This is a genomic window from Streptomyces sp. WM6372 (assembly GCF_001279655.1).
Lineage (GTDB): Bacteria > Actinomycetota > Actinomycetes > Streptomycetales > Streptomycetaceae > Streptomyces.
This window is the reverse complement of the sequence record NZ_LGDB01000138.1, coordinates 1-57,671: the sequence shown is the minus strand read 5'-3', so window position 1 is coordinate 57,671 and position 57,671 is coordinate 1. Positions and strand designations below refer to the sequence as shown.

Here is a 57,671-nt window from a genome sequence, read left to right as displayed (position 1 = left end):
AACACGACGTGTCGGTGCCGGTGGGCCGCGCCGCCCAGGCCGGTCTCCTCGGCGAGCATCTCGGCCGCCGTCCGCCCCATCGCCTCCGCGGGCTGGCGCACCGAGGTCAGCGGCACCGCGGCCGCCGCGGCGAACTCGATGTCGTCGTAGCCGACGATCGCGAGGTCCTCGGGTACCCGCAGGCCCGCGGCGAACGCGGCCTGCAGCATCCCGAGGGCCAGCAGATCGTTCGCGCAGAACACCGCGGTCGGTCTCGGCAGCATCCCCAGCAGGCGGGCGCCGGCGTCGCGGCCCGCCGCCACGTCCAGCCCGTCCACCTCCAGGTCCAGCAGGACGGCGTCGCGGCCGGCCAGCGCCTGCAGCGCGCCGCTGCGACGGTCGGCGACCTGCTGCAGCCGGTGGCGGCCGCCCGCGAACGCGATCCGTCGGTGGCCGCAAGCCAGCAGGTGCCCGGCCGCCAGGGCGCCGCCCCCGACGTCGTCCACCGACACCGAGCAGGCCTCCAGCCCCGGGGCGAGCCGGTCCACCAGCACGAAGGGCACGCCGCCGCGACGGAGCGCCGCCGCTCCCGACCCCTCCGCGTCGGCCGGGGTCAGCAGCACCCCGCGCACCCGCTGCTCCGCGAAGAGGGCGAGGTAGTCCGCCTCGTCGGCGAGCCGCTGAGCGCTGTTGCAGACCATCACGCCCAGGCCCGCCGCGCGCGCCGCCTGTTCGGCCCCGCGCGCCACGGAAACGAAGAACGGGTTGCCCAGGTCGAGGACCAGCAGACCGATGATCCGGCTGCTGCCGGAGCGCAGCTGGCGCGCCGACTCGCTGCGTACGTAGCCGAGCCGGTCGATCGCGGCCCGGACCCTGGCCCTGGTCTCCTCGCCGACCGTCTCCGGCCGGTTGATCACGTTGGAGACCGTGCCGACCGACACACCGGCCGCCCGTGCCACGTCCTTGATGCTCGCCGCGCCGCCCATGTCCCACCATTGAAAGGTTTCACCGGCTCCGACGGCCGACCCGGAGGTCAGGTTACGACATCACACCAACGGCTCCCCGCCGGTGCCTTGACGCTTCCCGCGGTCCCACCTACCGTCTGGCTGAAACGATTCAGATCGTGGGAGGTACTCCGGTGGCCGACCGATCCGCGGTGAAGGACGCCCTTCGGGCCCAGCGCATCGAGACGCCCTCGTGGGGCTACGGGAACTCGGGAACCCGCTTCAAAGTCTTCGCCCAACCCGGCGTGCCGCGCGACCCGTTCGAGAAGCTCGCCGACGCGGCCCAGGTGCACGCCGCCACCGGCGTCGCCGCGAAGGTCTCGCTGCACATTCCCTGGGACCGGGTCGAGGACTATGGCGCGCTGTCCGCCCACGCCCGCGAGCTCGGGCTGGAGATCGGGGCGATCAACGCGAACGTCTTCCAGGACGAGGACTACAAGCTCGGCTCCGTCACCCATCCGGACCCGCGGGTGCGCCGCAAGGCTCTCGACCACCTGCTGGAATGCGTCGACATCATGGACGCCACCGGCTCGCGCGACCTCAAGCTGTGGTTCTCCGACGGCACCAACTACCCGGGTCAGGACGACATTTCGGCCCGTCAGCAACGCCTGTCCGACGCCCTGTCAGAGGTGTACGGGCGGCTCGGCGACGACCAGCGGATCCTGCTGGAGTACAAGCTGTTCGAGCCCGCATTCTACACCACGGACGTCCCGGACTGGGGCACCGCGTACGCGCACTGCCTGCGGCTCGGGCCCAGGGCCGCGGTCGTCGTCGACACCGGCCACCACGCCCCCGGCACCAACATCGAGTTCATCGTCGCGTTCCTGCTGCGCGAGGGGAAGCTCGGCGGCTTCGACTTCAACTCCCGCTTCTACGCGGACGACGACCTGATGGTCGGCGCCGCCGATCCGTTCCAGCTGTTCCGGATCCTGCACGAGGTCACCGGGAACGGCGGCTTCGCCCCCGAGGCCGGCGTCGCGTTCATGCTCGACCAGTGTCACAACATCGAGGCGAAGATCCCTGCGATCATCCGCTCGGTGATGAACGTCCAGGAGGCCACGGCCAAGGCCCTGTTGGTCGACCGCCCGGCCCTGACGGCCGCTCAGAACGCGGGCGACGTACTCGGCGCCAACGAGGTGCTGATGGACGCCTACGCCACCGACGTCCGTCCGCTGCTGGCCGAGGTCCGCGCCGAGGCCGGGCGAGACCCGAACCCGGTCGCGGCCTACCGGGCCGGCGGCTGGGCCGAGAAGATCGTCGCCGAGCGGGTCGGCGGCGCCCCGGCCGGATGGGGGGCTTGACCCGTCCGCCACGCGAGCCGGCCGCACCACCTCGTACCCACGGGCCGGCCCGCACCCTCCTCGCGCACCCCTACGAGAGCGCCACCGCCACCCGACAAGGAAGCTGCTCCCGCCATGGCCCAGCACCCCGTCGTCGCCGCCCTCCTCGCCCGCTCCCACCGGCTCGGATCGGATCCGCGCAACACCAACTACGCCGGCGGCAACACCTCTGCCAAGGGCGCAGCCACCGACCCCGTCACCGGGCAGCCCGTCGACCTGATGTGGGTGAAGGGCTCCGGCGGCGACCTCGGCACCCTCGCCGAGGCGGGGCTGGCCGTGCTGCGACTGGACCGCCTGCGCGCCCTCGCCGACACCTACCCGGGCGTGGAACGGGAGGACGAGACGGTCGCCGCGTTCGAGTACTGCCTGCACGGCAAGGGCGGCGCGGCTCCGTCCATCGACACCGCCATGCACGGTCTGGTCGACGCCGCGCACGTCGACCACCTGCACCCCGACTCCGGCATCGCGCTCGCCACCGCCGCCGACGGCGAAAGGCTCACCGCCGCCTGCTTCGGCGACGCCGTGCCGTGGCTGCCCTGGCGCCGTCCCGGCTTCCAACTCGGCCTGGACATCGCCGAGATCCATCGGACCCACCCGCAGGCCGTCGGCTGCGTCCTCGGCGGTCACGGCATCACCGCCTGGGGCGCCACCAGCGAGGAGTGCGAGGCCAACGCCCTGCACATCATCCGCACCGCTGAGGCCTTCCTGGCCCGCCACGGCAAGGCCGAGCCGTTCGGCCCACAGCTCGACGGCTACCAAGCCCTGCCAGAGGCCGAACGCCGCCGGCGCGCCGCCTCGCTCGCCCCCGTCATCCGCGGTCTGGCCTCCACCGACCTCCCGCAGGTCGGCCACTTCACCGACGCCGCGCCCGTGTTGGACTTCCTCGCCCGCGCCGAGCATCCCCGCCTGGCCGCCCTCGGCACCTCCTGCCCCGACCACTTCCTGCGCACCAAGGTCGCCCCGCTGGTACTCGACCTGCCCGCCACCGCGCCCCTGGACGAGACGATCGCCCGCCTGCGGGAGCTGCACACCGACTATCGGGCCGGCTACCGGGCCTACTACGAGCGGTACGCCACCGCGGACTCGCCCCCCATGCGCGGCGCCGACCCGGCGATCGTCCTCGTCCCGGGCGTCGGCATGTTCTCCTTCGGCAGGGACAAGCAGACCGCCCGCGTGGCCGGCGAGTTCTACCTCAATGCGATCAACGTGATGCGCGGCGCGGAGGCGGTCTCCGGCTACGCCCCGATCGAGGAGCGCGAGAAGTTCGCCATCGAGTACTGGGCACTGGAAGAGGCGAAGCTGCGGCGGATGCCCGCGCCCACACCGCTGGACACCCGCGTCGCCCTGGTCACCGGCGCCGGCTCCGGCATCGGCAAGGCCATCGCGCAGCGCCTGGCCGCCGAGGGCGCCTGCGTCGTCGTCGCCGACGTCAACGCCGCCACCGCCCGGGCTGTGGCCGACGAACTCGGCGGCCCGGACCGGGCCGTGGCCGTCACCGTCGACGTCACCTCCGAGGAGCAGATCGCCGAGGCGTTCCGCACCGCGGTCCTCGCCTTCGGCGGTGTCGACCTGGTGGTCAACAACGCGGGCATCTCCATCTCCAAGCCGCTGCTGGAGACCACCGCCGATGACTGGGACCGGCAGCACGCCATCATGGCCCGCGGCTCCTTCCTCGTCTCCCGGGAGGCCGCCCGCACCATGATCCGGCAGGGCCTGGGCGGCGACCTCGTCTACATCGCCTCGAAGAACGCCGTCTTCGCCGGCCCCAACAACATCGCGTACTCCGCCACCAAGGCCGACCAGGCCCACCAAGTCCGGCTACTCGCCGCCGAGTTGGGTGAACACGGAATCCGCGTCAACGGCGTCAACCCGGACGGCGTGGTCCGCGGCTCGGGCATCTTCGCCGGCGGCTGGGGCGCCCAGCGCGCCGCCACCTACGGCATCGCGGAGGAGCAGCTCGGCGCGTTCTACGCCCAGCGCACCCTCCTCAAGCGCGAGGTGCTGCCCGAGCACGTCGCCGCCGCCGTCTTCGCCCTCACCGGCGGAGACCTCACCCACACCACCGGCCTCCACATCCCCGTCGACGCCGGCGTTGCCGCGGCCTTCCTGCGCTGAGGCGGCCGTGACGCCCCGCACCCCGCACACCCCGGCCGCCTTCGCCGCGGCGGACCTCGGCGCCACCAGCGGACGGGTGCTCGTCGGCCGGGTCGGCCGTGACCGCCTCGACCTCACCGAGACCCACCGCTTCGACAACACTCCCGTCCGACTCCCGGACGGGTTGCACTGGAACGCCCTCGGCCTGTACCAAGGCGTCCTGGACGGCTTCCGCGAGGCCGCCGCGCGCTGGGACCTCGCCTCCGTCGGCATCGACAGCTGGGCCGTCGACTACGGGCTCCTCGACGCCGACGGAGCGCTCCTCGGCAACCCGTTCCACTACCGCGACCCGCGCGGCGCCGCCGCCGTCCAGGCCGTCTGGTGCCGCCTCCCGGCCCGTGAGCTGTACCGGATCACCGGCCTTCAGCATCTGCCGTTCAACACGATCTTCCAGCTCGCCGCCGAGAAGCACCTCGACCGCGCCCGCACCCTGCTCCTGCTGCCCGACCTGATCACCCACTGGCTCACCGGCACCGTCGGCGCAGAGGTCACCAACGCCTCCACCACGGGCCTGTACGACGCCCGCACCGGCTCCTGGTCCGCCCCGGTCCTCGCCGCGCTCAACCTGGACCCTGCCCTCCTGCCCGCACTGCGCCGCCCCGGCGACCACGCCGGCACCGTTCTTTCGCACGTCGCCGCCGCCACCGGCCTGCGCCCCGATACGCCCGTAGTCGCGGTCGCCTCCCACGACACCGCCTCCGCGGTCGCCGCCGTCCCCGCCGGCACCGAGGACTTCGCCTACATCTCCTGCGGCACCTGGTCGCTCGCCGGCCTCGAACTCGACGCGCCCGTCCTCACCAACGCCTCGCGCGCCGCCAACTTCACCAACGAACTCGGTATCGACGGCACGGTCCGCTACCTGCGCAACGTCATGGGCCTCTGGCTGCTCAGCGAGAGCCAGCGCACCTGGCGCGCCCGTGGCGAGGGGCACCACCTGCCCGAGCTGCTCGAACGCGCCGCCGCCGCCCGCCCGTTCGCGGCGCTCGTCGACCCCGGCGCCCCCGAGTTCCTCGCCCCCGGCGACCTGCCGGCCCGCCTCGCCGAGCACTGCGCCCGCACCGGCCAGCACCTGCCCGAGGACCAGGGCGCCGTCGTCCGCTGCATCCTGGAGAGCCTGGCCCTGGCGCACCGGCACACCCTGTTTCAGGCAGCTCATTTGACCGGCCGCGCGATCCGCGCCGTGCATCTCGTCGGCGGCGGCAGCCGCAACGCCCTGCTGTGCCGGCTCACCGCCGACGCCACCGGCCTGCCCGTCATCGCCGGCCCCGCCGAGGCCACCGCCATCGGCAACATCCTCGTCCAGGCCCGCACCCACGGCCTGGTCGAGGACCGCGGCGCCATGCGTCGCCTGGTCGCCCGCACCCAGCGCCTGCGGCGCTACGAGCCCGCCGGAGACATCCGCGCGTGGGACGCCGCCGCCGCCCGTGTGGGGCTCGCCTGACCTGAGACGCCCGGCATGGACGCGGTGTCACTTCCCGTCATGCAGACTGTGACGATCAGTCAAATATCGTTCAAGTGCGCATGGTTGTGGATCGTAAATTCTGGAAATACTCCATTTACCGAAGGGCGACGTGCTGGCCGTTAGGTGGCCGGGTGCGCATATTCCCGATGCGATCGCGCGACCAGCGGCTGCCCTTCGTGTCATCCCGACCTCGCTGTCATTGCCGTGAGCTGCCCGCATGCCGTCACCAGGACTCCGAACGGCGAGGCCCCGCGTCGACCGAAAGTCGCGCCGCAAAACAATTGCGGGCGGCCCGAACAGGTTGAGAGGAAAGGCCTGTTCGGCTTTCGAAGCCATTTCTCAGAGTTCGGAGGGTTTCCATGCGCACGCGTCGCCGCAGATCCCTGCGTCTCCTGGTGTGCCTGGCACTGTCACTGTCCGCAGTGCCGCTGGCCGTCCTCGCCGCGCCTCAGGCCGGCGCTGCCGACGGGCCGACCGTGTGGATCCTGGACGCCACCGACCGGCCCTTCACCTCGACCACCCCGCCGGGCTGGGCGCCGACCGGGATCGAGCTGTACGCGGCCCGCAACGCCTACGAGGGGGCGCAGATCCTGGTGCGGTCCGGTTCGGCGCAGGCCGGGGTGTCCGTCACCTCCGGGGCGCTGACCGGCCCCGGCGGCGCGGTCATTCCCGCCGCGAACATCACCACGCGCTACGAGTACAACCACCCGAACATCCAGAAGGTCGGCAACGTCCAGAACCCGCCCGACGGTGGGATCGCCTACTACGACGCGCTGATGAACAACAGTCCGCAGTCGGTGGCGGCGAACACCACGTACGCCTCCTACTACCAGGTCTACGTGCCGGCCGGTCAGGCGCCGGGCGCCTACACCGGCAGCGCCACGGTGAACAGCAGCCTGGGCGCCGTCACGGTGCCGGTGTCGGTGACCGTGTACAGCGCCACGATCCCGCCGACCTCGCAGTCCACGTTCAAGATGAACAACTGGTTCTCCTCGGCGGGCTGGGACTACGCGGGCACCGAGGCGTCGATCCCGAACGAGTACGGCGTGCAGATGTACGACGCCAACTGGTGGACCGTCGAGGCCAACATCGCGGCGAACATGGCGCGGCACCGGAACAACGTGATCTACGCCGACGCGGTGGCCCTGCTGATCCCGGACACCACCGTCGACGCCGCGGGCCACTTCACCTTCGGCTGGTCCACCTTCGACCGGTTCGTCAACCTCTTCGTCAGTGCCGGGGCCATGCAGTACCTCTACACCCCGACCCTGCTGGAGCCGCCCGCCTCCGGTCCGTACCTCGACACCCTGGTGCCGGCCAACGGCGTCAGCGGCGCGGTCAAGCATGCGCTCTGCCGGCCCGACTCCGCTCCGGCCAATGGCTGCCCGGACACCAACAACTGGTTGAACCAGTTCTTCCCGGCGCTGAAGGCGCACCTGGATGCCAAGGGCTGGACGAACAACTTCTACATGAGCGCCCTGGACGAGCCCACCACCACGCAGCAGGCCACGGCTGCCAACTGGCTCTACACCCTCTACGAGCAGTACTTCCCGAACCCGCGTACCAACGAGGCGCAGCTGACCACCTTCACCGGGGACGCGGCTCATCTGTCGACGCAGACCCCGCTCTCGTCGACCTACGACGCGAACGTCGCGCTCTATCAGAGCTACCGGATCAGCGGGAAGGACCTGTGGCTGTACAGCTGCATCCTCCCGCAGGGCTCGTACATGAACCGCTTCACCAGCAACTACCTCAGCGGGACCAGGCTCCTCCCCTGGCTGACCTGGAAGATCGGCGGCGACGGCTACCTGCACTGGGGCTGGAACTACTGGCACGACGGCTTCAGCGAGCCGTACCCGGCCGCCGACACCTTCAACACCTCGCAGAACGGCGACCACTGGCTGGTCTATCCGAACAAGGCCGCCTACGGCATCTACGACAGCCTCCGCAGCGAAGCTCAGACCGCGGGCCTTCAGGACTTCGAACTGCTGCAGCAGCTGGCCGCGGTCAAGCCGCAGGCGGCGCGCACCCTGGCCGAGACGGTGATCACCAACCCGACGGCGTACGACACCTCCGGGTGGAACGTCGAGGGCCGGCACAAGCAGCTCCTCGACGAACTGGCCGCGGCCTCCGGTGACCTGGCACTGCCGTTCACGGACGACTTCAGCGGCGGCGACCACTTCTGGACCCACACCCGGGGAACCTGGTCGACCAGCGGCGCCCAGTACACGCAGTCCGACGCGTCGGCGAACTGGGGGGACGTCTCCTACCTGCGCGGCCGGGGCTACACCGACGTCTCGGTCGGCGTGGACCTGCAGATCACCGGAGTGAACTCGTACGGCGGGAGCACCAACTGGGCCGGTCTTATGGTGCGTTCGGCCAACGGCACGGACCTGGACTCCGGCTACCTGATCGCCCAGCGGGACAACGGCCAGGTGTTCGTCTACCGCAGCGGCACAACGATCGGCTCGGCGTCCGTGCCCGGCTACGTGTCGGGTCAGCGCACCCGCCTGCGCGTAGTGGCGCGCGGGAACGCACTGACGGTGTACTCCGGGACCGGGCAGGCACCGGTGCTGACCGTCACCGACGCGGCGTTCACCGCAGGCGACGTGGGTCTGGTCACCGGCGGCGCCAGCGCGAACTTCTGGAACGCCCGGATCATGCCGACCTCTCTCGCCCCGGCCGAAAGTGCCGCCGCCACCGCCTCCAGCTCGTACGAGGCCGACGGCTGGGGTATCCGCTCGGCGGTCGACGGGCAGCGGCCGTCGGCGCCGAACGCTGCGGGGTGGAGCAGTTCCGGCAGTATCGCCACCAACCACACCGAGTGGGTGCGGCTGGACCTGGGCTCGACCCGGCCGGTGAGCCGGGTGGACCTCTACCCGCGCAGCGACGGGGCCAACGCCGGTCAGGGCTTCCCGGTCGACTTCACCATCCAGACCTCCACCGACGGCACGAACTGGACCACGGTCAGCACCCGGACCGGGTACGCGAGGCCCGGCGCCACGGCACAGACCTTCCCGTTCGCGACGGTCAGCGCGCGCTACGTGAAGGTGACGGGAACCAACCTGAGCACAGATCAGTTCGGTAATTTCCGCATGCAGTTCGCGGAGGTCGAGGCTGTCGGCGGAGATCTGGCAGCGGGCGGCACGGCGACCACCTCCAGCTCGGTCGAGTATCCCAGCGAGGGCTGGCTGACCGCCAACCTCACCAACGGGGCCCATCACACCGACCTGTGGAACTCCTCGGGCTGGAGCAGCGCCGGGGCCGGCTCCCCGAACACCACGCAGTGGGCGCGGGTGGACCTCGGCGGCCCGTCACGGATCAGCCAGGTCACGTTGTACCCCCGCGACGACATCCCGAACACCGGGCGCGGCTTCCCGTCGGCCTTCACCGTCCAGCTCTCGACCGACGGCACGAACTGGACCACCGTGGTGTCGAGGAGCTCGTACCCGCGCCCCGGAGCCGGTGGCCTTTCCTTCGCCTTCGCCGCCACCACCGCCCGGTACGTGAAGGTCACCGGCACCACGCTCACCGCGGACCAGTTCGGCGTGTACTACATGCAGCTGGCGGGGATCGGTGTCTCATGACGAAGCACCGGATCTGCTTCCTGCTCCAGGTGAAGGCCGAACTCGGTGACGAGTACCGCGAGCGCCACGCCCAGGTGTGGCCGGAGATGCTCGATGCCCTCCGGGCCACCGGCTGGACCAACTACTCCCTGTTCCTGCGCCCGGACGGCCTGCTCGTCGGCTACCTGGAGACCGAGGACTTCGATCGTGCCCGCGAGGCGATGTCCGCCACCGAGGTCAATGCCCGCTGGCAGGCCGAGATGTCCCGCTACTTCGAGTACCTGGACGGCACGCCGGCTGACCAGGCGATGACACCGCTGACGGAGGTGTTCCACCTGGACTGACCGTCCCGAGAGGAGGCATGGGACGCATTGTCCGGCCCGGCGTTGTGCGGATGAGGCACAGTGAGCAGTTGGCGGGGCTGGCAGTCCCGCCGGACTTTGACGTTGTGCCTGGTCAACGGCTTGTGCGTGGGCTGGGCCTGGGCCAACCATCAGCGCGTCCACCAGTACACCGGGGACATCACCGAGTCGTGGGGCGGCAAGCGGATCTCGATCGACCAGGATTTCCTGGACGTTCAACTCGGCACTCCGGTGGTGTCGAAGTCGGCGCGGGCGGGTGCGTATCGGCCTTCCGGCCCGACGCTGGAACGGTGACGGCACCGATGAGGTCGGCGTCTACCGCGGTGTCATCTCCGAATTCTCCGGTGTGGCGAAGGACTCGGACACCGTCATCTACCGGGCCCGCTTCGGCAACCCCGGCGACATCCCCATCACCGGCCAGTGGCGATGACCGACCATCAGGGCTGACAGGTCGTGTTGAGGCCGCCATCATCCGAGCCCGTCGTAGGGGCGGGCTCGGCCTTGCCTCTGCCCGGCTCCTTCGGAGTCCGAAGGAGCCGGCGGCCCAGAGCATCGGGGCTTCCGTTCTCTCACAACAGGGGGTTGGAGTGGAGGAACGACATCCAGAAGGCGGTCGTGAACGGCAGTGCGTCCCAACGCTCCATCCCTTCGCGGACGATCTCCTCCATGTCAGCCCAGTCGTGGGGACTCGGACGCTCCTCCGGCCCGGGCCGCTCCACCTGGAACTTGTAGACGAGGTAGGCGAGCGAGGAGACGTCCTGGTGGATCTGCTCGTACTCAATCTCGGAATCGGGGTCGCAGGCCCAGACCGTCCCGTCGCCGACGTGCACGAACACGACCGACTGGAAGAGCACGCCCAGCGGCTGCAGTCTTCCGTGCGGGGTATCGACGGCTTCAGCGGACAAGCCGGTGTCGAAGGCTGTCTCCGGGCTCGCCGGATCCCGGTCCGCCAGTTCCTCGAGCATGCGGAACAGCCCGTTGGAGTGCGGGATCCCGACGTCGGTCACGAAGCGCGCCCCGCCACCGACCGGCCAGATCCGCGCCGCCACGTCGGGCCGGAACCTCAGCAGATCGCCGGGCGCTGCCCGTTCCACGACCACGGGCCAGTCGATTTTCACCTGCACCAGTTGTTCATCCTTCGTGTCCGTCCGACGGAGGGCACATTCCACGGCAACAGCCTTGGCGGTCAACCGGCTGGATCAGTCTCTCCCGGATCCGGGATCCGGGATCCCGGACTGTCCGGTCAGGAGGGGAGCAGGTGCCGCAGGTGGGCTTGGGCGTGACGGATCCAGCGGTGTTCGCAGGTGAAGCCGAGCAGGGCCCGCATCACCGCGGATCTGTTCGGGATGCGTGGGCGCAGCGGCATCAGCCTGGTGGGTGATGGCCGCGGTGCACATCACCAGGGCACTGTGCCGGCGTCGTCGAAGAACCGTCCGGTGGGGCCGTCGTCGGGCAGGGTCGCGAGTTTGATGGCGATCGCCGCGCCCTGTTCGGGGGTGCGCACGCCGCGGAAGCCGTTGAGGTCGGTGGCGACGTAGCCGGGGCAGCCGGTGTTGATCAGGATGTTCGTGCCGCTCAGCTCCCGGGCGTATTGGAGGGTGACGGCGTTCAGGAACGTCTTCGACGGCGCGTACGCCGCGGACACCGGACCTGCCGTCTGCTCGGCGGCGGGTCCTGACTGCCGGGTGAGGGAGCCGACGCTGCTGGACATGTTCACGATCCGTGGTGCGGCGGAGCGGCGCAGCAGCGGCAGCATCGCGTTGGTGACGCGGATGACGCCGATCACGTTGGTGTCCACGACCGTGTGGATGGTGGCGGGGTCGATCCGGGTGGGCTCCTGTGGCATGTCGCCTGCGATGGCGGCGTTGTTGACGAGCACGTCGAGGCGTCCGGCCTGTTCCTCGATCAGCCGTGCGGCGGCGGTCGCGCTCGCGTCGTCGGTCACGTCCAGCGGTACGGCGAACGCGTCGATGCCGGCGGCGCGCAGTTTCTCCACCGCGGCGCTTCGGCGCTGCTCGTCCCGGGCGCCGACGCCGACGCTCCAGCCGAGGGTGCCCAGGCCTGCGGCGATCTCGTAGCCGATTCCCTTGTTCGCGCCGGTGACCAGCGCGATCGTCCGTTCAGTCATAGGGACGATGTTGCCTTCGGGTCTCGGCGTGGGTCCAAGACCGATCGGGTGCGCATCGATACCGTCAGGGTATTGATCCGGGATAGCGTGGCCGGATGGAGACCCGGGAACTGCGGTATTTCGTCGCTGTCGCTGAAGAGCTGCACTTCGGGCGTGCCGCGCAGCGGCTCGGGATCGCGCAGCCACCGTTGTCACGGGCGATCCAGCGGCTCGAACGCCGGCTCGGGGCAGCGCTGTTGGACCGGACCAGTCGCGCTGTCACGCTGACCGAAGCCGGCTCGGTGCTGTTGGTCGAGGGCCGGGCGGCTCTCGACGCGGTCGAGGCCGCCGAGCGTCGGACCCGCCGCGCCGCCCTTTCCGTGACCGGCCGCCCCGGCCTGGCCCTGGTCACGAAGGCCAACGCCTCCAGGGAGCTGCTGGCGAGACTGCTCGACGCGTACGCCGCCGAACCCGGCGCGGTCCCCGTCGACGTCATCCTGTGCGGTCCGGCCGAGCAGGAACGACTCCTGCGCGAGGGCCGGGCCGACGTGGCGCTGCTGCACCGGCCGTTCGACTCGACGGCCGGATTCCACACCGAAGAGCTCAGCACGGAGAGTCAGGTCGTGGTCCTGCCGGCCGGGCATCCGCTCACCGCCCGGGCCCATGTGCACATGGCCGACATCACCGGGCTGCCGGGCCTGCCCCTGCCACGCTGGCCCGACCCCGACGGCACCTACCCGCCCGGCCCCGGCCCGCAGGTACGCGACCATGCGCAGTTGTTGCAGCTCGTCGCGCTCGGCCGTGCCTGTGCGGTCTCACCGGAGTCGTGCCGAGCCCAACTGCACGGTGACCTCGCCGCCGTGCCCGTACTGGACGCGCCGACCGTCACCACCGTGATCGCCTGGCCACCGCACAGCCGGTCCAGAGCCGTCGCCGACCTCATCCGGACTGCGACACGTCTCCAGTAGCTCCCACCCGCCCGGCCAGGCTCCACCCATCGTGGCCCGGCTCAGGCGGCAGATCGCGGTGGGTGTGCCGTGCGCCGCTTCGACTGCGGTCAGCAGCCGTTCGTGAACCGGCGCGGCGGCAGGCGCGCGATCAAGGTCCCGGGGGACGGTCCGGGCGCGGAAGGGGTGGGAAGACTCCCACGACCGAGATCGTAGGACGACCGCATCACCGGGCCGTCCCGCCCTGCGGGCACGTCGGGTGAACCCGGCCGCACACCGGTATCTCCTCTTGTGTGGATGCCGCTCACGGTCGCTCGCCACCGGGGCGTCGCCATCCGCCCGAAATTCATTGGCACCGTGCTCCCGTGGGCGGTTAGCGTGCTCCCGCCCGCAGTCACCCCTGACAAGGACATGCCGTTGTACACCAAGTGAGCCTCCGAGCGCTGAACCTTCGCGTGTCGCACCTGTGCGCCGCGCTCCCTTTCGCTGCGGTCTTCTCACTGAAACCGGTGTATCTCCATGTCCAGAACCTGGGTGGTCGTTCCCACCTGCCTGCCGATCGTTCTCCGCCGTTGCCGCGGGTGCCCCTCCGGGCACTTCCGGGCGCACGGCACGTTCCGCGTCAACGCGCACCACAAGCTCCTCGACCTGAGCACCTTGGGTCGAAGCGACCGGCCGGCCTGGCAGTCGCCGTACGGTCCGCCGTCGGACCGGGTGCACCGCGGCCGGTGGGCCCCCGTGCCGGGGGTGGCAAATCCTCGTTCCTCCTTGCCGCGCGAATACCTGTGCGGCCGATGCGACTGATCGCCGAAGGGTTCGGCTGTGCGCCGGCCGAGGACGGCAGGCCGCTCACCGCGGGGACTCCCGTGTCGACGGTCCGCCTGAACGGTTAGCTGTCGGGCGCTTCACCTTTACGTTCAAGGGCCGAGTCCTTCCGATGCGGGGCCTGTCCGGCGGTATCCGATCCGCTGGGCAGGCCCTGAGAACTCGAATCTGCCGGCGGCGGCTTGTCTCTCTGCGCTGACAGCATCGGCACGCAACGATTCGTCAGCTGCCGCAAACGCTGCCGGTGGTCAGCAATCCAGTCGTCCGGAGGAACGAGCGGCGCCCTCAGGGTGACCATGGATTTCCGACTTGGCTCTACGACCACCTCGGGACCGCCGCGCTCGCCAGAGAGCTGGATGAGGACGGACGGACCGGCACTCATCTCCGCCCGCCCGTGGCAGGCGGCGTGGCCGGGTCTCGCCTTCGTTCACAAGGACTCGCGCAGTGTCGACGAGGGCAACCATGGTCAGTACCGGGGCGAGCACTTGTCTGATCGCGGCAGCTTCTAGGATCTGCGCATGGCAACAAGACTCGTGCAGATCAATATGAAGGCCCAGGACGACTCCGTGCTCGGCCGGTTCTGGGCGGAGGCACTCGGATGGGGCGTCGAGAGCGAGGGACCCGGCGTGACCAACCTCGAACCCGTGGGTTTCGCCTACCCCGACCCCACGGCCGTCTGCATCGACCTCATCTCCCGCCCGGAACCCAAAACCGTGAAGAACCGGGTGCACCTTGATCTGGCCACCACCTCGACCGCCCATCAGGCGGCTTTGGTCGCGCGCTTGAAGGATCTCGGCGCGACGCTCGCCGACGTGGGGCAGGGCGGCGACGTCCCCTGGACGGTCATGGCCGACCCGGAAGGCAACGAGTTCTGCGTCCTGGAACCCCGCCCGATCTACAAGGACACCGGGCCGATCGCCGCGGTGGTGGTCGACTGCGCCGACCCACGAGGGATGGCCCGGTTCTGGGACCAGGCGATGGACTGGACGCTGCACGAGGTCACCGACGACCAGGCGACCATGCGCTCCGCCCAAGGCGTCGGCCCCTACCTGGAGTTCCTCCGCACCCCCGACACCAAGAGCGTGTGGAACCGCGTCCACCTCGACGTCTCCCCCTACCCCGGTGACGACCCGGAAGCAGAAGAAGCCCGCCTGCGCGCCTTGGGCGCCACCGACCCCGGTATCGACCAGTCCGCGATCTCCTGGACGGTCTTGGCCGACCCGGAAGGCAACGAGTTCTGCCTCCTCAGTCCTCGCTGACCTCGAGCAGCGGCTCCGGCCGGTTTCCGGTCAGCGGCGAAGACCGCGTGGCGGTGGCTCGTGCTGCCGGAGACGGGGATGATGCCCCCGGTGATCCGGCACGCGTCATCGCACGCCAGGAAGGCCACGAGCGTGCTGTAGCCGTCGGCGGTCCGCCGGGCGCGAGACGGACTTCGCCCGCACGGTCGTCCTCGGCGACGACCCGGACCGGCGTCGGCTCGTCGAAGACATGGCCACGGTGGGCGTGGCAGCCCGGGAGGCATTTCTCGGGCAGGACGACATCACCGGCAGACAGCTGCACGCCGAGGTAGGGGCCCTGGCCGGCAAGGCGGTTTGGAGCCGGGGAACGTGGCAGGTGGGCTCGCGGTGTTCGGGACGGGATCGGCGGCCTAGGACCATGCCGTACCCGCCACGCACCATCCACGAGGGCCCGGACCGCCGGCTGCGACCGGGTCGTGGTACCTCCATCGCGGCAGGTCAGCGTGATCGCGGCGATCACGCTGGCCGCGTGCGCCGGCAACGGACCCCCGGAGCACGCGTTCGACGTCGCACCGTACGCGCACAAGGGGCATGTGGTCGACTGCGACGCCTTCAAGGCCCAGGCCGACGCGCAAGCGGTGCTGCGGGCGGACGCACTCGACCCGAACGGACTCGACCGGGACGGCGACGGCATCGCGTGCCCGAACCTCCCGGGGCCGACGGACAAGAAGCCGGCTCAGCGCGACTTCATGACCGACGTGGACGGCGCGCCGATCAACGAGCCGATCAAGCCGCCGCCTACGTAGCGACCGGGGAAGCGGTCATGGTCGACGGCGAGGCCGCTGTTCCTGCGGTGATCCCGGCCGGCCCGTCCTGCCGCGGGGGTTCCGCGGCAGGACGAGCCGAAGGGCACCGGCACCCGTCAGGTGCGGTACGCGTAGTAGACCGCGTCCGGGTAGGACGCGATGATGCTCGCGAGCGACTTACGGTAGGTGTTGGTGGAGTGGTACGTGAGGTACGGCATTCCTGCGTTGCTGCGGTACGTCACCATCATGGAATGGTCCTTGGACCCGTCCCTGTTGAAGTCCACCTGCACGATGTCACCGACATCCGTCTGGTAGACGTTGGCCAGGTTGGCGGCCCGCTTGTTGGACAGCGTGAACCATGCCCACTCGTTCGCGCCGACCCAGGAGTCCGTCTGGCGGGTGCCGTCGTACGACCAGTTGCGGTAGTCCGTCGTGGAGCCCGGAACGGTCTTCCAGCCACCCGCCTTGAGCGCCTGGCTGATGAAGTTGGTGCAGTCACCTCCCGCGCCGCTGAACTTGCGGTACGCCGGGTTGTAGCTGCTCCAGTACTTCTCCGCGTACTTCGCCATGGCCGCGTAGTCGTACGCACCGCCGGTCTTCGCCTTGGGCTTCGCCGGGGCGGGGTACTTGGTGGAGGCGGGCGTGCCGTCCGGATACTGCTTGCCATCGTCCTTGGCGACGTTCGCCTTGGCCGCCACCGGCTCGTTGATCGCGACGGGGCCGTTGTCCTGGGACTTGATCGAGGTCAGCTCCCAGGCACCGCCCCGCTTGCTGGTGAGGGTCAGTTCGTAGCGCGTCCGGAAGTCGGTCGTCGCCGGCTCGTCCCCGCGCAGCTTCTTGTAGGTGAGCGTGGTGTCCTCGGAGACCTCGACGGTCGCCTTCCCGCCGGTGACCGTGGCCCGGTCCACGGCGACGTGGGTGGTGGCACCCGTGTAGGCCTCGCCGAGCGCCGCCAGGCGCGTCTTGCGGGACTGCAGCGACGAGATCGCGGCGTCCTCGTCCTTCTTCAGCTGGGCCGACATGCGCGTCTTCCCGGAGGAAGGACCGGAGTTGCGGTGTCCCGGCTGCTCCTCGACCAGAGCCTGGGTGCGCTGGGAGAGCACGTCGTCGGCTATGCGGGCGAAGGCGTCGACGGTCGCGCGGTCGGCTGCTTCGGGCCCGGAACCCGCACTCGCGGAGTAGGCGAACAGCGTCGCGGACGACAGGGTCACGGTCAAGGCTGCGCCGACGGCAAGCCTGAACCTCTTTGGTATCACTGCTTTTCCCCTTGTCACCCGGTCCACACGAACCGGGGGACGGAATCTTCGCACAACCAGGCGGCTCCTTCGTCCCCTTCGGAACCTTCCGCTTCGTCGACGGTCACCTGACAGGAGTCGCCTTGAGCGCAGGGCGACCTGCCTCCGGTTGTCGCCTTCCGCCAGTGGCGCCGTACCGCGCGGCCGGAAGCGGACGCCCTCACGCCGACCTCACAGCACATGCCTCTAGGGTATGCGGGAAAGCACAGCAAGGGGGGCATTCCTAGTGGGCAGGCAGGATACGTCCGCAAGAGGGCGATCGTGGGGCGGGCGGGCGGCTCGGGAGGGCAGCGGCGGAGCAGCCCCGTCGGGCCGCCGCAGGAAGACCGGGACGCGCCGTCGGCCCCAGGCGGCGGCCGGCCGGACAGCCGCCCTCGCGCCGGCCGCCGCTGCGGCGCGCACACAACTGCGGCGCCTGCGACCTGCCTTCCCGAGGCCGGGCCGCAGCGGCTGGCGCCGGTGGATACCCTCCTGGCGCCAGTGGCTGGGTGCCTGCCTGTACGCGTTCATAGCCCTGGCGGGCTTCATCACGTACGCCTACGCGACCACGGACATACCCGAGGACCTCAACTCGTTCGCCACGCAGCAGGACAACGTCTACTACTGGGCCGACGGTTCCACGATGGCCCGGACGGGCTGGGTCAGCCGGCAGGAGATGCCACTGGACAAGGTGCCTCCCAAGGTCCAGGACGCCGTTCTCTCCGCCGAGAACGCGAGCTTCTACTCCGATCCCGGCGTGTCACCGTCCGGCGTCCTGCGCGCCCTGGGCGCCGCGGCGACGGGGGGCGAGACCCAGGGCGGGTCCACCATCACGCAGCAGTACGTGAAGAACGCCTACCTGAACCAGGACCGCACACTGTCCCGGAAGTTCACCGAGCTCTTGCTCGCCGTGAAACTGGACAACCAGAGGGACAAGAAGCAGATCCTCCAGGACTACCTCAACACCAGCTGGTTCGGGCGCGGGACGTACGGGATCCAGCGCGCGTCCCAGGCGTACTTCGGCAAGGACGTCTCGCAGCTCAATGCCAGCGAGGGCGCCTTCCTGGCCTCCCTCCTCAAGGGCGCCGGGCTGTACGACCCCGCCGTCGGCAAGGAGAACCACGAGCGGGCCGTCGAACGCTGGGCCTGGATCCTGGACCGCATGGTCGAGACCGGCCGGCTCTCGCGCGCCGAGCGCGCCACCTACACCACGTTCCCCGAGCCCTTGGGCGCCGCCCTCCCCGGCACTCCCGGCGCGCAGACCGGATATCTGGTGGAGCTGGCCAAGGCCTACGCGATCAAGGCGGGCCACATCACGGACTCCGACTTCGACCTCGGCGGCTACCAGATCTACACGACCTTCGACCGGAACCGCATGACGGCCCTGACCTCTGCCGTCCAAAAGGCGCAGAAGGACTTCGACGCCGAGCGGCGTCCCGACACGGACAAGAACGCGAAGATCGGCGCGGCGAGCGTCTCCCCCGACGGGCGGCTGCTCGCCGTGTACGGCGGCCCCGACTATCTGAAGCAGGGGTTCAACGAGTCGAACGCGACGACGATCCCGGCCGGCACGGCGTTCACACCGATCGTCTACGCCGCCGCGCTCGACGAAGGCGTGCTGCGCTCGCGCGGCAAGACCCGTACGCCCGTCTCCCCCTCCACCACGTACAACGGCGACGACCAGGTCACCGTGCAGACGCCCGAGGGGCCGTACTGGGACCGCAGCGGCAAGGTGGTGAAGGGCCGCAACGACGACGGTCGCAACTGGGGCCAGGTGACGTTGCGCCAGGCCGTCGCCAACTCCGTCAACACGCCCATGCTGCAACTCGGCCTCGACGTGGGCCTCGACGGGGTGCAGTCGTTCGCCCAGCGCGCGGGCCTGCTCGGATCGAGCCTCGGGCCACGGATTCCCACGTTCGCGCTCGGGGAGAACTCGACGCCCAGTGCGATCCGCATGGCCGGCGCCTACGAGACCTTCGCTGCCGACGGCATGCACACCGACCCCTACTCGGTGCGCTCGGCCAGCCGCAACGGCACTGCGGTCCCGCTCGACATGCCGCAGCCGACCCGGGCCGTTACGGCCAAGACCGCCCAGGCGGTGACGGACGCCTTGCGGGACGCGGTCACCGAGGGTTCGGCGAAGACGGCGGGCAAGGCGCACGCCGGGGCGGCGGGCAAGACCGGAACGACGGCCGCGAACACGGCCGGCTGGTTCGTTGCGAGCACCGAGCAGGAGTCCACGGCCGTGGTGGTCTACCGGATGTCGCTGACCGATCTGGTTCCGCTGCCGCTGACGGGACTGGGCGGCGACGCCCCGGGCACGCCGGGCAGCGAGCGGGCGGTGCGTCTGTGGACCGACTACATCAAGGCGGTGAAGTAGGCCGGGCAGCGCACGCTGCCCGGCCTACCCGGCCCCCGGCCCCGTCTACTTGATGAGCGAGGCCCAGTCCGGTGCCTGCGCGGGGTCGAGCGTGCGCAGTTGGGCCAGGACCTTCGGATCCTGCGCGTCGAGCCAGTCCGCCAGCTCCCGGAACGACACGCAGCGCACGTCCTGGCGCGGGCAGACGTCCTTCATCACGTCCTCGACGGCCTTCATGTAGATGCCGCCGTTCCAGTCCTCGAAGTGGTTGCCGACGAACATGGGCGCCCGGCTGCCGTTGTAGACACGGTTGAAGCCGTTCAGATACGAGGCCCGGGTCTGCGCCTGCCACGCTGCGAACTTCGCCGGGTCGCCCTGCGTGCTGTCGCCCGACTGGTTGAAGAGGAAGTTGAAGTCCATGGAGAGGACCTGCACCTCCTTGCCCTGCAGTGGTACGAGCTGCAGGGGGAAGTTCCAGATGCCGTCCAGCTTGGACGGCCACAGCTGGAAGTCTCCCGCGGAACTCGCGTCGTAGCGCCAGCCGTACGGCTTGATCGCGGTCAGGAGGTTCTTCTGGCCCTCCAGGCAGGGCGCCCGGCCCCCGACCACTTCCCGGTCCGGGTCGAAGGGCAGCGGCGCCTCCTTGGTGAAACCGGTGTTGGTCTTCCAGTTCTTGACGAACGCATACGTCTGGTCGATCTCGCTCTTCCATTCGGCGGGGCTCCAGTCCCCGCCGCCCTTGGGCCCGCAGAAGTGCCCGTTGAAGTGCGAACCGATCTCGTTGCCGTCGCCCCAGGCGCCGCGCAACTGCTCCAGCGTGCCCTTCACGTGCGGGACGGTCGGGTAGGAGATAGCGGCCGAACCCTGGTTGTGCTGCGGCGGCCGGTAGAGCGACTTCTTGCTTTCCGGCAGCAGGTAGATGCCCGTGAGGAAGAAGGTCATGTGGGCCTTGTTCTCGCGGGCGACCTCGCGGAAGTGGGAGAAGAGGTGGTCATCGCCCTCCAGCGCGCCGTCCCAGGAGAACACCACGAACTGCGGCGGCTTCTCACCGGGTTTCAGCCGCTCGGGCTTGAGCTGTCCCGGCTGTGGCCCGGTGTAGGAGGTGGAGCCGTCTCCCAGCACCTTGACCTTGCCGTCCCAGGCCTCCTCGGCCTTCTTCGCGGCGGCGGCCCCGTCGGCCGCACCGCCCGGAGCCCCGAGCTTCGCATCGCGTTGGGCGGCCTCCTCGGGACCGCTTCTCGTGAAGGCGAACGCGGTGGCGGTGGCCCCCGCTAGGGCGAGCACGGCGACGCCCACGCCCAGGCGTCTGCGGTTCTGCGCCTTCCTCCGTACCTTGCGGGTACTCCGGGACTCCGTCCGGGCAGCCGGAGCGGTGTCGGTGTCGGCCATCGCAGTCGTCCCCCTGAGATCCCCGCAGCTGGGCCGCGTACGGATGGTTCATACGAATATAGAACTTGTCGGCACTCATCCCACACTCCAGGCCCCCCAACCCGTCGCTTCACAGCCAACTCACAGCCCCCTGGCGCTCCTGCGCGAACTCGACGACCCAAGCGGCGGAACCGCCGCTGCACTACGGCGCGGCCGGCGACCCGTTGCCGTCACGGTTCCGGCGTGCTTGTCGTGCCCGGTGTCAGACCGGCTCGTCGTCATCATGCACGGACCCGATCCTATGGAGAACGTTTGAGTTGAGGTCCACGTACGTGACCACGAAGGCCGAGCGGGGCTGCACCATGTACTACAAGATCGCGGTGACGGGGCGCCGAGCCCATGACAAAGACCGGGGCGTCGCCGGCAGGCAGGCGCGAGCGGTAGAGGTCGCCGCGGGAAACGCCGAGCAGCGGGGCAAGCTTGCGCATCGTCAAGTTCGTGCGCCAGTACGCCGCGACCGGTAGTGCCCGGTCCTGCACGTGAGAGGCTCCACGGCCGGCCCTTGCGGACCCCATCCGCACCCGCACGACGCAGCACGGTCAGCAGCCTCCCGAAGCAGCGCGGGCTCAACCCGGTGAACGGGACGATCCAGGACGGATGCGACGCCGTGATCAAACCGCACGGAGCCGTCCGGCTCGGCCGATCCGGACCGACGGATCCATCAGGCAGGCCGGCGCCGCCGGTGATAGGCCCAGGCCAGGGCCAGCACGATCGGCCCCCACAGCATCGCCGGGCTGATGCACACCCGGGCCAGGGCCATCCACCATCCGTTGCTGAACCCCACCTCGGGCAAAACGCCCGCCCAGGCGAGCGGGTAGAGGTCGAACAGCGCCACCAGCGCCAGGCCGCCCAGGACCGCCGGGATCACCGCTGCGAGCGGAGCCACCCGCCGACCACCGACGAACGGCACCCAGCGCGGCACCACCTCGCCCCACCCGCTCACCAAGCCGGTGGTGAGCAGAGCCAGTGCCTCGGTGAGCACACTGAGCCCGACGACGTAGAACGGAGCCCACCAGGGAGCGGTCGCCGGAGCCGCCGGGTCGATCATTCCCATACGGAAGTCGACGGCGAACGGCAGCCGCCACAGGCAGTGCGGCAGCACGACGAACGGGAGGGTCTTGGCGAGGCGTAGGGCCCAGACCGGGACGGGACGCTCGGTGTCGCCGAGCGGAAGGGCTAAACGTGTGATCGGCATGCCCCCACCATCGTCGAACCTCAAGGACGGTGCGTCGGCTACCCGCCCGATCAGGATCCCCCACGAGAGCTACCCCTCGGTCATCCTGGCGGATGACCGTCGGCAGAACCCGGGCGGCCATCTCGGAGGTCAATTGCGGGACAGCCTCAGGAATGAAATCCGGCATAACATCAAGGAATGGTGCAGAGCGAGGCGAGCGACGTCGACGGCTACCTGGCTGAGGTTCCTGAGGAGCGCAGGGCCGCGCTGACCAAGGTGCGGCAGATGTGCCGAGAGGAGCTGGTGGGCTTCAGCGAGGTCATGGCGTACGGAATGCCCGCATACGAGCGGGACGGCGCCTGCGAGATGGCGTTTGCCAGCCAGAAGCAGTACATCTCCTTCTACCTCATGCGCAGTGACGTCCGCGAGGCGTTCGAGGAACGGCTGGCCGGACTGGACATGGGCAAGGGCTGCCTACGGTTCCGCAGGCCGGAGGGCATCGACTTCGATCTTGTGCGGGATCTGCTCAAGGCGATTGCGGCCCGCCCCGGCGAGACATGCTGACACCGGCAGGCACGGGCTTGCCACCCGAGACGAGTCGGCAATGTGGAACGAGCTTATAAGGGCTCGCGGGGATCTGACGGGCGAACAGACAGTGGGGGCGGCCCGACCCGCCCCGCTCACGGATCCGTGAGCAGGGCGGGGCAGGTGCGGGGCGGGGCAGGTGCGAGGCCGGGGGCGGGGCCGGATGCGTCAGACCATGACCAGCAGCCGCGTGTTCGGTACCAGCTTCCGGTTCACACTGGTGCTCTGCACGAAGATGGTGAAGTCGTCGTTGTGGTCCGGCTTGACGCGGACTTCCGCGTCGGGCAGGCCGAGCAGGGCGCGGGCCTCCGGTCCCGTGTACACCTGGTCCGTCTTCTTCTCCAGCACCGCGATCTGCTTCCGCGCCTGAATCTTTTCCGACTTGCTCAGCTGGTAGAACGCACAACCGGTCCGGTAACTCTGCCCGCACTCGATGACCCATTCCCGGATCGCCGCATCGCGGGCCACGGAAACCAGCTGGTACTGGGACGGATCGACCGGGGTGAGACCGGCCGCGGCAATGGTTTCCTTGTTGACCACCTCGGCACCCGTGGAAAACACCGCCTTCGATCCCCGGATGCCCTTGGTGCGGCCCATCATGAAGTTCTCGGTGGCCTTCAGGATGACCTGTCCGGCCTCCTCCAGGCCCTGTGTGCTCGTGGCGTCCCAGATGGCGATGTTGTCCTTCGGGAAGCCGCACTGCATGGCCTCGCGCTTGCCCATCTGGTCCGGCACGAGGACGGCCAGCGTCCAGTTGTCCTGCTGCGTCTCGATCATCGTGGCCACGGCCCGCACCAGGTCACGCGGGGTGCGGGAAGGGGCGTCCGGGCAGCGGTGACTCGCGTTCTCCTGCCCGTCGGTCAGGACGAACGTGAGGAAGCTGTGGTCGCCGTAGAGCTGGGCCGTCTGCGCCAGCTCCCGCTGCGACTTCAGCGTGGCCGCCAGCAGGGCCGTCATTCCCCCGGCCCGGTACAGCTGCTTCAGGGACGGCATGCGCAGCACGTCCTTGTCGTAGATGACGCACTCCACCTTGTCCGCGAAGACGTACACCGTGACACGGGTTTCCTGGTCCAGTTCCTGTGACCGGCGCGCCAGATAGGCGATCTGCTGATCGGCGACTTCGACCACCTTGCGGCTCAGGTGCGACATGGACGAACTGGCGTCCAGCACGAGAGCGACGTGATTGATGTAGTTCTGGTTTCCGGACATGGCGGCCCCCCGTTTTCATTCCGACTTGATACTTCGATCCTCCCATCCACCACTGACAATCGATCTTGGAAGAGCCCCGGCCCGGATGCGGCGTTCGGGGACGCGCGCGTGGCCTCCTTGACCGGTCGGGCCGCCGCCCGCAGAGTCGGCATGCGGTGCCGTGGCAGCGCCGCTCGACCCCGTCCCAGCCGGTTCCGCAGTCCAGCGGCGGCTGACGGCGGCGGACGGCCTCGACCTCCGGGAGTGACTGCGCTGATGGTCGTCGACCTCGTCGTGATCGGTACGGCCATCACCCTGGGCCCCCTGCACAACAGCGCCTTCATCCTGCTGCTCTCCTCGCCGCGGGGCGTCCGCAAGGGCCTGGCGTTCCTGTTGTCGTGGCTCGCCGACCTGGTGGTGGTCATCGCCTGCGTGCTGCTGCTGACCGGCGGTGAGCCCCCGGCACGCCACAGCGCGCCGTCGACCGCCGCCGCCTGCGTGAAACTCGCCATCGGCGTGGGGCTGGTGCTGTACGGCGCACACCGCCGCCGCAGGCCGCCCCGCCCGCACGGCCCACCGCGCTGGACCGCGAGGGTGGACGGTGCCTCACTGGCCACGGCCGCCGGGCTGGCCTGGCTGTTCCAGCCCTGGGCGCTGGTCGGAGCCGGCGCCGCCACGGTCGTCGCCGCGGATCTCTCCTCCGTGGCCAGCTGGCTGGCCCTGGCCGGGTACTGCCTGCTGGCCACGCTCAGCCTCGTCGTCATGGAGCTGTACACCGTCTGGGCGCCGCGGGCAGCGGGCGCGAAGCTGAACGCCCTGCGCAGCTGGCTCGCGGACCATCAGGAACAGCTGGTCATCACGCTCTCCGTGCTCGCCGGCCTGTGGCTGGCGGCGCGGGGGATCTACGAGTTGGTCGCCTGAAGGACGGACGCGTTTCACTGCCTGCCGGGGCCCGTACCCGTGGCTAAGCTCGGGTGGTGGGACAGCCCGAGCAGCGCGCCGACGGCGCAGGACCGTTCACCACCCGCCTCTTCTCGAACCGCCCCGAAGGGGGAACGGTGGTGTGGGAGTCGCGGCCCGCGCGCAGGCGCGGGGTGCTCTCGGTCCGCGGCCCCGGGGACGAGGCCGTCCGGCCAGCGAGCGCCGACGCCGCGGCCCTCGGCCGCCTGCGCAGGCTGAACGCCATTGCCTCGAGTGCGTTCGTCGTCGGCGGCGCGCTGTTCGCCCTCGGCGCCGCCGTGGCCCAGTTCGGGTCCGGGAACGCGCTCGTGAGCGCCTCGATCTACTTCGCCGGCGGTCTGTTCTTCAACCTCGGCGGCTACACCTCGCTCCTGCAAGTGCTGAACGCGCCCCGCCACACCCCGGGCAGCGGCCGGCTGGTCACCGCCGGCTGGAGGTGGTGGGGGTACGAGCCGATGCGGCTGGACTGGCTGGGTACGTTCGTGCTGTTCGTGGGGACGCTCGTGTTCGCCGTCAACCTGCTGGACTCCTTCCGCCAGGGGCTCACCACCCAGCAGGTCAACCGGCTCGTCTGGACCCCCGACGTGGTCGGATGCGCGCTGTTCCTGATTTCCGGCCATCTCGCGTTCGCCGAGATCTGCCACCGGTTCCGGCCCTGCCTGCGCTCGCGGAGCCTGGGCTGGTGGGTCGTCGCCGTGAACCAGGTGGGGTCGATGCTCTTCATGGTGTCGGCAGTGGCCGCGTTCACCCGGCCGGCCACCGGAAGCCTGGTCAACTCCGGCATCGCCAACTGGGGGACATTGACGGGTGCCCTGTGCTTCTCGGCCGGTGGCGTGCTCCAGGCCTTCGAGCGACCGTAACCGCCAGTGGCCGCAACGGGAGCGCCGGGCCGGGCGCGTGCGCTGCGCCGGCGGGCGGCCTGGTCCCGCAGCACGGTGAGGGGTACCGCTCGCCGGGGTGGGTAGGCGCCCGGCAGGAACCACTTCCGGCAGTGGGAGGAGCCATGGCCCGACAAGTCCACGAGGTGATGACCGAGAAGCCGGTGACCGTCGACGGGCTGACCTCACTGGCGGAGGCAGCCCGGGTCATGCGGGACGCCGACATCGGGGACGTCCTGGTCGTCGACGAGGGCCGGCTGCGCGGCATCCTGACCGACCGGGACCTCGTGATACGTGCCGTGGCCGAGAACCGTGACCCTGCGGATACGACGGTGCAGGCGATCTGCAGCCCCGAACTGATCACCGTCGGCCCCGCCGACAGCGTCGACCAGGCCGTCACCCTCATGCGACGGCATGCGCTCAGGCGCCTGCCCGTACAGACCGAGGACGGCCGGCTCGTCGGAGTCGTCACGCTCGGTGACCTCGAAGTGGAACGGGCCCCGGGTTCGGCCCTCTCGGCCATCGCAGCCGCCGAGCCCGGCACCTGAGGGAGGGAACCGCCGGTCCCGGCGCCGGCACCGTGCGTGCCCGGGCCGGTCGCCTGCCCGGGCCGGTCGTCCTCCGGGAAGCGGAGCGGCGGCCCCACCTCACTTGCCCACGATGTCGCGCACGTTCTCGATGCTTCCGCAGCCGGAGGCCAGCTGCTCCTCGCGTGCCCGCAGGAAGGCGGCTCCCAGCTCGGCCCTGCGATCGTCGGGGACGCTTTCCCGGGCGCCGTTGAGGATCGTCCGCTCCTCCTCGTCCAAGTGGTGGGTCACCGCCTTGACCAGGTCCTCCAACCGTGCGTCCCACGTGTCGGAGCCGACGTCGTCCACTTCCAGCAGGGCGAGCAGCGCCTCGTTGCCCTCGGTGTGCTCCTCCTCGCCGTGCTCCACTTCCTCGTCGTCGACGCCCTTGAAGCGTTTGAGGGCGCCGTAGACCTCGGCCTCCTCCGCCTCGCCGTGCGCGATGAGCAGCGCCGAGAACTCGGCCAACGCCTTGGCGCGGTCGGCCTCGACGCTCCGCATGCGGCGGAAGAGGTCCTCCATGGTGCGGTGATCCTTGAGGATCACCTCGACGACGTCCTGCCCCTGGCCCGCCATACCGTTCGCCTCCTCCATCGTTGGCATCTCGCACCTCCCTGGGGACGGCGTGACGGCGCCCCGCTCGGCGGGTGCCCCCGGCACGACGGGACAAACATCGCGGCGGACCGCACGGCGCGGCCGCCGGCCGGCCCAGCAGTTGGGTTCCGACCGCGGCAGACGGGTTCCGACCGAGCCGTCGGCGGCCGCCCGCATCCGGTCGGGCAGCCACGCGTCACCCTGTGCCATCCGTCACCCTGCGTCATCAGGGCGAGCGTGCTGTCGCCACGGGGGGGCGTGTCGCCGGGGAGGCCTACCTGCCTACGATCAGCGGCCCCAGCGCAGGGCCGCCGTCTGCACGGGCGCGTCCCACAGCCGCAGCAGTTCCTCGTCGGCCCGGCACAGCGTCACCGAGCACCCGGGCATGTCCAGGGAGGTGACGTAGTTCCCCACCAGCGTCCGGGCCACCGGCACGCCCCTCGCCTCCAGTACCCGGACCACCTCGGCGTGGAAGCCGTAGAGCTCCAGCAGCGGCGTCGCGCCCATTCCGTTGACCAGGGCCAGGACCGGACCGACGTCCGAGGCCACCGCGGCCAGGTCCTCCAGTACGGCCCCCACCGAGAACTCCGCGATCTCCCGCGCCGTCATCATGGCGCGGCGCTCCCGGCCGGGCTCGCCGTGGATGCCGATCCCCAGCTCCAGCTCGCCGTCCGGCAGATCGAAGGTGGGCGTGCCCTTGGCGGGTGTGGTGCAGGCACCCAGTGCCACGCCGAAGCTGCGCGAGGCCTCGTTGACCTGCCGCGCGAGTGCGGCGACCCGCTCCAGTGGGGCGCCCTCCTCGGCCGCCGCCCCGGCGATCTTCTCGACGAAGAGGGTGGCCCCCGTGCCGCGCCGCCCGGCCGTGTAGAGGCTGTCGGTCACCGCGACGTCGTCGTTGACCAGGACGCGCTCGACCCGGATCCCGTCCTCCTCGGCGAGCTCGGCGGCCATGTCGAAATTGAGGACGTCCCCGGTGTAGTTCTTGACGACGAACAACACACCCTGCCCGGAGGCGACGGCCTTCGCCGCCCGCAGCATCTGGTCGGGCACGGGGGAGGTGAACACCTCGCCCGGGCAGGCGGCGGACAGCATCCCGTACCCGACGAACCCGGCGTGCAGCGGTTCGTGCCCGGAACCTCCGCCGGACACCAGGCCGACCCGCCCGCCCTCGCGCGCGTCACGCCGTACGACGACCCGCCCCTCGACGTCCACGTCCAGGTCGGGATGGGCGGCGGCCAGCCCGCGCAGGGCGTCGGCGACCACCGTCTGCGGACTGTTGATCAGCATGTTCATCGGGTGCCTCCCGGATGCAACAGGCGGACGAGCGGTAGAACGCCCCCGATGGCCCCACGGCCCAGGACGGGCGGGCATGCGCGTGAGCGCACGCACTGCACCGTGCACGCCGCCCTACACCCAGTGTGCCGTCCTTCCGGGCCGGGCACATCCGCCAAGACTTCCGTTCCCGGCCCCGGGAGAGTTACGAGCTGCGATCAGCGGGAAAGATCCCAATACTGGACCGGCGGCCCGTCGAGCGCGGGCGCACCGTGCAACGTACCTTCAGAGGACTCGGGGCAGTCGAAGTCGGCCGTCGTGCCGGCGGGAAGCGGAACCCATGACTGAGCGCCTCAAGGGACATGGGCTGGTCGGCGAGCTCTCCGCCGAATTCGCCGGCACCATGATCCTCATTCTCTTCGGGTGTGGTGTGGTGGCCCAGGTGGTCGCCGGCGGGGCCTTGACGGACCCCGCGGGCGGCCTCGGAAACCACGACAGCATCGCCTGGGCCTGGGGTCTCGCGGTGACCCTGGGCGTCTACGTCGCGGCACGGCTCAGCGGTGCCCACCTCAATCCGGCGGTCACCCTCGCACTGGCGGCGTTCAAGGGCTTCCCGTGGCGCAGGGTGGCGCCCTACATGCTGGCCCAGGTGGCCGGCGCCTTCGTCGCGGCCCTCATCATCCGGTGGAACTACTCCGAGGCACTGGCCAAGGCCGACCCCGGTCACACCATCAAGACGCAGGGCGTCTTCTCCACGCTCCCGGCCAACGGCAATCCCAACCTGCCGGTCACCGAGTGGGGCGCCCTGCGGGACCAGATCATCGGCACGGCGCTCCTGCTCCTGCTGATCCTCGCGGTCACCGACCTGCTGGGCACGCCACCCGGCGCCAACCTGGCCCCGTTCATCGTCGGCCTGATCGTCGTGGCCATCGGCATGGCCTTCGGCACCAACGCCGGATACGCGATCAACCCCGCCCGTGACTTCGGACCCCGGCTGGCGAGCTTCCTCACCGGCTACGGCGGGGCATGGCGTGATCAGTACGGGAACTTCTACTTCTGGGTGCCCATCATCGGCCCGTTCATCGGTGGCCTGCTGGGCGCGGTCTTCTACAAGACCTTCATCGGCAGGTACCTGCCCACCGCCGAACCGGAGCCCGCGGGACGGGTCCCCGCCCCGGACGAGAGCTGACCGGACCGCCGGGGCGGGCCCGAGACGGCCCGCCCCCGCACCTCAGCCCGTACGGGCCCAATCGCCTAGAGAGGCGGCACACCATGGCTGACTTCGTGGGCGCGGTGGACCAGGGGACCACCAGCACCCGATTCATGATCTTCGACCACGCAGGCAACGAGGTGGCGAGACACCAGTTGGAACACTCCCAGATCCTGCCCCGCTCGGGCTGGGTCGAGCACGACCCCGTGGAGATCTGGGAACGCACGAACTCGGTGATGCAGAACGCGCTCCGGCACGGCAACCTGTCCGCCTCCGACCTCGCGGCGATCGGCATCACCAACCAGCGCGAGACGACGGTCGTATGGGACCCGCGCACCGGCCGCCCCTACTACAACGCCATCGTCTGGCAGGACACCCGCACCGACTCCATCGCGGCGGCTCTGGAGCGCTCGGGCCAGGGCGACGTGATCCGCCGCAAGGCGGGCCTTCCACCGGCCACCTACTTCTCCGGCGGCAAGATCCAGTGGATCCTGGAGAACGTCGACGGGGTCCGCGAAGCGGCCGAACAGGGTCACGCCCTCTTCGGCAACACCGACTGCTGGGTGCTGTGGAACCTCACCGGCGGACCCGACGGCGGCGTCCACGCCACCGACGTGACCAACGCCAGCCGCACCATGCTCATGGACCTGGAGACCCTCGACTGGGACGACGAACTCCTCGGGTTCTTCGGCGTTCCCCGGTCCATGCTCCCCACCATCAACCCGTCCTCCCACCCGGAGGCGTTTGGACGGACCCGCACTTCCCGTCCGCTGCGCGAGGCCATCCCCATCACCGGAGTCCTCGGCGACCAGCAGGCGGCCACCGTCGGGCAGGTCTGCTACGCACCCGGCGAAGCCAAGAACACCTACGGCACCGGCAACTTCCTGGTGCTCAACACCGGCACCGAACTGGTCCGCTCCCAGCACGGCCTCCTCACCACCGTGGCCTACCAGTTCGGGGACAGCCCGGCCGTGTACGCGCTGGAGGGATCCATCGCCGTCACCGGCTCGGCGATCCAGTGGCTGCGCGACCAACTCAAGATCATCAAGGACGCGGCCGAGAGCGAACGCCTCGCCCGCACCGTCGAGGACAGCGGAGGCATCTACTTCGTACCCGCCTTCTCCGGCCTCTTCGCACCGTACTGGCGCTCCGACGCCCGCGGCGCGATCGTCGGCCTCGCCCGCTACCACGACAACGGTCACCTGGCGCGGGCCGCCCTGGAAGCCATCTGCTACCAGAGCCGCGACGTGGTGGACGCCATGGAACAGGACTCGGGCGTCCACCTGGACGTCCTCAAGGTGGACGGCGGCGTGACCGCCAACGACCTGTGCATGCAGATCCAGGCCGACGTCCTCGGCGTACCGGTCAGCCGCCCCGTCGTCGCGGAGACGACCGCGCTCGGCGCCGCGTACGCCGCCGGACTGGCCACCGGCTTCTGGCGCGACACGGACGAACTGCGCACGCACTGGCAGGAGTCCAAGCGCTGGCAGCCCGAATGGTCCGAAGAACAGCGCGAGGAGGGATACGCGGGCTGGAAGAAGGCCGTGGAGCGCACGCTCGACTGGGCCACGGTCGAATAGATCCGCACAGCGGTACGGCCGCCCGCGCCGGCCGTACCGCACGGGGCCGCCCCGTGCGGCCCGCAGCACGAGGAGGAGACCATGGCGACCACGGCGGCCCTCTCGCCCGGGGCGAGGACGCGGGCCCTCGCAGCGATGGGAGAGGGCGAACTCGACGTCCTCGTCGTCGGAGGCGGCGTCGTGGGCGCCGGCGCCGCCCTGGACGCCGCGACCCGGGGGCTGGACGTCGGCATCGTCGAAGCCCGCGACTGGGCCTCCGGCACGTCGAGCCGCTCCAGCAAACTGATCCACGGAGGCCTGCGCTACCTGGAGATGCTCGACTTCCGCCTCGTCGCCGAAGCCCTCGGCGAACGCGGACTCCTGCTGCGCTACCTCGCCCCGCACCTGGTCCGCCCGGTGCCGTTCCTCTACCCCCTCACGCACCGGATCTGGGAGCGGCCGTACGTCGGCGCGGGCGTGCTGATGTACGACGCCATGGCCGCCGCCTCCGGCACCACCGGAGGCCTGCCCCACCACCGCCACCTGCTGAAACGGCAGGCCCTGCACGAAGCGCCCGCGCTGCGCTCCGACTCCCTCGTCGGCGCCGTGCAGTACTGGGATGCCCAGGTCGACGACGCCCGCCACACCATGTTCCTCGTCCGTACCGCCGTCAGCTACGGGGCCCTGGCGGCCAACCGCACCCGCGTCGACCGCTTCCTGCGCCAGGGCGAACGCGTGGTGGGCGCCGTCGTCACCGACCTGGAGACCGGCGACGAGCGCGAGGTCCGTGCCCGCCAGGTCATCAACGCCACCGGTGTGTGGACCGACGAGACGCAGTCCATGGCCGGCACCCGGGGACAGTTCCACGTCCGCGCCTCCAAGGGCGTCCACCTGCTGGTTCCCCGCGACCGGATCAACTCCCGCACGGGGCTGATCCTGCGCACCGAGAAGAGCGTCCTGTTCGTGATCCCCTGGGGACGCCACTGGATCATCGGGACCACCGACACCGACTGGACCCTCGACAAGGCACACCCGGCCCTCAGCTCGAAGGACGTCGCCTACCTCCTGGAACACGTCAACGCGGTCCTTTCCACGCCCCTCGCCCCCGAGGACGTCGAGGGCGTGTACGCGGGCCTGCGGCCGCTCCTGTCGGGGGAGGCCGCCGAGACCAGCAAACTCTCGCGGGAGCACCTCGTCGCCCATCCGGTCCCCGGGCTGGTCGTGGTGGCCGGCGGCAAGTACACCACCTACCGGGTGATGGCGAAGGACGCGGTCGACGAGGCGGCCCGGGGCCTGGACGAGAAGGTGCCGGACTGCGCCACGGAACGCGTCCCGCTGGCCGGCGCCGACGGCTACTCCGCCCTCTGGAACTCCCGCCACAGGCTGGCCGCGCGCTCCGGACTGCACGTGGCCCGCATCGAGCACCTGCTGAACCGCTACGGCTCCCTGGTCCACGAACTGCTGGCCCTGGTCGCGGAGGACGCCTCGCTCGGAGAGGCCCTCCCGAGCTCCGACGACTACCTCCGGGTCGAAGCCGTCTACGCGGTCACCCACGAGGGAGCCCGCCACCTCGACGACGTCCTCGCACGGCGCACCCGGATCTCCATCGAATCCTGGGACCGCGGGGTCGACGCGGCACGGACCGTCGCCGAACTGATGGCACCCCACCTGGGCTGGGACCGGGCACAACAGGACCGCGAGGTCGACCACTACGAGAAGCGGGTGGCCGCCGAACGCGAGGCCCAACTCCAGCCGGACGACCGCACCGCCGACGCGGTACGCCTGGGCGCCCCCGACATCGTCCCGGTCCGCGGCCTCTGAGCCGCCGCCACCCTGCCCGGCATCGGTCCCGGGTGCGACCACGACCGCCCCCGCGGCAGCCGGAGCTTCTTCGCGAGCGGAACCCGGGTGGTCATTCCCTCGTCTTGCAGCGCGGCTCGGCCGTGGGCTCCCGCGTTCCCGTCCCGTTCCGGCTCTGCCCGTTCCGCGTACCGCGTATGTGAGAGGCCTTCACCGTGCCCGTCGCCCCCACCCACGTCAGCGTCCTGTCCGAGGACTTCGCCACCGACCCCTACCGGTACTTCGCGCAGCTGAGGCAGCGGACTCCGGTGCACCACGAGCCGGCGATCGACAGCTACTTCCTCTCGCGCCACGCGGACGTGAAGCGGGTGCTGACCGACCACGAGGCGTTCACCACCGAGACGCTGCAGGTGCGCGCCGAGCCGGTGATGCGCGGGCCGGTCCTCGCGCAGATGACCGGGTCCGAGCACACCGCCAAGCGGAAGATCGTCGTACGGAGCTTCACCGGGCAGGCCCTCCAGGACCAGATACGCGCCGTCCGCGCCAACGCAGCCGAGCTCATGGCCCCTTTCCTCGCCCGGGGCCGGATGGACCTGGTCAACGATTTCGGCAAACCCCTCGCCGTCCACGTGACGCTCGACGTCCTCGGTCTGGAGAGACGGGACTGGCAGCAGGTGGCCGCCTGGCACAGCGGGGTCGCCGAGTTCATCACCAGCCTGGCCCTCACCCCCGAGCGCCGCCGCCACTGCCTGGACTGCGCCGAGCAGTTGGAGGCGTACCTCCTGCCCGTCATCGAACAGCGGCGCCGCGACCCCGGCGACGACCTGATATCGAAGCTGTGCACCGCCGAGTTCGACGGCATCGCCATGAGCGATCGCGAGGTCACCGCACTGGTCATCAACGTTCTGGCGGCCGCCACCGAGCCCGCGGACAAGACCCTCGCCCTGCTCTTCAAGCACCTCATCGACCACCCCGAACAGCTGGCGCAGGTCCGCCGGGACCCGGACCTGCTGGCCGCCGCGATCGCCGAGACCCTGCGCCACACCCCGCCGGTCCAGCTGATCCCCCGCCGGGCGGAGGAGGACGCCGTGTTCGCCGGTACCACCGTCCCGGCCGGTGCCACGGTCTTCTGCATGATCGGCGCGGCCAACCGGGACCCCGACGTCTTCACCGACCCGGACGCCTTCGACATCCACCGCCCGGACCTGGGCACCGCCCGCTCCTTCACCGCGGCCGCCCAGCACCTGGCCTTCGGCACCGGACTCCACCAGTGCGTCGGCGCGGCCTTCGCGCGCGCCGAGATCGAGACCGTCGCCGGGCTGCTCCTGCCCCTGCTCGACGAGGTCCGCTACAGCCCCGGCTTCCGCTACCGGGAGGCCGGCCTGTACACCCGGGGGCCCCTCTCGCTGTCGCTGGACTTCACCCCCGTCCACCTCGGCGAACGGGACCTCGGACCCGTCGGCTGACACCTCCGTTAGGATCTCCGTTCGCCCGGTCGAAGCCGGGTGGCGCACAAGGGAGTTGGGAGCCGCCATGGTGTCCGTGGGGGAAAGACTGAGCAGAGCGCGCGTCCGGGCCTTCGTCGGCCGGGACGAGGAACTCGGGCGCTTCGAGGAGGCTTTGGCCGGCGATCCGCAGGCGCCGTTCGCGTTCTACGTGTGCGGACCGGGCGGCATCGGGAAGTCGACCCTGCTGCGCCGCCTCGCGGACCACGCCCGTGCGGCCGGCCGGCTGCTCGTCGAACTCGACGGCCGGTTCGTCAGCCGGGACCCGGCCGATTTCGAGCGGGCCGCCGGTCCGTTCCTGGACGTTCCGGGAACGGTCCTGTTCGTGGACTCCTTCGAGCACTGCCAGTGGCTGGAGAGCTGGCTGTGGCACCACCTCCTGCCCCGGGCCGCGGACGACACCCTGGTCGTCCTGGCCGGCCGGCGCGCTCCGCAGCCGCAGTGGACCGCCGACCCCGCCTGGTCCCGGCTCCTGCACGTGACCGAACTGGAGCCCTTCTCCGAGGAGCAGGCCCGGAGCCTGCTGGTGGCGGCGCAGATCCGGCCCGAACTGCGGGACCGGGTACTGCGCTTCGCCGGGGGCAACCCGCTCGCCCTGTCCCTCGCGGCCGCGGCGGGATCGGCGGGCTGCGGCCGGGAGGAGATCTGGGCCCCCACGGCGGACGTACTGCGCACCCTGCTGGCGGGGCTGATCGGGGAGGTGCCCACGGCGGCCCACCGCCGCGCCCTGGAAGTGGCGGCGCAGGCCCACTCGACGTCCGAGGAACTGCTCGCCGCGGTGCTGCCCGAAGAGGATGCCCATCCGCTCTTCTCCTGGCTGCGGGACCTGCCCTTCATGGAGTCCACCCACCGGGGGCTCCACCCGCACGACGCCGCGCGCGAGACGCTCGCCGCCGACCTGCGCTGGCGGGCGCCCAACGCGTTCGAGGCGATGCGCCGGCGCCTCGCCGACGAGTACCTGCGCATACTGCGCGAAGCACCCGAGGAGCGGGTGTGGACCGTCACCGACGAGCTCTTCTACCTCTTCCGGGAGGGCGCGACCCTGGCCCGACTGCGATCCTGGTCCCGCGAGGACGAGGTGCACGACCGTCCCCTGCACCCCGATGACATCGATGCCGTGCTGCGCATGGCCGAGGAGACCGAAGGAGCCGCCTCCGCGGAGCTGGTCCGGTACTGGGCGCGGCGCCAGCCGCAGGCCTTCAGCGTCTACCGGCTCGTGAGCACGGGCCGGATCGTGGCGTTCACGGCCCGACTGGCCCTGCCGTCCCCGCCCGACCCCCAGGACCTGGCCACCGATCCCGTCGTCGCCGCCGCGTGGCGGTACGCCGATGCCACCGAGCCGGTGAGCCCCGGCGAACACATCGGCGTCAGCCGCTTCTCGATCTACCCCGGGCGCTACCAAGTACCCTCACGTGTCATTGACTTGAGCAGCTCGCGGGCCCAGGCGGAGGCGGCCCGGGCCCGCGGCCGGGCGTACGGATTCGCCGTCTACCGGGACGCCGAGACCTGGGCGGAGCGCGTCAAGGGCACCCTCAGCGACACCGGGGCACGCCCGCGCGTCGGGGAGTACACGTACGGGCTGTTCGGCGTCGACTGGCGCCACGTATCCGTGGAGAATTGGCTGTTGCGCTTCATATCCCCCACCGCCGACGAGCCGGTCCGCTCCGGACCGTCGCCCGTCTCGCGTTCGGCGTTCGACCAGGCGGTGCGCGAGGCGTTGGCCCACTGGCGCGACGCGGGCGCCTTCGCGGCCTGCGCCCTGATGCGCACGCGTCTCGCGGCCGACCTCGACGATCCGGTGGGGGAGTTGCGTGCCCTGCTGCGCCGGGCCGTCGACGACCTCGCCCGTGACCCGCGCGGCGTACGCGCCCGAGAGGCCCTGACGGCGGGGTACTTCTCCGGCGCGCCCACCCAGGAGGCCGCCGCCCGCCGCCTCGGCCTTCCGTACGGCACCTACCGCCGCCACCTGCGGCAGGGCCTGGACCTGCTCTCGGAAGCCCTGTGGCAGCAGGAGTTGCACGACCCCAGGTAGCAACGCCGCTCGCGCGCCCCCGGCGGACCCGGGTGGACAGGTGCGGACACCAGTGGACAGCGCCCCTGCCTGCCGGGCCTGGAGAGTGGGCACCGTCCGCACCGAGTCTGTGCGCCATGAACGTTGCACACACGCAGACGGACCAGACAGTACGCCGGACCCCCGGGCCGGGAGCGGTCCTCGCGGCGCTCGCCGCCGCCCAGTTCACCGTCATGCTCGCCACCTCGATCGTCAACGTGGCGCTCCCGCAGATCCGGGCCGGCACCGGGCTCACGGACGGCGGAACCACCTGGGTGGTCAACGCCTACGGCCTGGCGTTCGGGGCGCTGCTCCTGGCGGGCGGGCGGGTCGCCGACCTCCTCGGCCGCCGCCGGGTGGTGATGGCCGGGCTCGCCCTGTTCGCGCTGGCTTCGCTGGCAGCGGGGCTGGCCACCTCCGCCGGGGTGCTGATCGCGGCACGTGCGGTACAGGGTCTCGGGGCCGCCGCGATCGCCCCGGCCGCCCTCGCCCTGGCGATGGACCGGGCATCGTCCGGCCCCGAGCGCGGCAAGGCCCTGGGCGTGTGGGGAGCGGTCTCCGGTGCGGGAGCGGCGGGTGGCGTCCTGCTGGGCGGCGCGCTCACCCAGGCATGGGGCTGGCCCTGGATCTTCCACACGGTCGCGCTCGGAACGGCGCTGGTCCTGGCCGCGGTGGCCGTACTCGTGCCACGGGACGCAGAGCGGGAGGCCGGACGGCAGGCCGGGCGGTTCGACCTGCTGGGCACCGCCACCGTCACCCTCGCGCTGACCGGCCTGGTCTGGGGCCTGACCACCGCGCGCGGGGCCGGCTGGACGGACGCCCGGGTGCTGGGCGCACTCGGCGCGGCCGTCGCGTTGTTCGCGGCCTTCGCCGTGATCGAGGTCCGCCGGCCCGACGCGCTGATTCCGGCGCGTCTGTTCGCCACCGGCCGGGTCGCCGCGGGCAATCTGCTGATGGCCCTGCTGGGATCCGTATGGCTCGCCCTGTTCTTCTTCCTGCCGCTCTACCAGCAACAGGTCCTCGGGTCGGGGCCCTTGGCCACCGGAGCGGGACAACTCCCGCTCGCCGTCGCCCATATGCTCGGCTCCGCCCTCGCGCCACGTGTCTCCCGGCGCTTCGGAGCCACCGCGACCGTGACCGCGGCCCTGCTGACCGAGGCCGCCGGACTGCTGTGGCTGTCGCGGATCAGCGCCGACGGAAGCTACCTGACGGACGTGCTCGGCCCGAGCATCCTGGTCGGCCTGGGCCTCAGCATCGCCTTCGTCCAGCTGACCGCCCTCGCCGTGGACGGTGTCCCGCGCGCCGACGCGGGCCTGGCCGGGGGACTGGTGAACACCACCCGGCAGGTCGGCGCAGCGATCGGCCTCGCCGCCCTGGCCACGCTGGCCGGGTCCGTCACCGCCGGCGCGTCCGCCGGTACGCCCCCACTGGAGGCCCTCACGGCCGGCTACCGCACCGCCTTCACGGTCTCGGCCGCGGTCCTGGCCGCCACGGCCCTCCTCGCGCTGTTCCTCACCCGCCGCACGAGTACGCGTACGCCGACCGTCCCGACCACCCCGACCACGCCCGCTCACCTCAAGTCCGTTGCCGAACAAGCTGTCTGAGCACACGTCACATCCACGAGAAGAGAGTCCAGCCATGACCACTGCGAAGCCTTACCTGACCGGCCACTTCACCCCCGTCGCCGACGAGATCACCGCCACCGGCCTCACCGTCGAGGGCACCCTGCCCCCCGAGCTGACCGGCCGGCTGCTCCGCAACGGCCACAACCCCAAGCCCGGCGTCACCCCCACCCACTGGTTCAAGGGCAGCGGCATGGTGCACGGCATCCGCCTGAACGGCGGCCGCGCCGAGTGGTACCGCAACCGCTGGGTGCACACCCCCGCCCTCGACGGCGCTCCCTACATGACCGAGCACGGCCCGGACCTGACCGCGAGCGCCGCCGGCACCCACGTCATCGAACACGCCGGACGCCTCCTCGCCCTGTGCGAGGCGAACCTCCCGTTCGAGCTCACCCCCGAGCTGGAAACGGTCGGTGCCTACGACTTCGACGGAAAGCTGCGCAGCGCGATGACCGCGCACCCCAAGGAGGACCCGGTGACCGGGGAGCTCCACTTCTTCGGGTCCTCGCCGTTCCCGCCGTTCCTGACCCACTACGTGTCCGACGCCAAGGGATCGATCACGCACAGCGCCGAGGTGCCGGGGGCGACCGCCGCACTCAAGCACGACTTCGCCCTCACCCGCCGTCACGTGGTCTTCGTCGAGGGCAACGTCACCTTCGACCACACGGAAGCCTCGGGCATCCCGTACAGCTGGAGCGACCAGCAGCCCGCCCGTATCGGTGTCATGCCCCGAGGCGAGGACGGTGCCCGGCACATCCGCTGGTTCTCCATCGAACCGGGCAACATGCTCCACGTCTCCAACGCCTACGAGGACGGCCAGGGCCGCATCGTCCTGGAAGGCCCCACCGTGGACCGCGAGGGCTTCCGGCTCTCCTGGAACTGGTGGATCGGCGCGCCCGGGCGCGGCAGCGAGCCCGTCAGCCGCTCGTACACCCGCCGCTGGGTGCTCGACATGTCCGCCGGCACCGTCGACGAGCAGATCATCGACGACCTGCCGGTGGAGTTCCCGACCCTCAACGAGGCCTACCTGGGCGCCGAGAACCGCTACCAGTACGCCATCTCCTTCCCGAACGAGGAGGGGCTCGGCGGCTACGGCGTCGTCAAGTACGACCGTGCCAGCGGTGCACGCCGCATCCACCAGGTGGGCGATGCCCGGATGCCCAGCGAGGCCGTGTTCGTCCCCGCCGCCGATGCCACGTGCGAGGACGACGGCTATCTGCTGACCGTCGTCTCCGACCTCAAGCAGGACGCCTCGCAGCTCCTGGTGCTCGACGCCTCCGGCCTCGAGCGGGTCGCCACCGTCCACCTTCCCCAGAGGGTGAGCGCCGGACTCCACGGCTCCTGGATCCCCGACGGCGCCCTGTAAGGCGCAGCACGGACCGACCAGGAGCAGGAACCTGCCGGAGCCGCGGACATGCCGCGGCTCCGGCACCACCTGCACCACGTGAGAGAACGCGCTCCGCCCGGATGGCCGGACGTCGTACTTGAGGCGGAGCGGACTACCGGGGGCTCGGGCGGTGTCCACGGGGCGGGGAAGGCATTCCGGAGCCGTATTTCGGCCAACTGCCCGGAAATCGCGTGGTACGGGAGAGGGACCAGGGACGGCTCTTCCAGGGGATTCGCCGCCGCCCGCCGATGCAACACAGTGGGCACACCAGCGATTTCACCAGATGAAGGACGGCACGCCTGCCATGAAACGCCTCGCACCGCTGCTCGCCACGGTCGGACTCGTCGCGACCTCCCTGCCCCTGCTGACGGCTCCCCAGGCGGCCGCCGCACAGACCCCCGGCTACATGCGCCAGAAGCCGGACTGGCACCGCTGCAGTCCCGACCAGCCGGTGGCCTACGAGTGCGCGACCCTCAAGGTGCCGCTCGACTACCAGCACCCCGAGGGGCGCACGCTCGACCTCGCGATATCCCGGATGAAGAGCGAAAACCCCGGCAAGCGGCGCGGGGTCCTGCTCTTCAACCCGGGCGGTCCCGGCACCTCGGGGCTCTTCCGGCCGGTGGTCCTGAACGCGAAGATGCCCAAGGACGTGCGGGACCAGTACGACCTCATCAGCTTCGACCCGCGCGGGGTCGGCAAGAGCAGCCCGATCACCTGTGGCGGGCTGAGCCAGGCCGAGCTGGGCGTCGGGGGCGCGTACCGCCCGGAGACCTTCGCCTCGGACGTGGCCTGGGCGCGGGGCGTCGCCGACAAGTGCCGGGAGAAGTCCGGCGACGTCCTCCCGCACATCACCACCCGCAACACGGCCCGCGACCTGGACGTGATCCGTGAAGCGCTCGGCGAGCGGAAGATCTCGTACCTGGGCTATTCGTACGGGACCTACCTCGGCGCGGTGTACTCCCAGATGTTCCCGCAGCGCACCGACCGCTTCGTGCTGGACAGCGGGGTGGACCCGGAGCGCGTCTGGCGCGGCATGATGCAGGTGTGGGCCACCGAGACGGAGCCCGCCTTCGCACGGTGGACGCGGTGGGCCGCGGAGCGCTCGGACCGGTACGGGCTCGGCACCACGCCCGAAGAGGTGTCCGCCACCTTCTGGGACCTGGTGGCCCGGGCCGACCGGGATCCGATCATCCACGACGGGGAGAAGTACACGGGTGACGGCCTCAGGGCCGACCCGTCCCTGTTCTTCTCCCCGTACGGGGCCTCGGCCGTCATCCGGTTCCTCAAGGCGCTGGCCGATACCGGACACCCGCCGGCGGAAGGCGGCACGCCGGATCTGGGGCAACTGCGCGAAGGCGCCCGCAGTTCCGGACCGAAGGCCCCCATGCTGAACACCGCGGCGGCGGGCCCGGAAGCAGCCTCCGAGTTCGGCGACAACGGCACCGCCGTCTACTGGTCCGTCGTGTGCGGGGACACGGACGCGTGGCCCCGGGACCCCGACCAGTACGCGCGGGACGCGGTGCGGGACAAGGCGAAGTACCCGCTGTACGGGGACTTCGCGTCGAACATCAAGCCGTGTGCCTTCTGGCAGCGGCCGGTCGAGGCGCCGACGCCCATGAAGGCCCGGGCGGACGTACTGACCGTACAGAACGAGTGGGACCCGATGACCCCGCTGGCCAGCGGCCAGGGCCTGCACAAGGCCCTCAAGGGCTCGCGGATGGTGCTGGCGCTGGGCGGCGAGAAGCACGGCGTGTACCTCTCCGACCCGGCTTCCTGCGCCGACGCCACGGTCAACAAGTACCTGACCACGGGCCGGCTGCCCGCCGCGGACGTCACCTGCCAGGACCCGCCGCCGTTCCCGTAGGCGGGCGGCCGGTCACGACCAGGTCGCCCTCCGGGGTGCGCCGCGCGCGTTCGCCGGTGCGGAAGTAGCCGTCGGCGGTGAAGGAGCGTGCGTTGTGCTCGGGATCCCGGTAGTAGCCCCGGGGGGTGTACGGGCCGCGGGCGAGGAGCTCACCGGGCTCCCCGTCGGGCACGTCCTTCCCCTCGGCGTCGACGATGCGGATCTCGTCATCGGGCGAGAGCGGGCGGCCCTGCGCGGTGAGCACGCTCTCGTCCGGATCGGCGGGACGGGTGAGCGTGACCAGCCCCTCGGCCATGCCGAAGACCTGCTGGAGGCGGCAGCCCAGTTCGGATCCCATCCGCTCGGCGGTCGCCCGCGGCAAGGGCACGGAGCCGCCGACCTGCACCAGGCGCAGACTGCCCAAGTCGGCCTGGACCGCGGGGAGTGCGTCGAGCCAGCGCCGGGCGGCGGCGGGCGTCACCGATGTGAGGGTGACCCGCTCCCGTGCGATGGCCGCAAGGCATTCGGCGGGGTCCGGGTCCTCGACCAGGACGACGGTGCCGCCGACGGACAGCGTGCCGACGATGCCGGGGCAGCCGAACGCGAGGTTCGAATCGGCGGGCAGCGCGGCGAGGTACACGTCGTTCTCGGTGAGGGACACCAGCTCGGCGGCGGCCCGCGCCTGGTAGGCGTAGTCGTTGTGCGTGCGCGGCACGAGCCTGGGCGGATCGGTGGCGGCGCCGGAGAGCAGGAAGAACGCCACCTGGCCGGCGCTCTGCGCGGGCGTCGGCCCGGGCGGGGAGTCGAGGGAGCCCAGCGGGAAGTAGTGGCAGCCCGCCGGGTCGGTCGAGAAGCCGCCGTACGGGGACGACTCGCCCGGCGCCTCGAAGGTGAACACCCGTCGCAGAAAGGGCCCTTGAGCCGCGATGTCCGCGGCCATCGCCGTGTGGTCGAAGCCCTGGTAGGTCGAGGGAGCGACGTAGCCGACGGCCTCCGTGACCCGCACGACGTGAGCCACCTCGGACGCGCCGTGCGAGACCGGGCAGAGAACCGGGACCGCGCCGATGCGCATCAGCGCGAACACGGTGGTGACGAACTCGGGCACGTTCGGCAGCTGGACGACGACCCGCTGCCCGGGCCGCAGGCCCCGCAGCCGGAATCCGGCGGCCATGCGGTCCACGCGCCGGTTCAGGCCCGCGTACGTGATGCGGGTGCCGCCGCCCTGCACGAGCGCGGTCCGCGGTCCGTACTGCTGGGCCCAGCCGCGCAGCAGGTTGTCCAGGGTGTTGCCACGCCAGTGCCCGGCCGCCCAGTAGCGGTCTGCGAACTCCTCGGGCCAGGGCGTGCAGCCTGCGAGCATGGATGCCATTCGTTTCCTTCGGTCCCGTTCCTGGGCCAAGCCAATCCTTCACCACCCGCAGGGGCAATGCGCCGTCCCCACCACGGAAACCGAACGCGATCAGCGGAAGGTCCAACCAGGACCGCTGACCAGGGAGGAGCCGGGACGCCGGGGCTATGACCAGAGCCGGAACCGTTCCCAACCGCCGTCCGCGGTCCGCTCGTAGCGCAGCCGGGTGTGGACGCGGTTCCTCGCCGCCTGCCAGAACTCCACCTCCGCCGGAGCCAGGGCGTACAGCGTCCAGGCGGAGTCGACGAGCGACGGAGCCTGCTCGATCAGGGCCAAGGACTTGGCCAGGGCGTGGTCGCGCTCGGCGGGGTCCGACAGGTACTGGCTCTGGCGGGAGAGGAGCGATGCGGCGCGGGCGGTGGCCGACCGGCCGAGGAAGTTGGCGGCGTTGTCCTCGGCGGAACCCGGGACGACGCTCCCGCGCAGCCGCACCTGGCGGCCGTGCTCGGGCCAGTAGAAGGTGAGCGCCGCCCTCGGGTGGACGACCAGTTGGTGCCCCTTGGGGCTGAAGCAATGCCCGGCGAACTGCCATCCCGAGCCGTCCACCCCCTTGAGCATTAGGACCCGGGCGTCCGGATCGCCGGCCTCGTCGACGGTGGGGAGCCTGATGCCCCAGGCGCTGGCGCCGATGCGGAAGGCCTGTTCCGGGTACCCGTCGCAGGAGGCCGGCACCACGGCTCCGGCCGGCAGCTCCAGGGGGTCGCGGGCGGGTCGCAGATCGGGCCGTATCCGCGCAAGCATGCCGCCATCCAGGGTGCATATGCCAGATGTGCTCCGTCCGCGAGACGGGAGGGGGGCGAGGGTGGTGGCGCGGGACGCACAAAGCCCCTGCGTGCCGAACACCGCTGATCGGCATGCAGGGGCCATTCGCCGGTGCTCCCCATGGCGGCGAGAGCCGCTCGACCGTCACGGGGCCGGTGTGCGTGTCAGTCAGCCAACGGTCGGCCTGGCAGGGCGACGGGATCCGGACACGGCAGCAGGCCGCAGTGGCCTGATGGGGTCAGTCAATCATTCAAGAGGAGAATTTGTCACTATGGATGGTATCTGCAAGGTCGAATGCCATCTTCTTGCCGCGTCTGCCCGTACGGGCGATGGGCAGCCCCGCAGCCCAGAAGCCCCGGGGCGGGCAGCCCTGAGCCCCCGCAGCCCGCCTCATCAGCCGTGCAGGTGCCGCGTCCAGTCCTGGGGGACCCGGCCGGCCGGGCCGGGGGCCGGCTGGTCTGCCGGGTGGGCGGACGGCGGGGTCAGCGCGGGCCCGGACTCGTACAGGGCGTCGGTGTCGTAGTTCCAGAACCAGTCCTCGCCCGGCTCGAAGCTCTGCACGAGCGGATGGCCGGCGGACTTCCAGTGGGCGGTGGCGTGCTGGGCCGGGGAGGAGTCGCAGCAGCCGATGTGGCCGCACTGGGCGCAGCGGCGCAGGTGGAACCACCATCCGCCCACCGCGTCGCAGTCGCCGCAGCCGGTTCCGCCGGGCGGGACGGTCGGGTCGATGCCGTTGATGTCTTCGGTCATGCCGGCTCCTGGGCGGTCTCGGATTCGGGGGCGGTCAGCGGCAGCAGCACCTGGAAGCGGGTGTCGCCCGGCGCGGACTCGACCTGGAGGCTGCCGTGGTGCTTGTTGACCACGATCCGCCAGGAGATGTCGAGGCCGAGACCGGTGCCCTCGCCGACCGGTTTGGTGGTGAAGAAGGGGTCGAAGATGCGGCTGCGGATGTCCGCCGGGATGCCGGGCCCGGTGTCGCGGAACTCCACCAGCAGCCGGTCACCCTCGCGTGCGGTGCGGACCGTCAGCGTGCCCTCGCCACCCGTGCTCCCGATGGCGAAGACGGCGTTGTCGATGATGTTCGTCCACACCTGGTTGAGCTCGGCGGGGTAGGCGGGCACGTCCGGCAGGGAGCGGTCGTAGTCCTTGACCACCCGCACCCCTCGGCCGATCTTGCCGGACAGCATCAGCAGGGTGCTGTCGAGGAGTTCGTGGACGTCGACGACCCGGTACGGGGCGCGGTCGAGCTGCGAATACTGCTTCGCCGCGTCCACGAGGTGGGAGATGCGGGTGGTGGAGTCGTTGATCTCGTCCATCAACAGCTCGGTCTCGACCGTGTAGTTGAGCCAGCCGATGGCTCCCGGCAGAATGTCCTCGGCCACGGTCGCCGCGACCTGCTCCAGCCAGTCCGTGTCCAGCCCGGCCTGTACGAAGGTCGGCGCGATCCGCCAGCCCTCCTGGATGCCGTGGTCGTCGAGCCAGTCGGTGAGCGCGTCCTCCCGGTCGGAGGCCTCCATGGGGCTCAACACCGGTGCCTTGGCGACACGTTCGGCGGTGCGCTCCTGGATCTCGATGAGCTCGGCGAGCGCCTCGCGCGAGTAGGGGCCCTGGGCGATGACGGCCAGCTTGTGCCGCATCTTGCCCACCCGTTCCCGCAGCGTCGCGGTGGCCCGTACGGCCGCCGCGGCCGGGTTGTTGAGCTCGTGGGTGAGGCCGGCGGACAGTGATCCCAGCGCCAGCAGCCGTTCGCGCTGGCCGACGGCCCGCTGCATGTTCCTCGACCCGAAGAACAGCCCCTCCAGCAGGTGCGCGGCCATCGGGAACCAGTCCCGCATGATGTCCGCGAACGACTCGGCGGGCAGTACGAAGAACCGCGTCGGCTCCGTCACCCGCATCGAGTTGGTGTACGTCTGCGGCACCTGGTCGCCCAGGTATGCCTGCATGGCTCCCGCGTACACGCCGCGCTGCGAGGTCCGGCTCACCTCCACGTCGTCACCGCCGACCCGGCGGTACAGGACGACGGTGCCCTCGATCATCACGTAGAAGCACGTGGCCGGGTCGCCCTCGGTGTAGACAGGGCCGGCGTCGAACCGCTCCACCCGCCCCTCGGCGCACAGCCGCCCGAGCTGCTCCGGAGAGAGCTTCTCGAACAGGAACAGCGAGGAGATCTCCTGCGGGCTGCAGGGCATGAACCGGTCATCGCTCATGACTGCTCCAGGTACCGGTGGACGAGCATCACGGCCATGGCTCCCTCTCCGACGGCGGACGCGACGCGCTTCGCGGACTGGGCGCGCGCGTCACCCGCCACGAACACGCCGGGGATGTTGGTCTCCAAGTGGTAGGGCGGCCGGTCCAGTTCCCACTCGGCGGGCGGCCGCCCGTCCGCAGTGAGGTCCGGCCCGGCCAGGATGAAGCCGTGATCGTCGCGCAGCACCGTACCGTCCAGCCAGTCCGTCAGCGGGGCCGCGCCGATGAACACGAACATCCACTGGCAGTCGACGAGTTCGGTCGCACCGCTGTCCACGTCCCGCAGCGTCAGCTGCTCCAGGTGCCCGTCCCCGTGCGCCTCCTCGACGACCGTCCGGGTCCGCACGGTGATGTTCGGCGTCTCCTCGATCTGCTGGATCAGGTAGTACGACATCGACGCCTTCAAGGACTCCCCGCGCACCAGCAGCGTCACCGACTTCGCGCCGCGCGCCAGGTACATCGCCGCCTGCCCGGCGGAGTTGGCGCCGCCCACGATGTACACGTGCTGCCCCTGGCAGGCGGCCGCCTCGGTGAGCGAGGAGCCGTAGTACACCCCGCAGCCGGTCAGGGAGTCGCAGCCCGGTGCGTGGAGCTGCCGGTACGACACCCCGGTCGCCAGGATGACGCTGTGCGCGGCGACCGCCGAGCCGTCGGAGAAGTGGACGACGCGGGCCGCGCCGTTGACCTCCAGCCCCGTGACCTCGCGCGCCGTGAGGATCTCGGCGCCGAACCGGCCGGCCTGCCGTCGGGCCCGGTCCGTGAGCTGCGCGCCCGAGACGCCGTCGGGGAAGCCGAGGTAGTTCTCGATGCGGGAGCTCTGGCCGGCCTGCCCACCGGTCGCCGACCGCTCGACGAGGACGGTACGCAGCCCCTCGGAGGCCCCGTACACCGCCGAGCCGAGCCCGGCCGGTCCGCCGCCGATGACGACGAGGTCGTAGAAGTCGGCGGTCGGCGTGGTCGCGAGCCCCACGTGGGCGGCCAGCTCGGCCGCCTCCGGCTCGATCAGCACGGTGCCGTCCGGCGTGACCACGAGGGGCAGCCGCTGCCCGTCCGCCCCGGCGGCCTCCAGCAGCCGCTGTCCCTCGGGTTCGTCGGAGGAGTACCAGCGGTACGGCACCTGGTTGCGGGCCAGGAACTCCCGTACCCGCGAGGAGCCCGCCGACCAGCGGTGCCCGACCACCTTGGTGGCGGGTACCGGCCGGTAGTCGCTGGAGCGCCACGCCGTGAGCAGGTCGTCCACGACCGGGTAGAGCTTTTCCTCCGGCGGGTCCCAGGGCTTGAGCAGGTAGTGGTCGAGGTCGACGACGTTGATCGCGTCGATGGCCGCGTTGGTGTCGGCGTACGCGGTCAGCAGCACGCGCCGCGCGCCCGGGTACACCGCCAGGGCCTGCTCCAGGAACTCGATGCCGTTCATCTGCGGCATGCGGTAGTCGGCGAGGATCACCGCCACCAGGTCGCCCCGCAGCTTCAGCTCGCGCAGGGCCTCCAGCGCGGACTCGCCGGACTCGGCGCGCACGATCCGGTGCTCGGCGCCGTAGTGGCGCCGCAGGTCACGGGCGATGGCACGGGAGACTCCCGGGTCGTCGTCCACGGTCAGGATGACGGTCCGCGCCGAATCGGCGGCCTGTGCCATACGTCTCCACCCCGAGTGCTCTGGGCGGGCCGCACGGCGTGCCGCCCGCGCCGGTTTCCCGCCCATCGTATGTTCGATGGACCCGGCCCGCTCCGGAACGCCGCGAACGTGCGCTCCGGGTGCCCGCCCGGTCGCTCCCCGTCGCTCCCGGCCGTCATTCGGACCGCATGGCCTCCTGGGAACGCCGTTCCATCTCCTCCGGGGAGACGTCCTCCACGTGCGTGGAGACGATCGCCTTCGGGGAGCGGAAGTCGATGTCCGGGTACGCGTCGGCGAGCATGATGACCGAGTTGCCCAGCTGGAGCTCGGCGTGGCCGATCCTGCCGCCGGGTGCGGGCATCCTCATCCGCTCCGTCGCGCCGAGCACGGACACGTAGAAGTCGATCGCCGCCGCGGCTCCGTCGGCGCAGAGGTACGGCGTGACCCGCGGGTATCCCTCGGGAATGGGGTGGACGGCCGCTGGGCTCCGCCTTTCCGAACCGTGGCGATCGCCGCCGACCGCCGCCTGCGACCACTGATATCCCGATCCCGCGGGACACGCTCCGGCGCCGCGCGGCAGCCGCGCGACGGTTGCCCCCAAAGGCGCACGGCGGGTCCGCGGAGCGTCTGCGGCGGGTTCAGCCGGCCCGGCCGGTTCAGCGGACGGCCACCACCACGTGGCTGTTGCCGAACTGCCAGACCGTGCCGACGTGCTCGAAGCCCGCCTCGCGCAGCAGTGCGAGGTGGTCGGTGAGGGTCAGCTTGTTGCCCTCGCAGTGCGGGTGGGTGCGGCGGTCGCGGGTGGCGAGGAGGGGAGCCAGCTCCGGGTCGGCCCGTACGCCTGACCACCACGACTCCCAGTCCTCGTGCGCGTGGGCCTGCTGGCGCTCGGCGCGCCGCCGGCCGATGTCCAAGGCGAGCTCGTGGAGTTTGGGGGAGTCCGGGTCGAGGTGGTCGCCGTTGACGAGGACCCCGCCGGGGCGGATGCGCCCGGCCAGCTCCTCGTACGTGCGCCGCAGCGTGTCCTCGCCGAGGTAGTGCAGTGCCGTCGTGGAGACGGCCGCGTCCACCGGGCGGTCCGGCACGAGGGCGTCGAGCCAGCCCGGCTCCCCGATGCGGGCCTCGGCGAAGCGCAGGGCCGGCCCGTGGTACGCCCGCCCCAGCTCCAGCAGCAGCGGATCGGCGTCGACGCCCACGACCTCGGCGGCGGGCATGCGCTGCGCCAGCCGTGCGGCCAGGGAACCCGGCCCGCAGCCCAGGTCGAGGAGCAGCGGAGCCGGGTGGCCCGCCGTGACGCGCTCGACCACGTCGGAGATGACCGTGAACCGCTCCTCGCGGTCGATCGCGTACCGCTGCTGCTGGCGCTCCCAGCGTTCCACCCACCGGCCGGCCGCCGCGACCGTGCCCGCGCTGCCCACGTTCATGTTTCTGTCCGCTCGTGCTTCTGCCGTTCTCACGGCCCTGAACTCCACATGAAAATCATTGCAGATTGGTGAGGGTGGCGAGCAACCTCTCGATCTCCTCGGCCGTGTTGTGGACGTGCAGGCTGACCCGCACCGAGCCGTCCGCATCCCCGGCGCCCGCCTGGCAGTGGCCGTCGGAGCGCACCATGAAGCCGTGGCCGTAGAGGATGAACCCGAGGTCGCGGGAGGGGATCTCGCGGTGCCGGAACGCCACGATGCTCCGGCGCCGCTGTACCTCGGAGTCGGCCGCCAGGCTGGAGCGGCAGCCGAGCACCTCGTACGCGCCCAGCCGGCTCAGGCGGTCCGTCAGCCGGGCCGCCAGGGCCACCGTCCAGGCCTCGATCCGGTCCGTACCGGCCGCGTCGAGCCAGTCGAGGGCGGCGGCCAGGCTCGCGATGCCGACCGTGTTCGGGGTGCCGGCCCAGCCGCCGGGCCGGAACTCCGGCCCCCGCCGGCCACGGGCCCAGACCGCACCCGTACCCGGCAGCGCCATGGCCTTGTGGCCGGAGAACACCACGAAGTCCACGTCGAGTTCGGCCACGGAGAACGGCAGGTGCCCGATGCTCTGCGCGGCGTCGAGGCAGATCGGGACGTCCGGCCCGACCACCCGGCGTATCCGGTGCACGTTCATGTCGACGCCGTACACGTGGTGCACGTGGGTGGCCGCCACGAAGCGGGTCCGCGGGCCCACCGAGGCGGCGAGCGCCGCCGGATCGTAGTCGCCGGAGCTGTTCTGGTACGGCAGCTCCCGCACCCGGATCTTGGCGCCCTGCCGCGCCAGCAGCTCCCGTACCTCCAGCCACGGCGCCAGGTTCGCCTCGTGATCGGCGAACGGGACGACGATCTCGTCCCCGTCGGCGAGCCGGCCCGCCAGCCAGTCCCGGGCGACCGCCCGCAGCCCCTCGGAGGCCCCGCTGGTGAAGTGCACGGACGAGCGCTCCGGCGCGGGATCGCCCAGGAACCGCTTGACCCGCTCGCGGGCCCGCTCCACCACGGCCGTCGTCGCGTTGGCCCAGGGGTACGAGCCACGGCCCGCGTTGGCGTTGGAGGTGGTGAGGTAGCCCTGTACGGCGTCCAGTACGGCCCGCGGCTTCTGCGCGGTGGCCGCGCTGTCCAGGTACGCCAGCTCCGGGTTCGCCACGATGATCGGGAACTGGGCGCGCAGCGGGCGCTGCCATGAGCGCAGTTCCTCCAGAGCGTCGGCCACGTCAGTCACGCACCAGCGGCGCGCCCGCGTCCCGCCACGCGATGATCCCGCCCGCGAGGCTGCGTACGTCGGGATGCCCCATCCGGGTCAGCAGCGCGGCGTAGCGCGCCGACTGCTCGCCGACCGGGCAGGCCAGCAGCACGGGCTGGCGCTTGCCGAACGGCAGCCCGCCCCGGACCAGTTCGTCGAAGAGCTCGTCCACGATGTTCACCGATCCGTCGATGTGCAGCGCGGCGTAGGCGAAGGAGCTGCGCAGATCGATCACCAGCGGCCGCTCCGCCGCGATCCACTTCTGTGCGTCGGCCACCTCGATGACCTGCGCCGCCCGCACCTCGGTATCGGTCAGCGCGGACACGGAGTTGCGCGCGGGCGGACGGCCCAGCAGCTCCGGGCGGCGCTGTTTGACGTACCCGAGGTAGCTCTCCACCCGGTCGCAGACGATGAAGACCGCGGTCCTGCGCTCCGATCCGTCCGACAACTCCGCGTCGATCGACCGCAGATGGCGCACCGTGCCGTGGTACGCGGCGCCGCCGGTCGGGCCGGCGAGGATGCCGCAGCGCCGGACCAGGGTGAGCATGCCCTCGATCGCGTCGTCGGCGCCGACCGACTCGATCGTGTCGTACGTGGCCGGGTCGAAGAGGCCCACCTGGTGGACCTCGTCGATGTTGCGGATGCCGGGGATGAAGTCCGATTTCTCGCCCACCAGTCCGATCACCCGTACGGCCGGATCGTGCGCGCGCAGGAACCGGGCCACGCCCGTGGAGGAACCGGCCGTGCCGACGCAGGCGAGGAACCAGTCCGGGGCCCGGCCGTCCAGATCCGCGACGATCTCCGGGCCCGTGCCCGTCGCGTGCGCCTCGGTGTTGAGCGGGTTGAAGTACTGGTCGGTGTGCAGGTGGGCGCTGCCGGACTCGTTCAGCCTCTGGTGGAAGAGGGTCAGCGGGTCCTCGGTGTCCGTCGGGTCCAGGCATTCGCTGCGGCCCGGCAGCTCCTCGATCTCGGCTCCCAGCAGCAGGAGCAGGTCCTTGACCTCCGGGATGCGCATCCGGTTGGTGACGCTCTTGAACGACAGCCCGTGCATGCCCGCGATCACGGCCAGCGCCTTGGCCGTGTTGCCGCTGGACAGCTCGACGATCGTCTCGCCGCGCTCCCGGGCACCGGAGAGGCCGGACCGGGCCATGTTCCAGGCGGCCCGGTCCTTGACCGAGCCGAAGGGGTTGAGCATCTCCAGCTTCGCGTAGAGATCGATGTGGCGCAGGCCGTGTACGGCCGGGTCGATGCGGACCAGCGGGGTGTTGCCGATGGCCTCGGTGATGCTGTCGTACCTCATGCCCGTCCCCCCGAATCGGTGATCGGCCCGTGCTCCTCGATGGGCCAGTACTCCTCGTCCAGACACCAGCGCCAGGAATCCTCCGTCTGACGGACCGCCACCTTCCGTGCCACCGGCTGCTGCTGGGCGCGCGTGGCGCTGAAGTCCATGCAGTATCCGGCGGTGTTGGCGAAGCCGAGCAGATCGCCCGGGCGCGGCAGCCGCGGCAGGAACACGGTTCTGCGGGTGATCAGGTCGGCTTCCAGGCAGAGGTTGCCCATGAGGTGGACGCCGACCGGCTCCCGCGGGCCGGCGGGTCCGCCCTCGCGGGGCACCAGTACGGGGTCCATGAGGATCCCGTGGTCCTCCAGGGCGGCGTCGCTCGCGTTCATGGCGAGGCGTACGAGCACGGGGCCGGCGTCCTGGTGCCGTACGTCCAGCACCCGGGCCAGGGACAGCCCGCACTGGTCGGCCAGGGCCCGGCCCGGCTCCGTGTACAGGTCGTAGAGGCTCTCCAGCAGCAGGGTGCCCAGTGCTCGTCCCAGGGTGGGGGCGGGCTGTGACAGGAGCGCGTCGAGGTAACCGGCGCCGGCCACCGGGCGGTGGGCGGGGTACAGGCTCAGGGCGCCGCGCAGCGTACCGCCCTCGGCGTGCAGACCGTACCCGTGACCGCCCCAGGCGAGGGGCGGGCGCCGGCCCATCACCGCGGCGGCGAGCTCGCTCGTGTAGCGGTCCCACTGGGCGGCGTGGGCGAGGTAGCTGACCCCGAAGCCGCCGCCGATGTCGACCACGCGCGGCTGGAACCCCCGTGATCGCAGGTCGTCCATGGCCCGCAGGCAGCCTTCGAGGGCGATGGCCTTCTCGTCCGGGCTCGTCGTGTCGAGGTGGTAGGCGACACCGATCGGATCGACGGAGTCCCGGTGGCGTTCGAGCAGGTCCAGCAGCGGCCCGAGCGCCTTCACGGACGTACCGAACCGGCTCCTGCGGGAGAGCGTCCTGGGCCCCGAGGTCTCGAACTCGGACAGGCGGAGCAAGACCTTCGGGCGGGGCAGGCCGTGGCGGCGCACGAGGCCCGCCAAGGCCTCCAGCTCACCGGCGCCGTCGGCGTTCACGGTGACCCCCGACCGCGCGGCGAGCCAGAGGAACGCCGGGTCCTTGGGGCCGGTCGCCATGACCCGGTCCGCGGTGAAGCCGGAGCCGAGGGCGCGGCGGAGCTCGCCGACGGATGCCACGTCGACGGCGGCGTCCTCGGTGGTGAGCCGCCGGACGAGGGAGCGGGAACGGTTGGCCTTGTGGGCGAAGAAGACCTGCCCGCCGAGCCGGTGGCGGCGGTAGACGGAGCGGAAGGCCCCGGTGTTCTCCGCGATCTGGTCGGGCAGGAGGACGTTGAGGGGCGAACCGAGGGCGTCCACGAGCAGGTGCAGGAACGGGGCCGAGGCGAGCAGCGCGGCGAGCCGCGGCGCCAACCGGGGCTCCAGGTACAGGGGGCCGGTGTCCATCCCAGCTGCTCCTCCCGCGCGCCGATCGTACGACGATTTCCTCGCGGCCCTGTTCATGCCCTGCCGGCATGGATGGGACGCGTGCTGGCGGGAGTTGGCCGAAATGCGACGGCGCCGTCAGAGCGCCAGGTGCATGAGGATCTCGTCGCGGTCGTCGCCGGGCGCGACCCGCAGACCGCCGGGCCAGCGTCCGATCTCACGCCAGCCCAGACGGCCGTAGAACTCCTCCAGTCCCAGCCCCGCCCGGACGGCGATGTGCAGCTGCTCCAGGCCCATCTCCTGCCGGGCGAGACCGTGGACCCGGTGCATCAGCGCCGTACCGATGCCGCGGCCCCGGAAGTCGGGGTGGGTCATGACGTGGTTGACGGCGCCGCAGTGCGCGACGAGCGGATGCGGGTCGCGGCGCAGAACCAGCCACCCCGCGAGCTTCCCGCCGACCGTGGCGATCAGCATCCGGGCGCGGCGCGGATCGAGCGCGCCGACGAGCAGGCCCAGGGCCGGGTCGGCCTGGCCGGTGCTCACCGGCGGCATGGGGAGCCCCCGGGGGATGACGGCGCCCCCGGTGTTGATGACCCGTACCCAGCAGTCGACGAGCTGCTCCCGGAGTTCGGCGGGCAGCTCCCGCGGGCGGGTGATCTGCGCGAAATCGACTGGTTGCGACGCGGTCATGGACCGCAGCTTGCCAGACGCGGCGCCGACGCGGGGCCCGGCCGGGCGAGGGGCGGCCGGGCCCGCGCGAACGGAGTCGGTCAGTCCGCCGTCGCCGTGCCCGGGCGGCCGAAGTGACGCGCGGTGGGCACCAGCGCCGCCGCTGCCGGTACGAGGACGCACGCGGCGGCGCAGGCGCCCAGTACCGCGGTCACCCCGAAGGCCTCGATGGCGGGGGCGATCAGAGCGAGCCCGACGGGTGCCAGACCGTACGACACCAGGAAGTCCAGCGACGAGACGCGGGCCAGCTTGTCGGGGGCGACCTCGCGCTGGGTGGCGGTGAACCACGGCACGTTGAACAGCTCGATGCCGATCCCGGCGACGGCGTACGCGGCGACGACCACCACCGGGTGGACCGGCAGCATCAGGCTGAGCGGGGCGACGCCGTACGCCGCCAGCCCGGCGAAGGCCGCCCAGCCCGGGGAGCGCGGCCGCCACCGGGAGATGGCCAGGGCCCCGCCGAGCGCGCCCACGGTGTACGCGGTCATGGCCGCGGCCAGCACCCACTCGGTGCCGTAGCGGTCCCGGCTGATCAGCGGCAGCGCGACGCTGGTGGCGGAGTAGCCGAGCGCGATGACGGCGGCGAGGGCGGCGAGTCCGGCGAGGAACCACGGGTGGTGGCGGGCTTCGCGCATGCCCTCCAGGAACTCCGTACGGAAGCCGGCGCGCGGGGCGGGCTCCGCGGCCGGCCCCTCGGCGGCGGGGACGGCGGGGGCAGCTGGGGTGGCCGGGACGGCGGGGGCGGCGGCCGCGGCGGCGCCGCCCTGGCCGGGGACCAGCGCGGCGACCAGCCAGAGCAGGCCGATGCCGAGCAGCAGTGCCGGTACGTCGAGGAAGGCCGCGAGCAGGGCGGTCAGGGCGGGGCCGGCGAGCGTGGAGCCGCGGACCGCCATGGTCATGGCCGCGTTGGCCTGCTGGCGGCGCCCGGGCTCGACGGTCTCGGCGGTGAGCGCCTGGAACGCCGGTCGGCAGGCTCCCTGTCCGGCCCCGGCGAGGGCGGCCGCGGCCGTCATCAGCAGGAGCGAGCGGCCGAGACCGGCGGCGAGGAGGGGCGCGGCGACCGCCGCCGCGAGGGCGGACCAGCGCACGACCGCGCGGCGCGAGTGCCGGTCGGCCAGTACCCCGCCGACGGCGACGGCGGCGAGGAAGCCGGCGGTACGGGCGGCGAGGACCAGGCCGAGGCCGGCGGCGCCGAGATCGCGGTGGAGCACGGCGAGTCCGAGGACGAACGGCAGCGCCCAGGTGGCCAGCCCGGAGGCGGTGGTGCCCGCCCACAGGCGCAGGAACACGGGGTCGCGGAGGACCGAACGCGGGGGCGGGGCGCCGGTCTTGGCCGCGGTCGGCGTGGGTGTGGTCGCCACGTGTGGGGGCTCCTTCAGGGGCAGGGGGAGCGGTCGGGAGAACCGTCCCGGATGTCGTTAATGAAAATGAATACCATTACAGTACTCTTCGAACGTGCCACCCCCGCCCGGTGCACGACCACACCCATGCCCTTCCTCCCAGACCGGAGAATCCATGCGCCACCCCGCCCGCCTCGGGATAGCCTTGACCCTCGCCCTCGCCACCGCGGGCTGCTCCACCGCAGCCGGCGGAGGTTCCCGGGCGGACGGCGAGCCCGCCGCCGACGCGTTGTCCGTCGCCAGCTGTGGCCGCCAGGTGTCCCTCGCCGCGCCGCCGCGGCGGGCCGTCGCCCTGGACCAGACCTCGACCGAGATCCTGCTCGAACTCGGGCTCCAGGACCGGATGGCGGGGACCGCCAACCTCAAGACGAAGATCCCCGCACAGTACGGGGCCGCGTACGCCGAGGTCCCGGTCATCGCCCCGAAGATCGCCACCGGTGAACAACTCCGCGCCGCCACACCCGACTTCGTCATCGCCGGCTCGGCCGACCTCTACACCAAGGACCGCGCCGGCACCCGCGAGGAGCTGGACGCCCTCAAGGTCCCCACCTTCGTCAGCGCCGTGGACTGCCCCCGGCAGAACCTGGCCGGCGCCACCCCCTTCGACCTGCTCTTCTCCGACTACGAGAACCTCGGCAAGCTCTTCGGCGTCCGGGAGCGGGCCGGCCGGCTCGCCGCCGACCAGCGCACGGTGGTCGCCGAGGCGGCGGAGGGCGCGGCGAAGGTCCCCCCGGGCGCGGACCGGCCGACCGTCGTCTACCTCTACTCCGTCTTCAACGGAATGCCGTACGTCGCGGGCGGGACCGGCCTGCCCAGTGAGATGAGCCGGATCGTCGGCGCGAAGAACGCTTTCGACGACGTCGACGAGGACTGGCCGGAGGTCACTTGGGAGGAAGTCGCCGAGCGGGAACCGGACTTCATCGTGATCGGCGACCTGTCCGAGCGCGGGCGTCCCGGCGACAGCGCCGCCGAGAAGCGCGCCGAGATGGCGCGGCACCCCGTGGTCTCGAAGCTGGCCGCGGTCCGCGACGACAGGATCCTGGAGGTGCCGGGCATCGAGCTGGACCCGTCCGTGCGCTCCGTACACGCCCTCGGGCTCGTGGCCAAGGGCATGAAGGACCTCGGGCATGTCCGCTGACCAGGCCGCCCGCAGGGCTCCTGCCGGGACGGCCCACGCGCTGCGCCTGCTCCTCGCCGCGGGCGCGCTACCGGTCTCGGTGGCGGCGGCCGTGCGGATCGGCGCCGCCGACATCGGCTGGGCCGGACCCGCCCGCGTCCTCGGCACCCATCTCGGACTGGACGTACGGCCGTTGGCGCCGCTCGTCGACTCGCTCGTCTGGGACCTGAGGCTGCCGCGGGTGCTGATGGCCGCCCTCGTCGGCGCCTCCCTCGCCGTGTGCGGCACGGTGCTCCAGGCCGTCACCCGCAACGCCCTCGCCGACCCCTACCTGCTCGGCGTCTCGTCCGGCGCGTCGGCGGGAGCCGTCACCGTCCTCGTCCTCGGGATCGGCGCGAGCACGCTCGGCGTCACCGGCGGCGCCCTCGCCGGCGCCCTCCTCTCCTTCGGTCTGCTCCTGCTGCTCCTGCGGCGCACCGGCCTGGATTCCGTCCGCATCGTCCTCACCGGCGTGCTGGTCGGCCAGCTCTTCACCGCGCTGACCTCGCTGGTCCTGATGGCCTCGGCGGACGCGGACACCACGCGGGCCGTCACCCACTGGCTGCTCGGCTCGATGGCTCCGGCCCGCTGGGACACCGTCGCGGTCTGCGCGGTCGTCACCCCGCTGGGGCTGCTGGCGGCCTGGCTGTGCTCGAACGCCCTCGACGGGCTCGCGTTCGGCACCGACACCGCCGCGTCCCTGGGGATCGGTGTACGGCACGCGCGGATGCTGCTGCTCGTGGTCACCGCCGCGCTGACCGCCGTCGCGGTGGCCACCGTCGGCGCCATCGGCTTCGTCGGGCTGATCGTCCCCCACGGAGTGCGGTTCCTCGTCGGACCGCTGCACCGGGTGCTGCTGCCGTACGCGGCGCTGGCGGGCGCGGTGTTCCTGGTGTGGACGGACGCGCTCGCGAGGATCGCCTTCGCCCCCCGCGAGGTGCCCGTCGGCGTGATCACCGCCCTGCTCGGCGTACCGCTCTTCCTCCTCGTGCTGCGCAGGCGGGGTGAGCTGTGAGGATCACCGCCGAGAACGTGAGCTGGTCGGTGGCGGGCACGCAGGTCGTACGGGAGGTCGGCGCGGACATCGCGCCCGGCGAGACGGTCGCGCTGCTCGGCCCCAACGGCTCGGGCAAGTCCTCGCTGCTGCGCTGCCTGGCCGGCCTGCGGGCCCCCGACGCGGGTACGGTCCGCTACGACGGCGCGTCCGTACGGGACTGGAGCGCGCGGCGGATCGCCCGCCACGTCGCCTTCGTCGCACAGGACTCGGAGGCCGACACCGACCTGCGGGTCGCCGACGTCGTGGGCCTGGGGCGGACCCCGTTCCGGGACCGCTGGCGCGGACCGGACGCCGCCGACCGGGCGGTGGTCGCCGACGCGCTGGAACGGGTCGGACTCACCGCGCTCGCGGGCCGGTCCTGGAAGGCGCTGTCGGGCGGCGAGCGCCGGCGCGCCCACATCGCCCGCGCGCTGGCGCAGCAGCCGTACGGGCTCCTGCTCGACGAGCCCACCAACCACCTCGACGTCAAACACCAGTTGGACCTGATGGAGCTGCTGGCCGGGAGCGAGCGGACGGTCCTGGTCGCGCTGCACGACCTGTCGCTCGCCGCCCGGTACTGCGACCGGCTGCTGCTCCTGCACCACGGCCGCCTCGTGGCCTCCGGCACCCCCGCCGCCGTCCTCACCGCCGAGCGGCTCGCCGAGGTGTTCGAGGTCGACGCCGAACTCACGACGGATCCGCTCGGCCACCCCGTGGTCACCTACCGCGGACCGCTCGGCACTCCGCTTCGATCGCCCCGACCCATCCCGTGAAAAGGAAACGTGTGAACCGCACAAGCCCCGCCCCCAGCCCCGCCCCC

Annotated in this window: 47 protein-coding genes and 1 pseudogene (1 of these 48 running past the window's edge); 25 read left to right on the top strand and 23 right to left on the bottom strand. The window is 71.4% G+C overall.

Annotated features, from left to right (window positions below; translation table 11 throughout):
- Nucleotides 1-965: the 5' portion of a LacI family DNA-binding transcriptional regulator gene (locus ADK52_RS12055; RefSeq protein WP_053689765.1), read on the bottom strand. 55 nt of this gene lie to the left of the window's left edge; the window shows 965 of its 1,020 coding nt (coding positions 1-965); the start codon lies at nt 963-965; its stop codon lies off the left edge, out of view.
- 152 nt (nt 966-1,117) lie between these two features.
- On the opposite strand from ADK52_RS12055, the gene rhaI reads away from it, so the two are divergent.
- The 6 genes from rhaI (at nt 1,118) to ADK52_RS42265 (ending at nt 10,297) form a co-directional block, all read left to right on the top strand.
- Nucleotides 1,118-2,284: an L-rhamnose isomerase gene (gene rhaI / locus ADK52_RS12050; protein ID WP_053689764.1), complete on the top strand. Its 1,167-nt coding sequence runs from the start codon at nt 1,118-1,120 to the stop codon at nt 2,282-2,284.
- Between the two features lie 114 nt (nt 2,285-2,398).
- On the top strand, nt 2,399-4,438 hold the full coding sequence (locus tag ADK52_RS12045) for a bifunctional rhamnulose-1-phosphate aldolase/short-chain dehydrogenase (protein WP_053689763.1): 2,040 nt from the start codon (nt 2,399-2,401) through the stop codon (nt 4,436-4,438).
- A gap of 7 nt (nt 4,439-4,445) precedes the next feature.
- On the top strand, nt 4,446-5,918 hold the full coding sequence (locus ADK52_RS12040; RefSeq protein WP_053689762.1) for a rhamnulokinase: 1,473 nt from the start codon (nt 4,446-4,448) through the stop codon (nt 5,916-5,918).
- A 380-nt stretch (nt 5,919-6,298) separates the two neighbouring features.
- Complete coding sequence (locus ADK52_RS12035) at nt 6,299-9,526, top strand: discoidin domain-containing protein (protein ID WP_078988262.1); 3,228 nt, start codon at nt 6,299-6,301, stop codon at nt 9,524-9,526.
- The gene (locus ADK52_RS12030) at nt 9,523-9,849 is read left to right on the top strand and encodes an L-rhamnose mutarotase (RefSeq protein WP_053689760.1); all 327 of its coding nucleotides are present in this window, start codon (nt 9,523-9,525) and stop codon (nt 9,847-9,849) included. The genes ADK52_RS12035 and ADK52_RS12030 overlap by 4 nt, the downstream gene beginning before the upstream one ends.
- Before the next feature lie 274 nt (nt 9,850-10,123).
- Nucleotides 10,124-10,297, top strand: a complete 174-nt coding sequence (locus ADK52_RS42265) for a hypothetical protein (protein ID WP_159045911.1) — start codon at nt 10,124-10,126, stop codon at nt 10,295-10,297.
- A gap of 139 nt (nt 10,298-10,436) precedes the next feature.
- Here ADK52_RS42265 and ADK52_RS12020 read toward each other — a convergent pair whose 3' ends face one another.
- Together ADK52_RS12020 and ADK52_RS12015 are read right to left on the bottom strand one after the other, a co-directional pair.
- Complete coding sequence (locus ADK52_RS12020) at nt 10,437-11,057, bottom strand: SUKH-4 family immunity protein (RefSeq protein WP_078988261.1); 621 nt, start codon at nt 11,055-11,057, stop codon at nt 10,437-10,439.
- A gap of 206 nt (nt 11,058-11,263) precedes the next feature.
- Complete coding sequence (locus ADK52_RS12015; protein WP_053689757.1) at nt 11,264-11,995, bottom strand: SDR family oxidoreductase; 732 nt, start codon at nt 11,993-11,995, stop codon at nt 11,264-11,266.
- Nucleotides 11,996-12,090: 95 nt separating this feature from the next.
- Between ADK52_RS12015 and ADK52_RS12010 the strand changes: the two genes are divergently transcribed.
- The gene (locus tag ADK52_RS12010; protein ID WP_053689756.1) at nt 12,091-12,942 is read left to right on the top strand and encodes a LysR family transcriptional regulator; all 852 of its coding nucleotides are present in this window, start codon (nt 12,091-12,093) and stop codon (nt 12,940-12,942) included.
- A gap of 868 nt (nt 12,943-13,810) precedes the next feature.
- Here the strand turns inward: ADK52_RS12010 and ADK52_RS44985 are convergent.
- Nucleotides 13,811-14,128, bottom strand: a complete 318-nt coding sequence (locus ADK52_RS44985; protein ID WP_420714849.1) for a DUF5959 family protein — start codon at nt 14,126-14,128, stop codon at nt 13,811-13,813.
- 136 nt (nt 14,129-14,264) lie between these two features.
- On the opposite strand from ADK52_RS44985, the gene ADK52_RS12005 reads away from it, so the two are divergent.
- Together ADK52_RS12005 and ADK52_RS12000 are read left to right on the top strand one after the other, a co-directional pair.
- Nucleotides 14,265-15,005 (top strand): VOC family protein, encoded by a 741-nt coding sequence (locus tag ADK52_RS12005; protein ID WP_053689755.1) that lies wholly within the window; start codon nt 14,265-14,267, stop codon nt 15,003-15,005.
- A 482-nt stretch (nt 15,006-15,487) separates the two neighbouring features.
- Entirely contained in the window at nt 15,488-15,790 is a 303-nt protein-coding gene (locus tag ADK52_RS12000) for an excalibur calcium-binding domain-containing protein (RefSeq protein WP_053689754.1), read from the top strand.
- Between the two features lie 116 nt (nt 15,791-15,906).
- Here the strand turns inward: ADK52_RS12000 and ADK52_RS11995 are convergent, their stop codons facing one another.
- The gene (locus ADK52_RS11995) at nt 15,907-17,046 is read right to left on the bottom strand and encodes an amidase domain-containing protein (protein WP_053689753.1); all 1,140 of its coding nucleotides are present in this window, start codon (nt 17,044-17,046) and stop codon (nt 15,907-15,909) included.
- A gap of 265 nt (nt 17,047-17,311) precedes the next feature.
- On the opposite strand from ADK52_RS11995, the gene ADK52_RS11990 reads away from it, so the two are divergent.
- Nucleotides 17,312-19,444, top strand: a complete 2,133-nt coding sequence (locus tag ADK52_RS11990; protein WP_234343662.1) for a transglycosylase domain-containing protein — start codon at nt 17,312-17,314, stop codon at nt 19,442-19,444.
- 45 nt (nt 19,445-19,489) lie between these two features.
- Here ADK52_RS11990 and ADK52_RS11985 read toward each other — a convergent pair whose 3' ends face one another.
- From ADK52_RS11985 to ADK52_RS11980, 3 genes and pseudogenes are all read right to left on the bottom strand, one after another.
- Complete coding sequence (locus ADK52_RS11985; protein ID WP_078988258.1) at nt 19,490-20,812, bottom strand: hypothetical protein; 1,323 nt, start codon at nt 20,810-20,812, stop codon at nt 19,490-19,492.
- A 431-nt stretch (nt 20,813-21,243) separates the two neighbouring features.
- Nucleotides 21,244-21,520 (bottom strand): annotated as a pseudogene (locus tag ADK52_RS39820) (transposase family protein); the annotation flags it as partial.
- Nucleotides 21,513-22,046, bottom strand: a complete 534-nt coding sequence (locus ADK52_RS11980; protein ID WP_053689752.1) for a hypothetical protein — start codon at nt 22,044-22,046, stop codon at nt 21,513-21,515. The gene ADK52_RS11980 and the pseudogene ADK52_RS39820, both read right to left, overlap by 8 nt.
- 177 nt (nt 22,047-22,223) lie before the next feature.
- Between ADK52_RS11980 and ADK52_RS11975 the strand changes: the two genes are divergently transcribed.
- On the top strand, nt 22,224-22,589 hold the full coding sequence (locus ADK52_RS11975; RefSeq protein WP_053689751.1) for an iron chaperone: 366 nt from the start codon (nt 22,224-22,226) through the stop codon (nt 22,587-22,589).
- 189 nt (nt 22,590-22,778) lie between these two features.
- Here the strand turns inward: ADK52_RS11975 and ADK52_RS11970 are convergent, their stop codons facing one another.
- Nucleotides 22,779-23,819 (bottom strand): vWA domain-containing protein, encoded by a 1,041-nt coding sequence (locus tag ADK52_RS11970; protein ID WP_053689750.1) that lies wholly within the window; start codon nt 23,817-23,819, stop codon nt 22,779-22,781.
- A 255-nt stretch (nt 23,820-24,074) separates the two neighbouring features.
- Between ADK52_RS11970 and ADK52_RS11965 the strand changes: the two genes are divergently transcribed.
- From ADK52_RS11965 to ADK52_RS11955, 3 genes are all read left to right on the top strand, one after another.
- The gene (locus ADK52_RS11965) at nt 24,075-24,719 is read left to right on the top strand and encodes a GAP family protein (RefSeq protein WP_053689749.1); all 645 of its coding nucleotides are present in this window, start codon (nt 24,075-24,077) and stop codon (nt 24,717-24,719) included.
- 56 nt (nt 24,720-24,775) lie between these two features.
- Nucleotides 24,776-25,618 carry a hypothetical protein gene (locus tag ADK52_RS11960; RefSeq protein ID WP_053689844.1) on the top strand — a complete coding sequence of 281 codons (843 nt, stop codon included), beginning with the start codon at nt 24,776-24,778 and terminating at the stop codon, nt 25,616-25,618.
- A gap of 143 nt (nt 25,619-25,761) precedes the next feature.
- Entirely contained in the window at nt 25,762-26,184 is a 423-nt protein-coding gene (locus ADK52_RS11955) for a CBS domain-containing protein (RefSeq protein WP_053689748.1), read from the top strand.
- Nucleotides 26,185-26,283: 99 nt separating this feature from the next.
- Here the strand turns inward: ADK52_RS11955 and ADK52_RS11950 are convergent, their stop codons facing one another.
- Nucleotides 26,284-26,805 carry a hemerythrin domain-containing protein gene (locus ADK52_RS11950; RefSeq protein ID WP_182508477.1) on the bottom strand — a complete coding sequence of 174 codons (522 nt, stop codon included), beginning with the start codon at nt 26,803-26,805 and terminating at the stop codon, nt 26,284-26,286.
- Between the two features lie 279 nt (nt 26,806-27,084).
- Nucleotides 27,085-28,089 carry a dihydroxyacetone kinase subunit DhaK gene (gene dhaK, locus ADK52_RS11945; RefSeq protein ID WP_053689746.1) on the bottom strand — a complete coding sequence of 335 codons (1,005 nt, stop codon included), beginning with the start codon at nt 28,087-28,089 and terminating at the stop codon, nt 27,085-27,087.
- 319 nt (nt 28,090-28,408) lie between these two features.
- Between dhaK and ADK52_RS11940 the strand changes: the two genes are divergently transcribed.
- The 8 genes from ADK52_RS11940 to ADK52_RS11905 all read left to right on the top strand — a co-directional run bounded on the left by ADK52_RS11940 (nt 28,409) and on the right by ADK52_RS11905 (nt 41,065).
- Nucleotides 28,409-29,257: an MIP/aquaporin family protein gene (locus ADK52_RS11940; RefSeq protein WP_053689745.1), complete on the top strand. Its 849-nt coding sequence runs from the start codon at nt 28,409-28,411 to the stop codon at nt 29,255-29,257.
- Nucleotides 29,258-29,340: 83 nt separating this feature from the next.
- Nucleotides 29,341-30,858 carry a glycerol kinase GlpK gene (gene glpK / locus ADK52_RS11935; RefSeq protein ID WP_053689744.1) on the top strand — a complete coding sequence of 506 codons (1,518 nt, stop codon included), beginning with the start codon at nt 29,341-29,343 and terminating at the stop codon, nt 30,856-30,858.
- Nucleotides 30,859-30,939: 81 nt separating this feature from the next.
- On the top strand, nt 30,940-32,658 hold the full coding sequence (locus ADK52_RS11930; protein WP_053689743.1) for a glycerol-3-phosphate dehydrogenase/oxidase: 1,719 nt from the start codon (nt 30,940-30,942) through the stop codon (nt 32,656-32,658).
- A gap of 194 nt (nt 32,659-32,852) precedes the next feature.
- Nucleotides 32,853-34,103 (top strand): cytochrome P450, cyclodipeptide synthase-associated, encoded by a 1,251-nt coding sequence (locus ADK52_RS11925; protein WP_053689742.1) that lies wholly within the window; start codon nt 32,853-32,855, stop codon nt 34,101-34,103.
- A gap of 76 nt (nt 34,104-34,179) precedes the next feature.
- A complete protein-coding gene (locus tag ADK52_RS11920) occupies nt 34,180-36,174 on the top strand; it encodes an ATP-binding protein (RefSeq protein ID WP_199828486.1) in 1,995 nt (664 codons plus the stop codon).
- A gap of 116 nt (nt 36,175-36,290) precedes the next feature.
- A complete protein-coding gene (locus tag ADK52_RS11915; protein ID WP_063783819.1) occupies nt 36,291-37,796 on the top strand; it encodes an MFS transporter in 1,506 nt (501 codons plus the stop codon).
- A 34-nt stretch (nt 37,797-37,830) separates the two neighbouring features.
- On the top strand, nt 37,831-39,180 hold the full coding sequence (locus ADK52_RS11910) for a carotenoid oxygenase family protein (RefSeq protein WP_053689739.1): 1,350 nt from the start codon (nt 37,831-37,833) through the stop codon (nt 39,178-39,180).
- Between the two features lie 325 nt (nt 39,181-39,505).
- Nucleotides 39,506-41,065 (top strand): alpha/beta hydrolase, encoded by a 1,560-nt coding sequence (locus tag ADK52_RS11905; RefSeq protein WP_053689738.1) that lies wholly within the window; start codon nt 39,506-39,508, stop codon nt 41,063-41,065.
- On the opposite strand, the gene ADK52_RS11900 is transcribed toward ADK52_RS11905, so the two are convergent.
- The 12 genes from ADK52_RS11900 to ADK52_RS11845 all read right to left on the bottom strand — a co-directional run bounded on the left by ADK52_RS11900 (nt 41,034) and on the right by ADK52_RS11845 (nt 54,620).
- On the bottom strand, nt 41,034-42,413 hold the full coding sequence (locus ADK52_RS11900; protein WP_053689737.1) for a (2,3-dihydroxybenzoyl)adenylate synthase: 1,380 nt from the start codon (nt 42,411-42,413) through the stop codon (nt 41,034-41,036). The two genes, ADK52_RS11905 and ADK52_RS11900, sit on opposite strands and share 32 nt — an antisense overlap.
- A gap of 144 nt (nt 42,414-42,557) precedes the next feature.
- On the bottom strand, nt 42,558-43,193 hold the full coding sequence (locus ADK52_RS11895) for a pyridoxine/pyridoxamine 5'-phosphate oxidase (RefSeq protein ID WP_053689736.1): 636 nt from the start codon (nt 43,191-43,193) through the stop codon (nt 42,558-42,560).
- Between the two features lie 414 nt (nt 43,194-43,607).
- Nucleotides 43,608-43,964, bottom strand: a complete 357-nt coding sequence (locus ADK52_RS11890; RefSeq protein ID WP_053689735.1) for a UBP-type zinc finger domain-containing protein — start codon at nt 43,962-43,964, stop codon at nt 43,608-43,610.
- On the bottom strand, nt 43,961-45,403 hold the full coding sequence (locus tag ADK52_RS11885) for an ATP-binding protein (protein WP_107090039.1): 1,443 nt from the start codon (nt 45,401-45,403) through the stop codon (nt 43,961-43,963). The genes ADK52_RS11890 and ADK52_RS11885 overlap by 4 nt, the downstream gene beginning before the upstream one ends.
- A 14-nt stretch (nt 45,404-45,417) precedes the next feature.
- Nucleotides 45,418-47,094, bottom strand: coding sequence for an FAD-dependent oxidoreductase (locus ADK52_RS11880; RefSeq protein WP_053689733.1), 1,677 nt, complete (start codon nt 47,092-47,094; stop codon nt 45,418-45,420).
- Between the two features lie 154 nt (nt 47,095-47,248).
- Entirely contained in the window at nt 47,249-47,674 is a 426-nt protein-coding gene (locus tag ADK52_RS11875) for a VOC family protein (RefSeq protein ID WP_324615908.1), read from the bottom strand.
- A 55-nt stretch (nt 47,675-47,729) separates the two neighbouring features.
- Nucleotides 47,730-48,497, bottom strand: a complete 768-nt coding sequence (locus tag ADK52_RS11870) for a class I SAM-dependent methyltransferase (protein WP_053689731.1) — start codon at nt 48,495-48,497, stop codon at nt 47,730-47,732.
- Between the two features lie 55 nt (nt 48,498-48,552).
- Complete coding sequence (locus tag ADK52_RS11865) at nt 48,553-49,743, bottom strand: aminotransferase class V-fold PLP-dependent enzyme (protein ID WP_234343660.1); 1,191 nt, start codon at nt 49,741-49,743, stop codon at nt 48,553-48,555.
- Nucleotide 49,744: 1 nt separating this feature from the next.
- Nucleotides 49,745-51,073, bottom strand: coding sequence for a pyridoxal-phosphate dependent enzyme (locus ADK52_RS11860; RefSeq protein WP_053689729.1), 1,329 nt, complete (start codon nt 51,071-51,073; stop codon nt 49,745-49,747).
- Nucleotides 51,070-52,551 (bottom strand): Y4yA family PLP-dependent enzyme, encoded by a 1,482-nt coding sequence (locus ADK52_RS11855; protein WP_053689728.1) that lies wholly within the window; start codon nt 52,549-52,551, stop codon nt 51,070-51,072. The genes ADK52_RS11860 and ADK52_RS11855 overlap by 4 nt, the downstream gene beginning before the upstream one ends.
- A 117-nt stretch (nt 52,552-52,668) precedes the next feature.
- On the bottom strand, nt 52,669-53,220 hold the full coding sequence (locus ADK52_RS11850) for a GNAT family N-acetyltransferase (protein ID WP_053689727.1): 552 nt from the start codon (nt 53,218-53,220) through the stop codon (nt 52,669-52,671).
- A gap of 80 nt (nt 53,221-53,300) precedes the next feature.
- Entirely contained in the window at nt 53,301-54,620 is a 1,320-nt protein-coding gene (locus tag ADK52_RS11845) for an MFS transporter (protein ID WP_053689726.1), read from the bottom strand.
- A gap of 154 nt (nt 54,621-54,774) precedes the next feature.
- Here ADK52_RS11845 and ADK52_RS11840 point away from each other — a divergent pair, with 154 nt between their 5' ends.
- The 3 genes from ADK52_RS11840 to ADK52_RS11830 are packed head-to-tail and all read left to right on the top strand — an operon-like array spanning nt 54,775 to nt 57,624.
- Nucleotides 54,775-55,797: an ABC transporter substrate-binding protein gene (locus tag ADK52_RS11840; protein ID WP_053689725.1), complete on the top strand. Its 1,023-nt coding sequence runs from the start codon at nt 54,775-54,777 to the stop codon at nt 55,795-55,797.
- On the top strand, nt 55,787-56,830 hold the full coding sequence (locus ADK52_RS11835; protein ID WP_053689724.1) for a FecCD family ABC transporter permease: 1,044 nt from the start codon (nt 55,787-55,789) through the stop codon (nt 56,828-56,830). The genes ADK52_RS11840 and ADK52_RS11835 overlap by 11 nt, the downstream gene beginning before the upstream one ends.
- Nucleotides 56,827-57,624, top strand: a complete 798-nt coding sequence (locus ADK52_RS11830) for an ABC transporter ATP-binding protein (protein WP_053689723.1) — start codon at nt 56,827-56,829, stop codon at nt 57,622-57,624. Before ADK52_RS11835 ends, ADK52_RS11830 begins: the two co-directional genes overlap by 4 nt.
- Nucleotides 57,625-57,671 lie beyond the last annotated feature (47 nt).

What these genes read in the sequence shown, in the direction of transcription:
- ADK52_RS12045 (WP_053689763.1), top strand. Translation starts at nt 2,399, where the DNA reads ATGGCCCAGCACCCCGTCGTCGCCGCCCTCCTCGCCCGCTCCCACCGG.
- ADK52_RS12035 (WP_078988262.1), top strand. Translation starts at nt 6,299, where the DNA reads ATGCGCACGCGTCGCCGCAGATCCCTGCGTCTCCTGGTGTGCCTGGCA.
- ADK52_RS12030 (WP_053689760.1), top strand. Translation starts at nt 9,523, where the DNA reads ATGACGAAGCACCGGATCTGCTTCCTGCTCCAGGTGAAGGCCGAACTC.
- ADK52_RS12015 (WP_053689757.1), bottom strand. Translation starts at nt 11,995, where the DNA reads ATGACTGAACGGACGATCGCGCTGGTCACCGGCGCGAACAAGGGAATC.
- ADK52_RS12010 (WP_053689756.1), top strand. Translation starts at nt 12,091, where the DNA reads ATGGAGACCCGGGAACTGCGGTATTTCGTCGCTGTCGCTGAAGAGCTG.
- ADK52_RS44985 (WP_420714849.1), bottom strand. Translation starts at nt 14,128, where the DNA reads ATGAGTGCCGGTCCGTCCGTCCTCATCCAGCTCTCTGGCGAGCGCGGC.
- ADK52_RS12005 (WP_053689755.1), top strand. Translation starts at nt 14,265, where the DNA reads ATGGCAACAAGACTCGTGCAGATCAATATGAAGGCCCAGGACGACTCC.
- ADK52_RS11985 (WP_078988258.1), bottom strand. Translation starts at nt 20,812, where the DNA reads ATGGCCGACACCGACACCGCTCCGGCTGCCCGGACGGAGTCCCGGAGT.
- ADK52_RS11980 (WP_053689752.1), bottom strand. Translation starts at nt 22,046, where the DNA reads ATGCCGATCACACGTTTAGCCCTTCCGCTCGGCGACACCGAGCGTCCC.
- ADK52_RS11975 (WP_053689751.1), top strand. Translation starts at nt 22,224, where the DNA reads ATGGTGCAGAGCGAGGCGAGCGACGTCGACGGCTACCTGGCTGAGGTT.
- ADK52_RS11970 (WP_053689750.1), bottom strand. Translation starts at nt 23,819, where the DNA reads ATGTCCGGAAACCAGAACTACATCAATCACGTCGCTCTCGTGCTGGAC.
- ADK52_RS11965 (WP_053689749.1), top strand. Translation starts at nt 24,075, where the DNA reads ATGGTCGTCGACCTCGTCGTGATCGGTACGGCCATCACCCTGGGCCCC.
- ADK52_RS11955 (WP_053689748.1), top strand. Translation starts at nt 25,762, where the DNA reads ATGGCCCGACAAGTCCACGAGGTGATGACCGAGAAGCCGGTGACCGTC.
- ADK52_RS11950 (WP_182508477.1), bottom strand. Translation starts at nt 26,805, where the DNA reads ATGCCAACGATGGAGGAGGCGAACGGTATGGCGGGCCAGGGGCAGGAC.
- dhaK (WP_053689746.1), bottom strand. Translation starts at nt 28,089, where the DNA reads ATGAACATGCTGATCAACAGTCCGCAGACGGTGGTCGCCGACGCCCTG.
- ADK52_RS11940 (WP_053689745.1), top strand. Translation starts at nt 28,409, where the DNA reads ATGACTGAGCGCCTCAAGGGACATGGGCTGGTCGGCGAGCTCTCCGCC.
- glpK (WP_053689744.1), top strand. Translation starts at nt 29,341, where the DNA reads ATGGCTGACTTCGTGGGCGCGGTGGACCAGGGGACCACCAGCACCCGA.
- ADK52_RS11930 (WP_053689743.1), top strand. Translation starts at nt 30,940, where the DNA reads ATGGCGACCACGGCGGCCCTCTCGCCCGGGGCGAGGACGCGGGCCCTC.
- ADK52_RS11915 (WP_063783819.1), top strand. Translation starts at nt 36,291, where the DNA reads ATGAACGTTGCACACACGCAGACGGACCAGACAGTACGCCGGACCCCC.
- ADK52_RS11910 (WP_053689739.1), top strand. Translation starts at nt 37,831, where the DNA reads ATGACCACTGCGAAGCCTTACCTGACCGGCCACTTCACCCCCGTCGCC.
- ADK52_RS11905 (WP_053689738.1), top strand. Translation starts at nt 39,506, where the DNA reads ATGAAACGCCTCGCACCGCTGCTCGCCACGGTCGGACTCGTCGCGACC.
- ADK52_RS11900 (WP_053689737.1), bottom strand. Translation starts at nt 42,413, where the DNA reads ATGGCATCCATGCTCGCAGGCTGCACGCCCTGGCCCGAGGAGTTCGCA.
- ADK52_RS11895 (WP_053689736.1), bottom strand. Translation starts at nt 43,193, where the DNA reads ATGCTTGCGCGGATACGGCCCGATCTGCGACCCGCCCGCGACCCCCTG.
- ADK52_RS11890 (WP_053689735.1), bottom strand. Translation starts at nt 43,964, where the DNA reads ATGACCGAAGACATCAACGGCATCGACCCGACCGTCCCGCCCGGCGGA.
- ADK52_RS11885 (WP_107090039.1), bottom strand. Translation starts at nt 45,403, where the DNA reads ATGCCCTGCAGCCCGCAGGAGATCTCCTCGCTGTTCCTGTTCGAGAAG.
- ADK52_RS11880 (WP_053689733.1), bottom strand. Translation starts at nt 47,094, where the DNA reads ATGGCACAGGCCGCCGATTCGGCGCGGACCGTCATCCTGACCGTGGAC.
- ADK52_RS11870 (WP_053689731.1), bottom strand. Translation starts at nt 48,497, where the DNA reads ATGAACGTGGGCAGCGCGGGCACGGTCGCGGCGGCCGGCCGGTGGGTG.
- ADK52_RS11860 (WP_053689729.1), bottom strand. Translation starts at nt 51,073, where the DNA reads ATGAGGTACGACAGCATCACCGAGGCCATCGGCAACACCCCGCTGGTC.
- ADK52_RS11855 (WP_053689728.1), bottom strand. Translation starts at nt 52,551, where the DNA reads ATGGACACCGGCCCCCTGTACCTGGAGCCCCGGTTGGCGCCGCGGCTC.
- ADK52_RS11850 (WP_053689727.1), bottom strand. Translation starts at nt 53,220, where the DNA reads ATGACCGCGTCGCAACCAGTCGATTTCGCGCAGATCACCCGCCCGCGG.
- ADK52_RS11840 (WP_053689725.1), top strand. Translation starts at nt 54,775, where the DNA reads ATGCGCCACCCCGCCCGCCTCGGGATAGCCTTGACCCTCGCCCTCGCC.
- ADK52_RS11835 (WP_053689724.1), top strand. Translation starts at nt 55,787, where the DNA reads ATGTCCGCTGACCAGGCCGCCCGCAGGGCTCCTGCCGGGACGGCCCAC.